The sequence below is a fragment of the Cellulomonas sp. PS-H5 genome (genome assembly GCF_019265565.1).
Classification (GTDB): Bacteria; Actinomycetota; Actinomycetes; order Actinomycetales; family Cellulomonadaceae; genus Cellulomonas.
In genome coordinates, this window is record NZ_JAHVCI010000013.1 from 1 (window position 1) to 56,435 (window position 56,435).

At 74.7% G+C, this 56,435-nt stretch carries 55 protein-coding genes and 2 tRNA genes (1 of these 57 running past the window's edge); 22 read left to right on the forward strand and 35 right to left on the reverse strand.

From position 1 onward, the window contains the following. Positions 1-55: 55 nt before the first annotated feature. Positions 56-1,468, reverse strand: a complete 1,413-nt coding sequence (locus tag J5O08_RS07420; RefSeq protein WP_218706244.1) for a glutamate decarboxylase — start codon at positions 1,466-1,468, stop codon at positions 56-58. A gap of 218 nt (positions 1,469-1,686) precedes the next feature. Between J5O08_RS07420 and J5O08_RS07425 the strand changes: the two genes are divergently transcribed. Beyond that, the gene (locus J5O08_RS07425) at positions 1,687-3,207 is read left to right on the forward strand and encodes a peptide MFS transporter (RefSeq protein WP_218706245.1); all 1,521 of its coding nucleotides are present in this window, start codon (positions 1,687-1,689) and stop codon (positions 3,205-3,207) included. A 40-nt stretch (positions 3,208-3,247) separates the two neighbouring features. Here J5O08_RS07425 and J5O08_RS07430 read toward each other — a convergent pair whose 3' ends face one another. The 11 genes from J5O08_RS07430 to J5O08_RS07480 form a co-directional block, all read right to left on the reverse strand. Further along, the gene (locus J5O08_RS07430) at positions 3,248-3,796 is read right to left on the reverse strand and encodes a hypothetical protein (RefSeq protein ID WP_218706246.1); all 549 of its coding nucleotides are present in this window, start codon (positions 3,794-3,796) and stop codon (positions 3,248-3,250) included. Between the two features lie 180 nt (positions 3,797-3,976). Next, positions 3,977-4,534 carry a hypothetical protein gene (locus J5O08_RS07435; RefSeq protein ID WP_218706247.1) on the reverse strand — a complete coding sequence of 186 codons (558 nt, stop codon included), beginning with the start codon at positions 4,532-4,534 and terminating at the stop codon, positions 3,977-3,979. Positions 4,535-4,574: 40 nt separating this feature from the next. Next, the gene (locus J5O08_RS07440; RefSeq protein ID WP_158375268.1) at positions 4,575-5,333 is read right to left on the reverse strand and encodes an SDR family oxidoreductase; all 759 of its coding nucleotides are present in this window, start codon (positions 5,331-5,333) and stop codon (positions 4,575-4,577) included. A gap of 71 nt (positions 5,334-5,404) precedes the next feature. Then, on the reverse strand, positions 5,405-6,724 hold the full coding sequence (locus J5O08_RS07445) for an aspartate aminotransferase family protein (RefSeq protein WP_218706248.1): 1,320 nt from the start codon (positions 6,722-6,724) through the stop codon (positions 5,405-5,407). Positions 6,725-6,798: 74 nt separating this feature from the next. Next, positions 6,799-7,965, reverse strand: coding sequence for an ABC transporter substrate-binding protein (locus J5O08_RS07450; RefSeq protein ID WP_218706249.1), 1,167 nt, complete (start codon positions 7,963-7,965; stop codon positions 6,799-6,801). 110 nt (positions 7,966-8,075) lie between these two features. Continuing rightward, positions 8,076-8,840, reverse strand: a complete 765-nt coding sequence (locus tag J5O08_RS07455; RefSeq protein ID WP_308281458.1) for an ABC transporter permease subunit — start codon at positions 8,838-8,840, stop codon at positions 8,076-8,078. After that, entirely contained in the window at positions 8,837-9,703 is an 867-nt protein-coding gene (locus tag J5O08_RS07460; RefSeq protein ID WP_218706250.1) for an ABC transporter ATP-binding protein, read from the reverse strand. Before J5O08_RS07460 ends, J5O08_RS07455 begins: the two co-directional genes overlap by 4 nt. Further along, positions 9,700-10,668 (reverse strand): ABC transporter permease, encoded by a 969-nt coding sequence (locus J5O08_RS07465; protein WP_218706251.1) that lies wholly within the window; start codon positions 10,666-10,668, stop codon positions 9,700-9,702. Before J5O08_RS07465 ends, J5O08_RS07460 begins: the two co-directional genes overlap by 4 nt. Beyond that, positions 10,665-11,696, reverse strand: coding sequence for a TIGR03842 family LLM class F420-dependent oxidoreductase (locus J5O08_RS07470; protein WP_218706252.1), 1,032 nt, complete (start codon positions 11,694-11,696; stop codon positions 10,665-10,667). The genes J5O08_RS07465 and J5O08_RS07470 overlap by 4 nt, the downstream gene beginning before the upstream one ends. 44 nt (positions 11,697-11,740) lie before the next feature. After that, on the reverse strand, positions 11,741-13,174 hold the full coding sequence (hydA, locus tag J5O08_RS07475) for a dihydropyrimidinase (RefSeq protein ID WP_218706253.1): 1,434 nt from the start codon (positions 13,172-13,174) through the stop codon (positions 11,741-11,743). Between the two features lie 14 nt (positions 13,175-13,188). After that, positions 13,189-14,037, reverse strand: coding sequence for a nitrilase-related carbon-nitrogen hydrolase (locus J5O08_RS07480; RefSeq protein WP_154730895.1), 849 nt, complete (start codon positions 14,035-14,037; stop codon positions 13,189-13,191). Positions 14,038-14,239: 202 nt separating this feature from the next. Here J5O08_RS07480 and J5O08_RS07485 point away from each other — a divergent pair, with 202 nt between their 5' ends. The 6 genes from J5O08_RS07485 (at position 14,240) to J5O08_RS07510 (ending at position 20,809) form a co-directional block, all read left to right on the forward strand. Continuing rightward, on the forward strand, positions 14,240-15,763 hold the full coding sequence (locus tag J5O08_RS07485) for a PLP-dependent aminotransferase family protein (RefSeq protein ID WP_218706254.1): 1,524 nt from the start codon (positions 14,240-14,242) through the stop codon (positions 15,761-15,763). A 541-nt stretch (positions 15,764-16,304) separates the two neighbouring features. Next, entirely contained in the window at positions 16,305-17,363 is a 1,059-nt protein-coding gene (locus tag J5O08_RS20860) for a putative F420-0 ABC transporter substrate-binding protein (RefSeq protein WP_374225945.1), read from the forward strand. An 8-nt stretch (positions 17,364-17,371) separates the two neighbouring features. After that, positions 17,372-18,508, forward strand: a complete 1,137-nt coding sequence (locus J5O08_RS07495; protein ID WP_218706256.1) for a putative F420-0 ABC transporter permease subunit — start codon at positions 17,372-17,374, stop codon at positions 18,506-18,508. Further along, positions 18,499-19,317 (forward strand): putative F420-0 ABC transporter ATP-binding protein, encoded by an 819-nt coding sequence (locus tag J5O08_RS07500; protein WP_218706257.1) that lies wholly within the window; start codon positions 18,499-18,501, stop codon positions 19,315-19,317. The genes J5O08_RS07495 and J5O08_RS07500 overlap by 10 nt, the downstream gene beginning before the upstream one ends. Continuing rightward, positions 19,314-20,345 (forward strand): 2-phospho-L-lactate transferase, encoded by a 1,032-nt coding sequence (gene cofD, locus J5O08_RS07505; RefSeq protein WP_218706259.1) that lies wholly within the window; start codon positions 19,314-19,316, stop codon positions 20,343-20,345. The genes J5O08_RS07500 and cofD overlap by 4 nt, the downstream gene beginning before the upstream one ends. A gap of 128 nt (positions 20,346-20,473) precedes the next feature. Next, positions 20,474-20,809, forward strand: coding sequence for a hypothetical protein (locus tag J5O08_RS07510; protein ID WP_218706260.1), 336 nt, complete (start codon positions 20,474-20,476; stop codon positions 20,807-20,809). A gap of 12 nt (positions 20,810-20,821) precedes the next feature. On the opposite strand, the gene cofC is transcribed toward J5O08_RS07510, so the two are convergent. After that, positions 20,822-21,496, reverse strand: coding sequence for a 2-phospho-L-lactate guanylyltransferase (gene cofC / locus J5O08_RS07515; RefSeq protein WP_308281460.1), 675 nt, complete (start codon positions 21,494-21,496; stop codon positions 20,822-20,824). A 161-nt stretch (positions 21,497-21,657) separates the two neighbouring features. Next, positions 21,658-22,023: an iron chaperone gene (locus J5O08_RS07520; RefSeq protein ID WP_218706261.1), complete on the reverse strand. Its 366-nt coding sequence runs from the start codon at positions 22,021-22,023 to the stop codon at positions 21,658-21,660. A 163-nt stretch (positions 22,024-22,186) separates the two neighbouring features. Here J5O08_RS07520 and J5O08_RS07525 point away from each other — a divergent pair, with 163 nt between their 5' ends. After that, the gene (locus tag J5O08_RS07525) at positions 22,187-22,405 is read left to right on the forward strand and encodes a hypothetical protein (protein WP_218706262.1); all 219 of its coding nucleotides are present in this window, start codon (positions 22,187-22,189) and stop codon (positions 22,403-22,405) included. A gap of 13 nt (positions 22,406-22,418) precedes the next feature. On the opposite strand, the gene J5O08_RS07530 is transcribed toward J5O08_RS07525, so the two are convergent. Beyond that, positions 22,419-22,982 (reverse strand): hypothetical protein, encoded by a 564-nt coding sequence (locus J5O08_RS07530; protein WP_218706263.1) that lies wholly within the window; start codon positions 22,980-22,982, stop codon positions 22,419-22,421. Between the two features lie 116 nt (positions 22,983-23,098). Here J5O08_RS07530 and J5O08_RS07535 point away from each other — a divergent pair, with 116 nt between their 5' ends. Beyond that, positions 23,099-23,671, forward strand: coding sequence for an HhH-GPD-type base excision DNA repair protein (locus J5O08_RS07535; RefSeq protein ID WP_218706264.1), 573 nt, complete (start codon positions 23,099-23,101; stop codon positions 23,669-23,671). A 139-nt stretch (positions 23,672-23,810) separates the two neighbouring features. Here J5O08_RS07535 and J5O08_RS07540 read toward each other — a convergent pair whose 3' ends face one another. Then, entirely contained in the window at positions 23,811-24,569 is a 759-nt protein-coding gene (locus J5O08_RS07540; RefSeq protein WP_218706265.1) for an SDR family oxidoreductase, read from the reverse strand. 99 nt (positions 24,570-24,668) lie between these two features. Further along, positions 24,669-25,061 carry a hypothetical protein gene (locus J5O08_RS07545; protein ID WP_217614030.1) on the reverse strand — a complete coding sequence of 131 codons (393 nt, stop codon included), beginning with the start codon at positions 25,059-25,061 and terminating at the stop codon, positions 24,669-24,671. Between the two features lie 161 nt (positions 25,062-25,222). Between J5O08_RS07545 and J5O08_RS07550 the strand changes: the two genes are divergently transcribed. The 3 genes from J5O08_RS07550 (at position 25,223) to J5O08_RS07560 (ending at position 26,665) form a co-directional block, all read left to right on the forward strand. Continuing rightward, a complete protein-coding gene (locus tag J5O08_RS07550) occupies positions 25,223-25,603 on the forward strand; it encodes a YbjQ family protein (protein ID WP_166943435.1) in 381 nt (126 codons plus the stop codon). A gap of 79 nt (positions 25,604-25,682) precedes the next feature. Further along, positions 25,683-25,913 (forward strand): hypothetical protein, encoded by a 231-nt coding sequence (locus J5O08_RS07555; protein WP_218706266.1) that lies wholly within the window; start codon positions 25,683-25,685, stop codon positions 25,911-25,913. Between the two features lie 140 nt (positions 25,914-26,053). Further along, the gene (locus tag J5O08_RS07560; RefSeq protein WP_218706267.1) at positions 26,054-26,665 is read left to right on the forward strand and encodes a hypothetical protein; all 612 of its coding nucleotides are present in this window, start codon (positions 26,054-26,056) and stop codon (positions 26,663-26,665) included. A gap of 10 nt (positions 26,666-26,675) precedes the next feature. Here J5O08_RS07560 and J5O08_RS07565 read toward each other — a convergent pair whose 3' ends face one another. From J5O08_RS07565 to J5O08_RS07580, 4 genes are all read right to left on the reverse strand, one after another. Continuing rightward, positions 26,676-26,924 (reverse strand): DUF433 domain-containing protein, encoded by a 249-nt coding sequence (locus J5O08_RS07565; protein WP_218706268.1) that lies wholly within the window; start codon positions 26,922-26,924, stop codon positions 26,676-26,678. 54 nt (positions 26,925-26,978) lie between these two features. Then, positions 26,979-27,767 carry a coenzyme F420-0:L-glutamate ligase gene (locus J5O08_RS07570; protein ID WP_218706308.1) on the reverse strand — a complete coding sequence of 263 codons (789 nt, stop codon included), beginning with the start codon at positions 27,765-27,767 and terminating at the stop codon, positions 26,979-26,981. Between the two features lie 44 nt (positions 27,768-27,811). Then, positions 27,812-28,783 carry a TIGR03557 family F420-dependent LLM class oxidoreductase gene (locus tag J5O08_RS07575; RefSeq protein ID WP_147797194.1) on the reverse strand — a complete coding sequence of 324 codons (972 nt, stop codon included), beginning with the start codon at positions 28,781-28,783 and terminating at the stop codon, positions 27,812-27,814. A gap of 114 nt (positions 28,784-28,897) precedes the next feature. Then, complete coding sequence (locus J5O08_RS07580) at positions 28,898-29,563, reverse strand: hypothetical protein (RefSeq protein WP_218706269.1); 666 nt, start codon at positions 29,561-29,563, stop codon at positions 28,898-28,900. A gap of 142 nt (positions 29,564-29,705) precedes the next feature. On the opposite strand from J5O08_RS07580, the gene J5O08_RS07585 reads away from it, so the two are divergent. Continuing rightward, positions 29,706-30,650 carry a nucleoside hydrolase gene (locus J5O08_RS07585; RefSeq protein WP_218706271.1) on the forward strand — a complete coding sequence of 315 codons (945 nt, stop codon included), beginning with the start codon at positions 29,706-29,708 and terminating at the stop codon, positions 30,648-30,650. Positions 30,651-30,652: 2 nt separating this feature from the next. On the opposite strand, the gene J5O08_RS07590 is transcribed toward J5O08_RS07585, so the two are convergent. Next, complete coding sequence (locus J5O08_RS07590) at positions 30,653-31,501, reverse strand: LysR family transcriptional regulator (RefSeq protein ID WP_218706272.1); 849 nt, start codon at positions 31,499-31,501, stop codon at positions 30,653-30,655. Positions 31,502-31,695: 194 nt separating this feature from the next. On the opposite strand from J5O08_RS07590, the gene J5O08_RS07595 reads away from it, so the two are divergent. Further along, a complete protein-coding gene (locus tag J5O08_RS07595) occupies positions 31,696-33,168 on the forward strand; it encodes an MFS transporter (RefSeq protein ID WP_218706273.1) in 1,473 nt (490 codons plus the stop codon). A 130-nt stretch (positions 33,169-33,298) separates the two neighbouring features. Further along, complete coding sequence (locus J5O08_RS07600) at positions 33,299-34,048, forward strand: 4'-phosphopantetheinyl transferase superfamily protein (RefSeq protein ID WP_218706274.1); 750 nt, start codon at positions 33,299-33,301, stop codon at positions 34,046-34,048. Positions 34,049-34,146: 98 nt separating this feature from the next. Here J5O08_RS07600 and J5O08_RS07605 read toward each other — a convergent pair whose 3' ends face one another. Then, positions 34,147-35,502 (reverse strand): M1 family metallopeptidase, encoded by a 1,356-nt coding sequence (locus tag J5O08_RS07605; protein WP_218706275.1) that lies wholly within the window; start codon positions 35,500-35,502, stop codon positions 34,147-34,149. Beyond that, positions 35,499-39,389, reverse strand: a complete 3,891-nt coding sequence (locus J5O08_RS07610) for a Pls/PosA family non-ribosomal peptide synthetase (RefSeq protein WP_308281462.1) — start codon at positions 39,387-39,389, stop codon at positions 35,499-35,501. The genes J5O08_RS07605 and J5O08_RS07610 overlap by 4 nt, the downstream gene beginning before the upstream one ends. A gap of 180 nt (positions 39,390-39,569) precedes the next feature. Here J5O08_RS07610 and valS point away from each other — a divergent pair, with 180 nt between their 5' ends. The 5 genes from valS to J5O08_RS07635 all read left to right on the forward strand — a co-directional run bounded on the left by valS (position 39,570) and on the right by J5O08_RS07635 (position 46,933). Beyond that, on the forward strand, positions 39,570-42,278 hold the full coding sequence (gene valS, locus J5O08_RS07615) for a valine--tRNA ligase (RefSeq protein WP_218706278.1): 2,709 nt from the start codon (positions 39,570-39,572) through the stop codon (positions 42,276-42,278). 187 nt (positions 42,279-42,465) lie between these two features. Next, entirely contained in the window at positions 42,466-43,290 is an 825-nt protein-coding gene (locus tag J5O08_RS07620; protein ID WP_218706279.1) for a transporter substrate-binding domain-containing protein, read from the forward strand. Position 43,291: 1 nt separating this feature from the next. After that, on the forward strand, positions 43,292-44,134 hold the full coding sequence (locus J5O08_RS07625; protein WP_217614013.1) for an amino acid ABC transporter permease: 843 nt from the start codon (positions 43,292-43,294) through the stop codon (positions 44,132-44,134). Continuing rightward, the gene (locus J5O08_RS07630; protein WP_255589457.1) at positions 44,131-44,907 is read left to right on the forward strand and encodes an amino acid ABC transporter ATP-binding protein; all 777 of its coding nucleotides are present in this window, start codon (positions 44,131-44,133) and stop codon (positions 44,905-44,907) included. Before J5O08_RS07625 ends, J5O08_RS07630 begins: the two co-directional genes overlap by 4 nt. Before the next feature lie 211 nt (positions 44,908-45,118). Beyond that, a complete protein-coding gene (locus J5O08_RS07635) occupies positions 45,119-46,933 on the forward strand; it encodes a long-chain fatty acid--CoA ligase (RefSeq protein ID WP_218706280.1) in 1,815 nt (604 codons plus the stop codon). Between the two features lie 75 nt (positions 46,934-47,008). Here the strand turns inward: J5O08_RS07635 and J5O08_RS07640 are convergent, their stop codons facing one another. The 7 genes from J5O08_RS07640 to J5O08_RS07670 form a co-directional block, all read right to left on the reverse strand. Then, on the reverse strand, positions 47,009-48,211 hold the full coding sequence (locus J5O08_RS07640; RefSeq protein ID WP_218706281.1) for a hypothetical protein: 1,203 nt from the start codon (positions 48,209-48,211) through the stop codon (positions 47,009-47,011). 165 nt (positions 48,212-48,376) lie between these two features. Beyond that, positions 48,377-48,742, reverse strand: a complete 366-nt coding sequence (locus tag J5O08_RS07645; protein ID WP_147796221.1) for a chorismate mutase — start codon at positions 48,740-48,742, stop codon at positions 48,377-48,379. A gap of 31 nt (positions 48,743-48,773) precedes the next feature. Further along, positions 48,774-50,060 carry an ATP-dependent Clp protease ATP-binding subunit ClpX gene (gene clpX / locus J5O08_RS07650; RefSeq protein ID WP_147796220.1) on the reverse strand — a complete coding sequence of 429 codons (1,287 nt, stop codon included), beginning with the start codon at positions 50,058-50,060 and terminating at the stop codon, positions 48,774-48,776. Positions 50,061-50,315: 255 nt separating this feature from the next. After that, positions 50,316-51,026 carry an ATP-dependent Clp protease proteolytic subunit gene (locus tag J5O08_RS07655; protein WP_217614008.1) on the reverse strand — a complete coding sequence of 237 codons (711 nt, stop codon included), beginning with the start codon at positions 51,024-51,026 and terminating at the stop codon, positions 50,316-50,318. Positions 51,027-51,067: 41 nt separating this feature from the next. Beyond that, positions 51,068-51,688: an ATP-dependent Clp protease proteolytic subunit gene (locus J5O08_RS07660; protein ID WP_147796218.1), complete on the reverse strand. Its 621-nt coding sequence runs from the start codon at positions 51,686-51,688 to the stop codon at positions 51,068-51,070. 180 nt (positions 51,689-51,868) lie between these two features. Continuing rightward, positions 51,869-53,260: a trigger factor gene (tig, locus tag J5O08_RS07665; protein ID WP_217614006.1), complete on the reverse strand. Its 1,392-nt coding sequence runs from the start codon at positions 53,258-53,260 to the stop codon at positions 51,869-51,871. Positions 53,261-53,445: 185 nt separating this feature from the next. Then, entirely contained in the window at positions 53,446-53,928 is a 483-nt protein-coding gene (locus tag J5O08_RS07670) for a hypothetical protein (RefSeq protein ID WP_255589458.1), read from the reverse strand. A gap of 205 nt (positions 53,929-54,133) precedes the next feature. On the opposite strand from J5O08_RS07670, the gene J5O08_RS07675 reads away from it, so the two are divergent. Further along, positions 54,134-54,886 carry an ABC transporter permease gene (locus J5O08_RS07675; RefSeq protein ID WP_218706282.1) on the forward strand — a complete coding sequence of 251 codons (753 nt, stop codon included), beginning with the start codon at positions 54,134-54,136 and terminating at the stop codon, positions 54,884-54,886. A 6-nt stretch (positions 54,887-54,892) separates the two neighbouring features. On the opposite strand, the gene J5O08_RS07680 is transcribed toward J5O08_RS07675, so the two are convergent. After that, positions 54,893-54,966 (reverse strand) — tRNA-Pro (locus J5O08_RS07680). A 150-nt stretch (positions 54,967-55,116) separates the two neighbouring features. Here J5O08_RS07680 and J5O08_RS07685 point away from each other — a divergent pair. Beyond that, positions 55,117-55,187, forward strand: a tRNA-Gly gene (locus J5O08_RS07685). A 34-nt stretch (positions 55,188-55,221) separates the two neighbouring features. Here the strand turns inward: J5O08_RS07685 and J5O08_RS07690 are convergent. The 3 genes from J5O08_RS07690 to J5O08_RS07700 all read right to left on the reverse strand — a co-directional run. Next, positions 55,222-55,461: a hypothetical protein gene (locus tag J5O08_RS07690; RefSeq protein ID WP_218706283.1), complete on the reverse strand. Its 240-nt coding sequence runs from the start codon at positions 55,459-55,461 to the stop codon at positions 55,222-55,224. Further along, positions 55,451-55,861 carry a hypothetical protein gene (locus J5O08_RS07695; RefSeq protein ID WP_218706284.1) on the reverse strand — a complete coding sequence of 137 codons (411 nt, stop codon included), beginning with the start codon at positions 55,859-55,861 and terminating at the stop codon, positions 55,451-55,453. Before J5O08_RS07695 ends, J5O08_RS07690 begins: the two co-directional genes overlap by 11 nt. A gap of 97 nt (positions 55,862-55,958) precedes the next feature. Next, a protein-coding gene (locus J5O08_RS07700) for a TIGR03862 family flavoprotein (RefSeq protein WP_308281465.1) crosses the window boundary here: on the reverse strand, positions 55,959-56,435 show its 3' portion. Its footprint extends 756 nt past the window's final position; 477 of the gene's 1,233 nt are visible here — the last part of the coding sequence; its start codon lies beyond the right edge, outside the window; its stop codon occupies positions 55,959-55,961.

The window sequence follows — 56,435 nt, forward strand, 5'->3', positions numbered from 1 at the left end:
ACCGGCCGCCCGGCGCGCACCGCCCGCGCCGCGTCCCCGGGCGGCCCCGCGCCGGTCACCGCTGCAGGCCGGTCCGCGCCTTGCTCCGCGCCGCGGCGTGCGCCGGCGCGGTCCACAGGTCCGCGGCGTGGTGCGCCCGTGGCACGGGCGACTCCGCCTCCAGCGCGGTGTACGCGAGGTCGAGGTCGCGCAGCAGCTGGTCGATCATCAGGCGGCTGAGGTCCAGCCGGACGACGACCCGCATCAGGTGCACGTCCTCGGCGTCGGGCGGCAGGCTGTACGCGGGGACGATCCAGCCGTTCTCCCGGAGCCGCGCGGACAGGTGGTAGACGTCGAACCCGGGGTCGCCCGCGAGCCGGAACGTGACGACCGGCTCGGCCAGGCCGGGGTTGAGGATCTCGAACCGCCCCGTCGCCTTCAGCGCCTCGTTGAGGTAGCGCGCGTTGGCGAGCATCGTCTCGACGATCGCGGTGTACCCGTCGCGCCCGAGCCGCAGGAAGTTGTACATCTGCGCCTGGATCATCGCGGAGCCGCGGGAGAAGTTGAACGTGTAGGTCGGCTGCGCGCCGCCGAGGTAGTTCACGCTGAACACCAGGTCCTCGGGCAGCCGGGACGCGTCGCGGAACACCAGCCAGCCGACGCCCGGGTAGACGAGGCCGTACTTGTGCCCGGAGGCGTTGATCGACGCGACCTGCTCCAGCCGGAAGTCCCACGCGAGGTCCGGCTCGGCGAACGGCGCGACGAACGCCCCGCTCGCGCCGTCGACGTGCAGCGGGACGTCCCAGCCGCGGTCGGCCTTGATCCGCACCAGCGCGGCGTCGATGTCGGCGATCGGGTCGGCCTCGCCGATGTGCGTGGTGCCGAGCACGGCGCCGACCGCGATGGTCCGCTCGTCGACCCGCGAGGCCACGTCCTCGGCGGTGATCGTGTACCGGTCGGGGCGCATCGGGATCTTGCGCATCTCGACGTCGAAGTAGTTGGCGAACTTGTCCCACACCACGTGCGTCTCGGCGCCGAACACGACGTTGGGCCGGTCGATGGGCTCCCCCGCGGCCTGCCGCCGGTGCTGCCACGCCCGCTTGTGCGCCAGCAGGCCGAGCATGATCGCCTCGGACGACCCGATGGTCGCGACGCCGACGACGGTCGCCGGGTCGGGCGCGTGGAACAGGTCGCCGAGCATGTGCACGCAGGCCTCCTCGACGAGCGAGGCGACCGGGTACTCCTCGTGGTCGATGTGGTTCTTGCGCAGCGTGTCGTGGATGAGCGCCTCGGCCTGCGGCTCCATCCAGGTCGTCACGAACGAGGCGAGGTTCAGCGTCTCTCGCCCGTCGAGCATGAGGCCCGTGTGCAGCAGCTCGTAGACCTCGTCCGGGTCGAGGCCGTGCTCCGGGAACTCGGTGCGGTCGATCGCCGTGCGGAAGCTGGCCCGCCCGTGGATCGGCGGGGTGGTGCGGCGGTCGCTGGACATGGGCAGCCCCTCGCGTTCGGTGGAGACGCGGTGCGGTGCGACGGCGGGGGCCCGTCCGGACCAGCCGACCGTAGCAGCGACGCTCGCACGGGCCGTTACCGGCGTCCGCCCGCCACCTCACGGGCCCATGGTCCTGTTGCCGTGCTGCGAGCGGGGGCCACATTCTGGATTTCGGTGTGTCGTCCGGGCGCGCCAGGACGAACGTCAGGAGCCACCCGATGACCACCGCCGCCCACGGCGAACCCCCCGCCGGCAAGCTCGCCGGCGACCGCGCGTTCTTCGGCCACCCGCGCGGCCTGATGACGCTGTTCACCACGGAGCTGTGGGAGCGGTTCAGCTACTACGGGATGCGCGCCATCCTGCTGTACTACCTGACCGACTCGGTCGCGAACGGCGGCCTGGACATCGCCGAGACCACGGGCCTGGCGCTCGTGTCGATCTACGGCACCAGCGTCTACCTGCTGTCGGTCGTGGGCGGCTGGCTCGCGGACCGCGTGATCGGCGCCCGGCGGTCGGTCCTCATCGGCGGCATCATCATCGCGGCCGGCCACGTCTGCCTGGCGATCCCGTCCGCCGGGTTCTCGTACCTCGGCATCGCGCTGGTCGCCCTCGGCACCGGCCTGCTCAAGCCGAACGTGTCGAGCATGGTCGGCGAGCTGTACGCCCGCGACGACGAGCGCCGCGACTCGGCGTTCTCGATCTTCTACATGGGCATCAACATCGGCTCGTTCACCGCGCCGTTCCTCGTGGGCGCCGCGCGCGCCTGGGGCGGCTACCACGCGGGCTTCCTGGTGGCGGCCGTCGGCATGGCGATCGCGCTGGTGTTCTTCGTGGCCGGTGCGAAGTACCTCGGCAAGGCGGGCGGCGTCGCGCCGAACCCGGTGCGGCCCGAGGAGCGCGTGAAGCTCGTCCGCGGGTTCCTGGTGATCCTCGGCGGGATCGTCGTCGTCGGCCTGGTCGCGACGCTCGTGGCCGGCGGGTTCAACCTGGACACGTTCATCGACACGATGTCCTACCTGGCGTTCATCGCGCCGGTCGCCTACTTCATCGTGATGTACCGCTCGCCCAAGGTCACCGACGCCGAGCGGCCCCGCGTGCTCGCGTACATCCCGCTGTTCGTCGCGGCGATGCTGTTCTGGATGATCTTCGAGCAGGCGGCGACGACGCTGGCCTCGTTCGCGCAGAACCGCACCGAGCTGTCGTTCTTCGGCGTCACGATCAGCCCCGAGTTCTTCCAGTCGGTGAACCCGCTGTCGATCATCATCCTGGCGCCGGTGTTCGCGTGGATCTGGTCGAAGACGCACGACCGCCCGCCGACCGCGACCAAGTTCGCGATCGGCCTGGCGCTCGCCGCGCTGTCGTTCCTGGTCATGGCCCTCGCGTCGGCGGCGTTCGTCGACACGCTCGCGCCCGCGTGGGTGCTCGTCGTGGTCTACGTGATCCAGACGCTCGGCGAGCTGTGCCTGTCGCCCGTCGGGCTGGCGGCGACCACGCTGCTCGCGCCGCGGGCGTTCCGGAACCAGGCGATGGCGGTGTGGTTCCTCGCGCCGGCCGCCGGGCAGGCGATCACGGCCCAGCTCATCAAGGCGACCGAGGGCTCGTCCGACACCGCGTACTTCGGCGGGATCGGCGCCGTGGCGCTGGCGTTCGCGCTGATCCTGCTCGCGCTGTCGCCGTGGGTGACGCGGCACATCCGCCGGGCGGACGAGATGGAGGGCACGGTGAGCGCCGGGGCGTGACCGCGCGGTCGCGCCGGGGCGGGTGGTCGGACCCGACCGCTCAGCCCCGGCGCCACCAGCGCCGCCACGTGCGTCGGCCGCCCGCCCTCCGCTCGCGCAGCTCGACAGTCGCCGGGAGGGCGGCCCGCTCCGCCTCGTAGGTGTCGACGAACCGCCGCACCTCGGCGTCGTGCTGGGCGCGGTCGAACACGAACGGGCCGCCGAGCACCGCGACCGGGTCGTCGTCGGCAGGGCCGTTCGGCCCCGTCTCCCAGCGGAAGTCCCGCCAGGTCACCGTGGTGCCCGTCCGCTCCAGGCGCATGCCGATCGCGCCGCAGCCGGAGTCGCCGCACGCCGAGCAGACGAACAGCGGCACGCGGCCGTCGTCGAGCTGGTCGGCGGGGTGCTCGCCCAGCAGCGCGAGCACGTCGCCGACCCACGGGAAGGGCCAGCTGTGCACGAAGACCGGCACGTACTCCCGGACGGGACCGAGCCCGCGGACGTCCAGGTGGAGCAGCCGGCGGACGGGCACCCCGTCCACGGTCGGCTCCCAGAAGAACGCGCCGTGCTCGGGCGCGCTGCCGGGCACGAGCGCGAGGCGGTTCAGCATGCTCCGGATGCTGCCACCCCGCGCCCGCGCCCGTGGGTGATCAGGACCGGGCCGATGACCGCGGTGGACGTACTTCGGCGGGATCGGCGCCGTGGCGCTGGCGTTCGCGCTGATCCTGCTCGCGCTGTCGCCGTGGGTCGCGCGGCACATCCGCCGGGGCGGGTGGTCGGACCCGACCGCTCAGCCCCGGTGCCACCAGCGCCGCCACGTGCGTCGCCCGCCCGACCGTGACCCGGCCGGCACCGGGAGCGCGGCGCGCTCCGCCTCCTCGCTGTCGACGAACCGTCGCACCTCGCCGTCGTGCTGGGCCCGGTCGAACACGAACGGGCCGCCGGGGACCACGACCCGGTCGTCGGGGTCGTCCGGCCCGGTCTCCCAGCGGAAGTCCCGCCAGGCCACGGTGCTCGCGTCCCGCTCGACGCGCATCGTGATCGCGCCGCACTCGAGGTCCCCGCAGGCCCGGCAGACGAACAGAGGGACCCGGCCGGCGTCGAGCCGGGCGGCGGGACGCTCGCCCAGCAGGGCGAGCACGTCGTCGACCCACGGCGTCGGTCGCCGGCGGACGAAGACCGGCAGGTTGTCCCCCGCCGGCCCGAGGCCCTCGACGTCCAGGTCCACGTCCTCCGGGTCGTCGAAGCGCAGCAGCCGGCGGACGGGTACGCCGTCGACCGTCGGCTCCCAGAAGTGCACGCCGTGCTCCGGCGCACTGCCGGGCACGAGCGCGAGGTGGTTCAGCACACCTGGGATGCTGCCACCCCGCGCCCGCGCCGGTGCGCGATCAGGACCGCGCGGTCTGGGTGTTCGACACCTGGGCCCGCGGCCGGACGACCAGCGTGTCGATGTTCACGTGGTGCGGCCGGGTGAGGGCGAACGCGATGACGTCCGCGATGTCCTCGGCGAGCAGCGGCTGGTAGCCCTCGTAGACCTTGGCCGCGCGCTCCGCGTCGCCGCCGAACCGGACCAGCGAGAACTCCTCGGTGGCGACGGCGCCGGGCGCGATGTCGATGACCCGGACCGGCTCGCCGATCAGCTCGAGGCGCAGCGTAGTGGTGAGCATCCGCTCCGCGTGCTTGGCGCCGGTGTAGCCCGCGCCGCCCTCGTAGGGGCCGATGGCCGCGGTCGACGTGACGACCAGGACGTCGCCCCGGCCGCTGGCCTTGAGCAGCGGGAGCAGCGCCTTGGTGACCCGCAGGGTGCCGAGGACGTTGATGTCGTACATCCGGCGCCAGCCCTCGACGTCGGCCTCGGCGACCGGGTCGAGGCCCAGCGCGCCGCCCGCGTTGTTGACCAGGGACGTGAGGCCGCCGGTCTCCGCGACGTGCGCGGCCAGGCGCGCCACGTCGTCGTCGCTGGTGAGGTCGGCGACGAACGGCTCGGCGCCGGTCTCGGCGGCCAGGGCCTCGAGCCGGTCGGCCCGGCGGGCGACGGCGACGACGTCCCAGCCCTCGGCGCGGAGCCGGCGGACGGTCGCGGCGCCGATCCCGCTGGAGGCGCCGGTGACGACGGCGCGAAGGGCGGGCGTGGCGGTCTCGGACATGCGGGGTGGTCCTCTCGGTGGTGCGGGGTGTGGTGCCGGATCGACCCTACGACCGGCGGCGGGGTACGCGGTCAGAGGGTGGCGTCCAGGTCCGCCAGGACCTCGTCGTAGGCCGCCAGGGCCGTCGCGACCTGGGCGTCGGTCACCACGCAGGGCGGGACGACGTGGATGCGGTTGTCCTGCACGAACGGCAGCAGCCCCCGGTCGAGCAGGCCGGCCTTGACCGCGCCCATCGCCGCCGGCGCGACCGGTTCGCGCGTCGACCGCGACGTGACCAGCTCCAGCGCCCAGAACACCCCGGTGCCCCGGACCTCGCCCACGGACGGGTGCGCGTCCGCGAGCGCCGCGAGCCCCGGCGCCAGCACCTCGGCGCCGATCCGGGCGGCGTTCTCGACGACCTTCTCGTCCTCCATCGCCTCGATGGTCGCGACGACCGCCGCCATGGCCAGCGGGTGCCCGGAGTAGGTGAGCCCTCCGGGGAACACCCGGTCGTCGAACGCGTGGGCGACCGGGTCGGACATGAGCACGCCGCCCGCGGGCACGTAGCCGGAGTTGACCCCCTTGGCGAACGTCACCAGGTCGGGCACGACGTCGTGCTGGTCGAACGCGAACCACGACCCGGTCCGGCCGAACCCAGCCATCACCTCGTCCAGGACCAGCAGGATGCCGTGCCGGTCCGCGATCTCCCGGACGCCGGCGAGGTACCCGGGCGGCGGCACCAGCACGCCCGCGGTCCCCGGGATCGACTCCAGCAGGATCGCCGCGATCGACGCCGGGCCCTCCGACTCGACGACCCGCGCCAGGTGCCGCAGCGCGCGCTCGCCCTCCTCCTCGGGCGTCGTGGCCCAGAACTCCGACCGGTACAGGTAGGGCCCGAAGTGGTGCACGTGACCCCGGGCGTACTCGTTGGGCACCCGCCGCCAGTCGCCGGTCGCGACCACGGCCGCGCCGGTGTTGCCGTGATACGACCGGTAGGCCGACAGCACCTTGTCCCGGCCGGTGACCAGGCGCGCCATCCGGATCGCGTTCTCGTTGGCGTCGGCCCCGGCGTTCGTGAAGAACACCTTCGAGAAGCCCTCGGGCGCGTGCCGGAGGATCGCCTCGGCGGCCCGGCCCCGCGGGAGCACGGCGTGCGACGGGGCGATGGTGGCGAGCCGCCCGGCCTGCTCCGCGATGGCCGCCACGACCCTCGGGTGCTGGTGGCCGATGTTGGTGTTGACGAGCTGGCTGCTGAAGTCGAGCAGGGTGCGGCCGTCCGCCAGGGTCACCTCGCAGCCGGACGCGCCGGCGACGACGAGCGGGGCGAGCGCGCCCTGGGCGGACCAGGAGTGGAACACGTGCGCGCGGTCGAGCTCGAGGGCGAGCGCGCCGTCGGCGTCGAGTGCGGTCATGGGTGCGGGCCTTCCGTGGGGAGGGGTGGTGGGGTCGGGGCGGCGGCGCGGCGGACGCCGCCGCCCCGGCCCGGTCAGTTGCCGCCGGGCTGGAGCTCGACGGTCAGGGGCTCGAAGTCCGCGCCCTCGACGTCCACGCCCTCGGCCTCGAGCTCGTCCAGCGCCTGCTGCACGTACTCGTTGGAGTACGCGGTCTCCGGCGGGTCAGCGCTGATGATCGTCGCGCCGGTCTCGTTGGAGGTCTCCTTGGCCATCGCGACGGTGGCGTCCCAGGCGGACTCGTCGATCAGGCCGATGCCGCCGGAGGTCGACGGCCAGATGAGCTTGTTGACCTCGTTGGTCATCCAGAGCTGGTGGCTGGTGCCGAGGGTCGAGCCCGCGGCCGTGACGATGTCGGCGGCCTCCTGCGGGTTGTCCCGGGCGTAGATCCAGCCCTGGATGGACGCCTTGAGGAACGCGACCGTCGTCTCGGCGTACTCGGGGTCGTCGGCCAGCCGGCCGGCGTCCGCCCAGATCGCGTCCTGGAGCATGGCGGTGCCCTCGTCGTTCCAGTCGATGACGCTGAAGTCCTCGGGCTGGTAGAGCTCGCCGGTGTCGGGGTTCTCGGTCTCGAGCAGCTGGGCGTACTCGTTGTACGTCATGGCCTGCGCCGCGTCGATGTCGCCGGCGAGGAACGCGTTCATGTCGAACGCCTGCTGCACGATCTCGAAGTCCGTCACGCCGGCCTTGTTGAGGCCCGCGAACAGCTCCCACTCGTTGCCGTAGCCCCAGGAGCCGATCGTCTTGCCCTCGAGGTCCGCGACCGAGTCGATCCCCGCGTCCGCGAACGACACCTGCAGGGTGGCCGACCGCTCGAAGATCTGCGCCACGTTGGTGATGTCCGCGCCCTGCTCGATCGAGCCGAGCACCTTCGGCACCCACGCGATCGCGTAGTCGACCTCGCCGTTCGCGAGGGCGTCCTGCGGCACGATGTCGCCGCCGCTCGGGAGGATCTCGACGTCGAGGCCGGCGTCCTCGTAGTAGCCCTGGTCCAGCGCGGCGTAGTAGCCGGAGAACTGCGCCTGCGTGAGCCACTGCAGCTGCAGCTTCACGGGGGTCAGATCCCCGTCGCCGCCGCTCGCCGACTCCGTCGACCCGCCGCCGGCCGTGTCGTCCGAGCCGCCGCACGCGGTCAGCGCGAGCGCCGCCACGACGCCGAGCGCCCCGAGCCCGAGGCGGGCCCGCCTGGTGGTGTTCCTCATGTCGTCCCCTTGTCGTCGCATCACGGGAGGGCCCTCCTGGCGCCGTCGGCAGGCGGGGTGGTGCCGACCCGCGCCGACCCCCGGGCGCGGGACGTGTGGTGGCGCGGCGGTCAGGCCCGGCGCACCCCGCGGGTCCCCCACCGCTCGACGGCGGAGGTGGCCCCGTAGAACAGCAGCCCGACGAGCACGCCGCCGAGCACGTACGCCCAGGCGCGGGCGTAGTTCGACCCCGCCGCGGCCGTGGTGATGAACGACCCGATGCCGGAGCGCGGGCCGCCGAAGTACTCGGCGACGATCGCCGAGATGACCGCGAGCGAGGACGCCAGCCGCAGGCCGGTGAACACGAACGGCAGCGCCGTCGGGATCGTCACCGCCCGGGTCGCCTGCCGCGGCGTGGCCGCGTACGCCCGCATGAGGTCGCGGTGCACGGGCCGGACCTGCCGCAGCCCGCGCAGCGTGTTGACGAACACCGGCACCCCGACCGCGACGGCCACCACGATCTGCCGCCCGGTCTCCACCGAGGCGCCGTACATCGTGTAGAGCACCGGGGCGAGCGCCACGACCGGCACCACCGCGAGCCCCGCGACCACCGGGTCCAGCAGCAGGTCGACGGCGCGCACGGCGGAGGCCAGGATCGCGGCCGCGATCGCCACCACCGCGCCGATCACGAGGCCGACCAGCGCGTTCGTGCCGGTGACGAGCGCGGCCGAGGCGATCGTCGGCAGGAACTCGGCGAACTCGCCCGCGATGGCCGCCGGGCTGGGCAGCAGGAACGGCGGGACGTCGCCGAGCGTCACGACGGCCTGCCACGCGGCGACCAGCGCGGCGAGCAGCATGACGGGCGCGGCGCGGTGGCCCCAGGACGCGGCGCTCACCGCGTCTCCACCCCGCGGCTCGGGACGCCCTCGGCACCGCCGTGCAGCGCCTCGCGCACCGCCGTGACCGCCTGGAAGTACGCCTCGTCCTCGCGCAGCCCGTCGTCGCGCGACCCCGACCGCCCGAGCCCGACGTCCACGATCCCCGCGATCCGCCCCGGCCGGGCCGACATGACGACGACGCGGTCCGAGAGGAACACCGCCTCCGGGATCGAGTGCGTCACGAACACCACGGCCGCCTGCGTCTCCGCGCAGATCCGCACCAGCTCCGACTGCAGCCGCTCACGGGTCATCTCGTCGAGCGCCCCGAACGGCTCGTCCATCAGCAGCAGGCTGGGCCGCTCGGCCAGCGCCCGGGCGATCGCGACGCGCTGCTGCATGCCACCGGAGAGCTGGTCCGGGAAGTGGTCGGCGAAGTCGGTGAGCCCGACCAGCGCCAGCATCTCGTCCGCGCGTTCCCGGCGGGCCCCGCGGCCGACGCCGTGCAGCTGCAGCGGCAGCTCGATGTTGGCGCGGACGGTGCGCCACGGCAGGAGGCCGGCCTGCTGGAACGCGATGCCGTAGTCGTGGCCGAGCCGGGCCTGCTCGGCCGGCTTGCCGAACACGGCGATCGAGCCGGACGTCGGGCGGTCCAGGTCGGCGACCAGGCGGAGCAGCGTCGACTTCCCGCAGCCCGAGGGGCCGATCAGCGAGACGAACTCCCCAGCGCCGACGGTGAGGTCGACGTGCTCCAGCGCGGTGACGGACCGGCCACCCTCGCCGGGGAACACCCGGCCGACGCCCGCGACCTGGACGGCGGCGGCGGTGGCCGTCGGCCCGGCGGGCGCGGCCCCGGGCGCCCCGGCGGCGGTCGGCGCGGTCACGCCGCGACCTCCGCCCGGCGGAACCGGCGCAGCGCGGTGCCGAGCAGCGCGACCGCCCCGGAGGCGACCAGGCCGAGCAGCACGGCCCCGAAGATCGGCGCCCACGGCTTGGCGGGGTCGCTGCTGGCGAAGTTGGCGAACTCGAGGATCATGCGTCCGATACCTCCGGGCATCCCGGTCGAGACCTCCGCGACGACGACGCCGAGCACGGCGCTCGTGGCCGCCAGGCGAAGGGCGGGCAGCAGGTGGGGCACGCTCGCGGGCAGCCGCAGCCGGACCAGCTCCTGGGACCAGGAGGCGGCGTAGCCGGCGAACAGCTCGCGGTGCAGGGTGTCGGGCGAGGTGAGGCCGCGCAGGGCCCCGACCGCGACCGGGAAGAACGCCAGGTACGAGGCGATCACGGCGACGGACATCCACGGCTCCCAGGTGAAGCCGAGCTCGAGCTTCGAGCCCCAGCCCTTCACCAGCGGGGCGAGCGCGATGAGCGGGACGGTCTGGCTCAGCACGACCAGCGGCAGCACCGCGGACCGCGCGACGCGGAACCGGGTCATCAGCAGGGCGAGCGCGAACCCGACGACCACGCCGAGCACCCAGGACACCGCGGCGATCCGCAGGCTGGCGCCGCCGGCGCGGAGCACCGCGAGCCACAGCGGGTCGGCGCCCGGCTGGGACGTGAGCGGCTCGCCGAGCCGGGCCAGCATCTCGGTCACGTGCGGCATCGCCAGGTCGGTGGTGCGCGGCAGGACGCGGAGCTCGCCGACGCTCCAGCCGTCCTCGGGGACGACGGCCTTGACCAGCTCCCACAGCGCGGCGAGCACGACCAGGGCGGCGAGGCCGAGGGCGACGGGGCGCAGCGCGCGGAGCGGTGCGGGCAGCGCCCGGGTCCGGCTAGCGGCCGGTGCGAGCGCGGCTGCCGACGGCGCGACGACCGCCGCGTCCCCGGCCTCCGCGACGCCCGTCGTCATGCCGTCGCCACGACGTGCTCGGCCATCGCCGGGATGACCCGCTCGCCGTACATCCGCAGGGTCTCGTCCTTGTTGTCGTGCTGCAGGTAGCCGGCGAACTGGGTGACCCCGAGCGCGCGCAGCGCCTGCAGCTTCTCGACGTGCTCGCGGGGGCTGCCCAGCAGGCAGAACCGCTCGACGATCCCGTCGGGGACGAACTGGGTGTGCGAGTTCCCGGCGCGGCCGTGCTCGTTGTAGTCGTAGCCCTGCCGGCCCTCGATGTAGTCGGTCAGCGCCTTCGGCACCTGCGACCCCTGGCCGTACTTGGCGACGATGTCCGCGACGTGGTTGCCCACCATGCCGCCGAACCACCGGCACTGCTCGCGCATGTGCGCCCGGGCCGCCGGGGAGTCGCCGTCGCCGACGTACATCGGGGCGGCGACGCAGAACTTGATGGCGTCGGGATCGCGCCCGGCGGCCTCGGCGGAGTCGCGGACGGTGCGGATCATCCAGGACGCCACGTCGGGGTCCGCGCACTGCAGGATGAACCCGTCGCCGACCTCGCCGGTCAGCTTGAGCGCCAGCGGCCCGTAGGCGGCGACCCACACCTCGAGCGCCGACCCGCGGGACCACGGGAACTGCACCTTGCGGCCGTTGTGCTCGACCGGCCGGGAGTTCGCGAGCTCGCGGATGACGTGGATGGACTCGCGCAGCGTCGCCAGGTTGGACGGCTTGCCCGCCAGGGTGCGCACCGCCGAGTCGCCGCGGCCGATGCCGCACACCGTCCGGTTGCCGTACATCTCGTTGAGCGTGGCGAACGAGGACGCCAGCACGGTCCAGTCCCGGGTCGCCGGGTTGGTGACCATGGGCCCGACGATCACCTTGCGGGTGGCCGCGAGGATCTGGGAGAACACGACGAACGGCTCCTGCCAGAGCAGGTGCGAGTCGAAGGTCCAGACGTAGTCGAACCCGTGGGTCTCCGCCTGGCGGGCCAGGTCGACCACCCTCGAGGCGGGCGGGTCGTTCTGCAGGACGACGCCGAACTCCATGGGCGTGCCTCCTTCTGTGCGGGGGGGTCGGGTGGGGCCGGTCGTCAGATCAGGTACTGGGACAGGCCGCGCTTGACGTACTTCCCGTGGCCGGCGCGGCCCAGGAACAGGCCGCCGTCGACGACGACCTCGCCGCGGGACAGCACCGTGTCGACGTGGCCGTCGACCTCGAAGCCCTCCCAGGCCGAGTAGTCCATGGCCATGTGGTGCGACTTCCCGACGCCGATCGAGGTGTGCCCGTTCGGGTCGTAGACCACGACGTCGGCGTCCGCTCCGGGTGCGAGCACGCCCTTCTGCCCGTACATGCCGAACATCCGCGCCGGGGTGGTGCAGCAGATCTCCACCCAGCGCTCCAGGCTGATCTCGCCGGTGACGACGCCCTGGTAGAGCAGGTCCATCCGGTGCTCGACCGAGCCGATGCCGTTGGGGATCTTCGAGAAGTCGCCGATCCCCATCTCCTTCTGGTCCTTCATGCAGAACGGGCAGTGGTCGGTCGACACGAGCTGCAGGTCGTTCGTGCGCAGCGAGTTCCACATCTGGTGCTGGTGGCCCTCGTGCTTCGACCGCAGCGGTGTCGAGCACACGTACTTGGCGCCCTCGAAGTCGCCCCACTGCTCGCTGGTCGCGCCGAGGTGGTCCTCGAGCGACAGGTACAGGTACTGCGGGCAGGTCTCGCCGAACACGTTCTGGCCGCGGTCCCGGGCCTGGGCGATCTGCTCGGCCGCCTGCTTCGCGGAGACGTGCACGATGTACAGCGGCGCCCCGGTGAGGTCGGCGAGCATGATCGCGCGGTGCGTCGCCTCCTCCTCGGCCTGCCAGGGCCGGGAGACGCCGTGGTAGTACGGGCTGGTCTCGCCGCGGGCGACGTGCTGCTGCACGAGGGTGTCGATGACCGACCCGTTCTCCGCGTGCATCATGATCATCGCGCCGTTGTCGGACGCCTTCTGCATGGCCCGGAGGATCTGCCCGTCGTCCGACAGGAAGACGCCCTTGTAGGCCATGAACAGCTTGAAGCTGGTCACGCCCTCGGCGATCAGCTCGTCCATCGCGTGCAGCGACGAGTCCTGCACGTCCGACAGGATCTGGTGGAACGCGTAGTCGACCGCGCAGTTCCCGGCCGCCTTCTGGTGCCACAGGGCGTACTGGTCGACCGGGTTCTCGTGCGGGTACTGCACCACGAAGTCGACGATGGTCGTCGTCCCGCCCCAGGCCGCGGCCGTGGTGCCGGTCTCGAACGTGTCCGAGGCGAACGTGCCGCCGAACGGCATCTCCATGTGCGTGTGCGCGTCGATGCCGCCGGGGATCACGTACTTGCCGGTCGCGTCGATGACGCGGTCGACCGTCGCGGTCAGGTCGACGCCGAGGGCGGTCGAACCGGGCTGCAGCAGCGCGACGATCGTCTCGCCGTCGATCAGCACGTCCGCGGCGCCGCGGCCGGTCGCGTTGACGACGGTGCCGCCGGTGATGAGGGTCTTCATGCCTCGTCCTCCGCTCACGGCGCCACGATGGGCCCGTAGGCGTCCGGCCGGCGGTCGCGGAAGAACTGCCACCGCTCGCGGGTCGTCCGGATCACGTCGAGGTCGAGGTCGCGGATCAGCAGCTGGTTCTCGGTCGTCGAGCCGACCTCGCCGACGTAGTTGCCGTCCGGGCCGACCGCGTACGACGAGCCGTAGAAGTTCACCGCCTCGTCGCCGTACTCGTTGTCCTCGAGCCCGACGCGGTTGTTCGCGATGACGTAGTACCCGTTCGCGATGGCCGCTGCCGGCTGCTCGACCTCCCACAGCTTGTTCGAGATGCCGGGGGCGGTGGCGTTCGGGTTGAACACGATCTCCGCGCCGTTGAGCGCGAGCACCCGCCAGCCCTCCGGGAAGTGCCGGTCGTAGCAGATGTTCACGCCGATCTTCCCGACCGCGGTCTCGAACACCGGGTAGCCCTGGTTGCCGGGCCGGAAGTAGAACTTCTCCCAGAACTTCGGCAGGTGCGGGATGTGGTGCTTGCGGTACGTGCCGAGCAGGGTGCCGTCCGCGTCGATGACCGCCGCGGTGTTGTAGAGCACCCCCGGCTGGTCCTCCTCGTAGATCGGCAGCACGATCACGATGCCCAGCTCCTTGGCCAGCGCGCTGAACCGGTCGGTGGTCGGGCCGGGGACCGTCTCGGCGTACTCGTAGTACTTCGTGTCCTGCGTGATGCCGAAGTACGGGCCGTAGAACAGCTCCTGGAAGCCGATGACCTGCGCGCCCTCGGCCGCGGCCTTGCGCGTCCAGTCCTCGTGCAGCTGGATCATCGACTCCTTGTCGCCGGTCCAGGTGGCCTGGGTGAAGGCGACGCGCACGACTGACATGAGGGACCTCCGCAGTGGGTGATGCCGGGTGCTGGGACCGGACCGCGGGGGCCCGATGGGAATGTGACTGTGGGGGTTGAACATTTCTGCGGCGTTTCTGCCCGTAACGGCCCCGAGAACGTCGATGACGGGGCTGTAAACACTGCGGCGCCGGGGTCCAGGGCAGGCCGTGCGGGGGGCGCGCGGGGGCACGATGACGCCCATGGACGTGGCCCAGCACGTGGAGGACCGCAGTCCCCGGGGGATCGCCGCCGCCGTCTCGCGCCTGGTGCGCAGCGGCGACCTGCGGCCGGGCGACCGCCTGCCCACCGTCCGGCGGCTCGCCGCCGACCTGGGCGTCAGCCCCGCGACGGTCAGCGGGGCGTGGCAGGCGCTGGCCGCCGTGGGGCTGGTGGCGTCGCGCGGGCGGGCGGGGACGGTCGTGCTGCCGGAGCCGGCGTCGTGGCTGCCGCCGCGGTACCGGGACCTGGCGGCGGGCGGGCGGGCGGACGCCGGGGCGGCGCTGCCCGGGGTCGGGGTCGGCGGGGTCGGGGGCGGGATGCCCGGGCCTGCGTCCGCCGGGCAGCCGCGAGTCGACCCGGACGCTCCCGGCGCGCCGTCGGGACCGCCGTCCGCGTCCCTCGCCCCGACCCGCCGCCCGGGCCCGGCGATCGACCTGTCCGCCGGCACCCCCGACCCCGCGCTGCTGCCCCCGCTGGGGCGCGCGCTGGCCCGGGTCGCCGCGGCCACCCCCGCGGCCGGCACCGGGTCCTACCTGGGCGCACCGGTCGTCGAGCCGCTGGAGCGCCTGCTCCGCGCGTCCTGGCCGTTCACGCCGCAGCGGGTGACGGTCGTCGACGGCGCGGTCGACGCGATGAGCCGGACGCTGGAGCAGCTCGCGGGGTTCGGCGACCGGGTGGTCGTCGAGGACCCGTCGTTCCCGCCGATCTTCGACCTGTGCGACCAGCTCGGCCTCGAGCGCGTGCCGGTGCCGCTCGACCGCCAGGGCCTGCGCCCCGACGCCCTGGCCGCCGCGCTGCGCACCGGCGCGGAGGTCGTCGTCCTGCAGCCACGCGCGCACAACCCCACCGGCGTCTCGATGACGTCGACCCGGGCGCGGGAGCTGGCGGCGGTCGTCCGGAAGCACCTGGCGGCGACGCCCGGCGCGGGGCTGACGATCGTCGAGGACGACCACTCCGGCGAGATCGCGTCGTCCGCCGACGTGTCGCTCGGCAGCCACCTGCCGGACCGCGTCGTGCACGTGCGGTCGTACTCCAAGTCGCACGGGCCGGACCTGCGGATCGCCGCCGTCGGCGGGCCGGCCGCGGTGCTGGACCGGGTGGTCGCGCGCCGGATGCTCGGGCCGGGCTGGACCAGCCGCCTGCTGCAGCACGTGCTCGCCGACCTGCTCGACGACGGCGAGGCGCTGGCGGCCGTGGCCCAGGCCCGGCGGACCTACTACGCGCGGCAGCGGGCGCTGACCACGGCGCTCGCCGAGCGCGGCGTCGAGGTGCAGCCGGGCGACGGGATCAACCTGTGGGTGCCGGTGGCCGACGAGGCGACCGCGCTGGTCCGGCTGGCGGCGGCGGGGATCCGCGTGGCGCCGGGCCGACCGTTCCGCGCGGGTGAGGCCGCCGACGACACCGGCGGGTCGGGCCACGTCCGTGTCACGGTCGGCGCGCTGGCGGGAGGACCGGACGAGGTCGCCCGCGTCGCGACGGCCCTGGCTCTGGCCGCGGGCGCGTAGCGCCGCGCGCTGAGCGCCGCACCGCCGCCTGCGCTGCTCCCTGCCCCGCTTCGCCGAGATGGCAGCTCTCGGCTGCGGCGTGCCGCGTCCGCCCAGCCGAGAGTTGCCCTCTCGGCGAGGTGGTGTCGCCGAGTCTCCACATGAGGACTCTGCGGCGGCGCCGGCGTGCAGGCCGGAAGTGGAGACTCGCGCGGCGTGCGCGGGGGGGCGCGGCGTGCGCGGCGTGCGCGGTGTGCGCGGGTGGCGCGCAGAGCGCGGCGGGGCGCGCGGCGCGGTCGCGCGCGGGCGTAGGGTGGTCGCGGACCAGGCCGGATGTGGCCTGGGTGTCGTCGCCCGCGCATGGGCGGCGCGGCCACCGGGCGCGACGTGCACCCTCCCCCGGCCCGCAGCGGCGGACGCCCTCCGGCGTCGCCCACGGGTCCGTCTCCCCCAGCGTCCACCGTCGGACCGTGCGTCCGACGCGGGCGCCCGGACCGCCGACGACGTCGCCGCGGCCCCGCCCGCCCGCGCCGTCGCCGCATCCCGTCAGGAGCCCCACCCCGTGCGCAGCACCCCTCGCACCACCGCCCGCACCGGCGCCCCGGCCCGGCGCACCCGCGCCGCCCGCCTCGTCCTCGCCGCGCCCGCGGCCCTGGCCGTCGCCGCGCTCGCGGCCTGCGCCGGCGGCACCGCCTCCGCGGACGGCACCTCCCCCGCCGCGAGCGCGAGCGCGTCCGCGGACGGCTTCACCCCCGTCACCCTCGACAACTGCGGCACCGAGGTCACCGTCGACAGCCCGCCGGAGCGGGTCGTCGCGATCAAGTCGACCTCGATCGAGATGCTGCTCGCCCTCGGCCTGGAGGACCGCCTGGTCGGCACCGCGTTCGCCGACGGCCCCGTGCCCGACGCGTACACCGCCGCCTACGACGCGGTCCCCGTGCTGTCCGACAAGGTCCCCGGGCAGGAGGCGCTGCTCGAGGTGCAGCCCGACTTCGTCTACGCGGGCTGGGAGTCGAACTTCTCCGACGACGGTGCCGGCGAGCGCTCCGCCCTGCAGGGCCTCGGCATCGGCACCTACGTCTCCCCCGCCGCGTGCAAGGAGGACGGGTACATGCCGGACCCGCTGACCTTCGACGGCCTGTTCGACGAGATCCGCGAGGTCGCGTCGGTGTTCGGCGTCGAGGACCGCGCGGAGGACCTGATCGCCGACCAGCAGGCCGCGCTCGACGCCGTCGAGCCCCCGGCCGAGGAGACCACCGCGCTCTGGTACTCGTCCGGCACCGACACCCCGTACGTCGGCGCGGGCATCGGCGCCCCGCAGATGATGATGGACGCCGCCGGCCTGACCAACATCTTCGCGGACGTGCACGACACCTGGACCTCGGCCGGCTGGGAGCAGGTCGTCGCCGCGGACCCGGACGTCATCGTGCTGGTCGACGCCACCTGGAACACCGCCGAGAGCAAGATCGCGATGCTCGAGGGCAACCCGGCCACCAGCCGGCTCACCGCCGTCCAGGAGCACCGGTACCTGACGGTGCCGTTCCCCGCGGCCGAGGCGGGCGTCCGGAACGCCGACGCCGTGGTCGACCTGTCGCAGCAGCTCGCGGACCTGGAGGGCTGACCGCACCGATGACGACCACCGCGCCCCCGGGTGGACGACCCGGCCGGACACGCCGTCGGCGTACCGGTCAGGATCGTCCGCTCGACGCGCGCGCAACCCACGGGAACCGGCCCCCGTGGCGCCCGCCGCTGCTGCCGACCCTGCTCGTGGGCCTCGCGCTGCTGGTCGCCACCGTGCTCGTGTGCGTGACGATCGGCCCGGCGGACATCGCGGTCGCCGACGTCGCGCGCAGCATCGCCGGCCACCTCGGGCTCGGCCCGGCGGCGGGCGCGGACGGCGGGGTGCCGGTGCTGACCGACGCGATCGTGTGGGAGCTGCGGCTGCCGCGAGTGCTGACGGGCGCGGCGGTCGGCGCGGGCCTCGCGCTGGCGGGCGCGGTGATGCAGAGCCTGACCCGCAACCCGCTCGCCGACCCGTACCTGCTGGGGCTGTCGTCCGGCGCCTCGCTCGGGGCCGTCGCGGTGCTGGTCGTCGGCGTGGGCCTGCTGCTGCCGGTCGCGGCGTTCGCCGGGGCGCTCGCCGCGCTGGTCGCGACGCTGAGCCTGGCCCGGGTCGGCGGCGTGCTGACGCCGGGGCGCGCGGTGCTGGCGGGGCTCGCGGTGTCGCAGCTCGCCGCCGCGGGGACATCGTTCGTCATCTTCTGGTCCGCCACCGGCGACTCCTACCGGGAGATCCTCAACTGGCTGCTCGGCTCGCTCGCCGGGTCGACCTGGCAGAGCGTGGCCATCGCGGCCGGGGCGCTCGTCCTCGTCGGCACGGTGCTCGTCGCCTCCGCGGTGCGGCTGGACGCGTTCGCGTTCGGCGACACCGCCGCGGCCGCGCTCGGCATCCACGTCGACCGGACCCGCTGGGTGCTGATGACCCTGGTCGCGCTGCTGACCGGGGCGATGGTGGCGGTGAGCGGGTCGATCGGGTTCGTCGGCCTGGTGCTCCCCCACGCGGTGTCCGCGCTCACCGGGCCCGCGCACCGGCGGCTGCTGCCGGTCGCCGCCGTGGTCGGCGCGATCTTCCTGGTCTGGGCCGACACGGGCGCCCGGACGCTGTTCGACCCGCGGGAGCTGCCGGTCGGCATCGTCACGGCGTTGATCGGCGTGCCGGTGTTCGCGGTGCTGCTGCGGCGCGGGAGGGGGTCGGCGTGGACCTGAGCATCGCGGGCGTCGGCACGCGGCTGGGCGGCCGGTGGGTCGTCGACGGCGTGGACGCGACGCCGCCGCCCGGTGCGCTCACCGGCCTGCTCGGGCCGAACGGCGCCGGCAAGACCACCCTGCTGCGGCTGATCGCCGGGCTGCTCGACCCCGAGGCCGGCGCCGTGCTGCTCGACGACGTCCCCGTGCACACCGTGCCGAGGCGCGAGCGCGCCCGCCGGGTCGCCCTGCTCGAGCAGGAGTCGTCGTCGACCGTCCCGCTCACCGTCCGCGAGGTCGTCGCGCTCGGCCGGATCCCGTACCGGACGCTGTGGGGCGCCGACGCCGACGAGGCCGCCGCCGACCGCGCGCTCGCCGCCGCCGACGCCGCGCACCTGGCCGACCGGGCGTGGTCCGCGCTGTCCGGCGGCGAGCGGCAGCGGGTGCACATCGCCCGCGCGCTCGCGCAGGAGCCCGACCTGCTGCTGCTCGACGAGCCCACCAACCACCTCGACGTCAGCGCCCAGCTGTCGCTGCTGGCGTTCGTCCGCGACCTCGGCCGCACCACGGTCGCCGCGCTGCACGACCTCAACCTGGCCGCCGCGTACTGCGCGCACGTGCTCGTGCTGGCCGAGGGCCGGCTGGTCGCGGCCGGCGACCCGCGCGAGGTGCTCACCGCCGAACTGGTCCGCGCGGTCTACGGCGTCGACTGCGCCGTGCTGACCCACCCGCGGACGGGGCGGCCGGTGATCGCGTTCGGCGACCCGGTGCCGGACGCGCCCGATTCCCGCACCCCCCGGCCCGAGCCGGTCCCCGAAGGAGCACGATGAGGATCACCGTCCTGTCCGGCGGCGTCGGCGGCGCCCGGTTCACCCGCGGCCTGCTGGCCCTGCTGCGCGACCGGCAGCCCGACGGCCAGGGCGGCACGACCGCCGAGGTCACCGTGATCGCCAACACCGGCGACGACATGTGGCTGCACGGCGTCCGTGTCTGCCCCGACCTGGACACCCTCATGTACACGCTCGGGGGCGCCGTGCACGAGGAGCAGGGCTGGGGCCGGCGCGAGGAGACCAGCCGGGTCAGCACCGACCTCGCCGCGTACGGCGTCGGCTGGGACTGGTTCACCCTCGGCGACCTCGACCTCGCCACCCACCTCGCCCGGACCCAGTGGCTCCGCGAGGGCCGCACGCTGTCGGAGGCCACCGCGCTGCTGAGCCGCCGGTGGGGCCTCGCCGAGCAGGGCGTGCGGCTGCTGCCGATGGCGGACGAGCCGGTCGAGACGCACGTCGTCGTCGCCGACCCCGACGGCGACCCGGGAGCCGAGCGGACGATCCACTTCGAGGAGTGGTGGGTCCGGCACCGCGCCGCGCTGCCCGCGCTGCGGTTCGTGCAGGTCGGGCTCGACTCCGCGCAGGCCGCGCCCGGCGTGCTGGACGCGATCGCGTCGGCCGACGTCGTGGTCGTCCCGCCGTCGAACCCCGTCGTGTCGGTGTCGACGATCCTGGCCGTGCCGGGGGTTCGCGCGGCGCTGGCCGCGACCGCGGCCCCGGTGGTGGGCGTGTCCCCGATCGTCGGGGGCGCGCCGGTGCGCGGGATGGCGGCGCAGTGCCTGGCGACGATCGGCGTCGAGGCGACGGCCGAGGCGGTCGCGCAGTACTACGGGCGCCGTGACGACGCCGCGCGCGCGGATGCCGACGCCGGGGTGCTGGACGCGTGGCTGGTGGACACGGTCGACGCCGAGGCCGCGGAGAAGCTGGCCGCGGACGGCTGGCGCGCGGCGGCCGCGCCGACGCTGATGACGGACGTGCCGGCGACGGCGCGCATCGCGGCGGAGGCGCTGGCGCTCGTCGGGCTCTGACGCGCCTGGGCGGCGAGCCGATCACCGCGCCGGGGCGCGCCCGACAAGACGGACCCGCCGAACCGCCCTCGCGCGGCCGAGCGCCCCGCTACCGTCGACGCGAGAGCACCACGGACCCGGGAGGCGGCATGCGACGGCGGCGGGCGGCGGTCCGGGCGGCGGTGACGGCGGGCGGGATCGCGGCTCTGGTGCTGGTGTTCGCCGACGGCCTCCCCCGGATCCCGGTCGTCGCGGATCCCGGACCGTGGACCGTCGTCGCCGGCCCGGACGTCACCGGCGACGCCGCTGCCTGCTGGGACGACCCGGCCCTGCTCTCGGCGATCACACCTACCGTCTGGCCGCCGGCGGCCGTGACCGTGCAGCTGGTGGAGGGCGCGACGCGCGACGACGCGCAGCGGGTCGTGGCGTGCCTGGCCGACCGGGCGGGCTACTCGCCGATCGCGGTGCTCGGGCCCGAGGACTGACGAGGACGGCGCTCAGCCCAGCGGTCCCAGCCGCCGCAGCAGCGCCCCCGTGCGCCCGCCGACCCCGCGCGCGACCAGCGCCGCCAGGTCCGCCGGCACGTCCACGTCGTGCCGCAGCGTCGCGTCCGCGGGCAGCGCGATCTCCGCGTGCCCGAGCGCCCGGTGCGCCGCCGACGATCCGCCGCCGAACGCCGGCCGCAGCGCAGCCCCCGCCCTGGCGGTGAGCAGCGTCGTCCCCGTGCCCTCGGCGTCCGGCAGCACCGCGAGCGGGTGCGCCTCCGCGGCCTCGAGCGCCGCGTCGAGCTCGGCCGGGTCGAGCCCGGGCAGGTCGCCCAGCAGCACCCCGACGTGCGCGGTCGGCGCCTCACCGCGCGCGGCGGCCACCCCGGCGGACACGGCCCGGTCGAGCGACGCCCAGCCGCCCACGGCGTCCTCGGGCGCCGGCGGCGGCTCGGGCAGCACGCGCACCCGCGGCAGCGCCGCCGCAGCCGACGTCACCTCGGGGTCGGCGGTCACCACCACGACCCGGGCGACGCGCGGGCTCGCGAGCACCGCCTCGACCGTGTCGAGGGCCATCGCCCGCACGAGCGCGGCCCGCGCCCGCGGCTCCAGCACGTCGGCCAGCCGGGTCTTGCCGCGCCGCGCGTCCTTCACCGGGACGACCAGGACCCACCGACCGAGCAGCACGGACGCACCCTACGCGGGGCCGCGACGGCGCGGCGCGCGCGTCCGGCACCGGCGACCGGGTGCCGACGAGCGCGTGCCGGCGGGCGCCCGTCCTCGGACGCGCCCGCACGGCGTCGTCGGCCCGGGCAGCCGCGCTCGCCCCCGGCACCGGCCCCGCGCCGTCAGCCGCGACGCCGGTCCAGCGCCGCGTCGATCTCGGCCCGGCGCCCCGTGACGAGCGCGTCGAATGCCTCTCCCGGCAGCGGCCGGTCGACGGTGAACCGGATGCCGCCCTTGGTGGCGTCGAACCCGTCGAGCGTCGCCAGCACCGCGGCCGTGACGTCGGAGCTGAACGGGTACGCCGTGCACCCGCGCGGTCCGACCGCCACCGCCACGAGCGGCCGACCCCGGTGTCGGTACGCGGCCATGCCGTAGCTCGTGCCCTGCTCGGCGTCCGGCACGAGGGCCGGCACCCGGTCGAGCAGCCCGGCGACGACCGCCCGCTCCGGGTCCGGCAGCGACGTGACGTACTCCGTGACCTCGGTCATGGGTGCTCCCCCTCTTCCGCGCGGGTCCGCCTCCCCCGATCCTGGCAGGGCGCGTCCGCCGGGTCAGCCTCTCGCGATCACCCGGATGCGCGCTCCACCCGGGCGGTGCGTCGCCGATGGGTGGGGGGACAGGATGTCGATGGGCCGGGCAGGAGGCGGGGCGATGAGCGTGCGGCAGCGCGTCATGTCTGTGCTCACCCTCGCGGGCTGCCTGTTCGGGGTCGTCGGCATCCCGCTGGGCTGGGGCGCGCACGAGCCCGCGCGGTTCTGCGCCACCGCGGCGGACTGCCCGGACCTGCGCTGGTCGGCGGTCCTCGGCGACCCGGGCGCGGTCGACACGGCCGTCCCGCCCGCGGCGGCCGCCGCGCCCGTCGTTCCCTGAGGGCCGCGGGCCCTCAGCAGTCGGTGTGCCCCGTCGCGCACCACTGGTGCCCGACGTCGACCACCAGCCGCGACCCGGCACCCGGCCCGGGCAGCACGAACGCCCGGAACGGCAGCCGCGCCCGCACGCCGAGACCGACGGTCGACACCCCTTCGAAGCTGCCCGCCCAGGCCACCTGCCGGAACGTCCGGTAGCCCGCGGTGCTCACGAGGTCGGTGCCGACGCCGACGAAGAACGCGTCGGTCGGGACGACGTTCACGCGCGCGACGACCTCGAGCCGCGCCCCGCCGCGGACCGGGACCACGGCGCCGGAGCCGTCGGCCGTGACCTGACCGACGTACCGCACCGACCACGCGGTGAGCGGCCGGTCGACGTCCAGGACGAGCCGGTCGTAGCAGTCGTGCCGACCCGCGCGCACGTCCGTGAGCTGGCCGGCCGACATGCCCGGGACGCCCCTCGCGAGCGAACCCCAGACCTGCCCGCAGTACGGGTGCGCGGACGCCGCGGGTGCCGTGAGCACGGCGGCCCCGAGCAGCAGCGAGAGGACGGACAGCAGGGCGAGCAGTCGGCGGCGCATGGCGGTACCCCCTCGTACCCCGTCCACGGTCCGCCCGCGCCACCGCCCGGTCAACACCCCGTGGCACCCGCGGCGGGTGAGATCGGCAGCGCGCGGGCCTCGGGCACAATGGCGCGATGACCCTCTGGCTGACCGGCGACGCCGACGCGGACCGCCTGCTCGACTCCGACCCGTTCGCCCTGCTCGTCGGGATGCTGCTCGACCAGCAGGTCACGATGGAGTCGGCGTTCGCGGGCCCGGCCAAGATCGAGCAGCGCATGAGCGGGTTCGACGTCCGGCGCATCGCCGAGGCCGACCCCGAGGAGTTCGCCGCGCTGTGCGCCACTCCCCCGGCCGTGCACCGGTTCCCGGGGTCGATGGCGGGCCGCATCCAGGCGGTCGCCCGCGCTGTGGTCGACGACTACGACGGCGACGTGACCCGGATCTGGGTCGACGGCGACCCGGACGGCGCGCTCGTGCTGAAGCGGCTCAAGGCGCTGCCCGGGTTCGGCGACCAGAAGGCCCGCATCTTCCTGGCGCTGCTCGCCAAGCAGCGCGGGGTCACCCCCGCCGGCTGGCAGGAGGCGGCGGGCGCCTACGCGGACGACGTGCCGCGGTCGATCGCCGACGTGCGCGACCCGGAGTCGCTGCGCCGGGTCCGGGAGACCAAGCAGGCCGCGAAGGCCGCCGCGCGGGCCGCCAAGGCCTGACGCCCGGGCCGGTCGGGGCCCGCCCGGCCCCGCCTGCCGCCGAGGGGGTACTCGACGCGTCGAGCGAGTACTCGCCGACTGCTCGCTCGACGCGTCGACTGCTCGCTCGACGCACGAGGCTGCCGGGGCGGCGCGCGGGTCAGACGTCTCGGGTCGGCGAGCGCAGCCAGTCGTCGAACGTCAGGCGCCCGCGGAGCGCGTCGGGGCCCCCGCGGAGGGCGCCCGACGCCAGGCCCGCGCCGTACCCGCCGGGCAGCCGCACCTCCAGCACCCGGCGGCCCGTCCCGTCGTGGGTCGACTGGCGGCGGATCATGCCCGCCAGGGTGTCGTCCGCGGGGCCGACCAGGTCGGGCGCGCGGCCGACCGGCCCACCCTCGGCTACCCGCACGAGGTGCTCGGCGACCTCGGCCGCCGCCACGGGGCGGGTCAGCGTCCGCGGAGCCAGCGTCACCGGCCCGAGCGACGCCCGCGCCACGATCTGCCCGGCGAACTCGTGAAACTGCGCGGCGCGGACGATCGAGTGCGGGACCGCCGCGGCGGCCACCAGCCGCTCCTGCGCCAGCTTTCCCGCGTAGTACGACGCGTCGATCCCGTCGATGCCGACGATCGACAGCGCGACGTGGTGCCGCACCCCGGCGCGCTCCTCCGCGGCGAGCAGCCGGCGCGTCGTCGCCTCGAAGAACGCGACCGCGCGCCGCGCCGACAGCGTCGTCGTGCTGAGCACGTCGACCACCACGTCGGCCCCGGCGAGCGCGGCGTCCACCGCGGCGTCGGGACCGCCGGCGACGTCGACGCCCGCCCCCCTGCTCAGGACGGCGACGTCGTGCCCCCGCTCGGCCGCGACGCGCACCACGTGCCGGCCGACCACCCCGGTCCCGCCGCAGACGGCGATCCTCATCTCCTGCTCCTCGTGCTCGTGCTCGCGCACGGCGGGCGCCGCGCGTCGCCCTGTCGACGACGGAGGGCACCCGGGTGTGAGGTCACCCCGGCAAGGTCCCTAGCCCGCGAGCCCCTTCGGCACCGACAGCCCGAGCAGCCGCAGCAGCCGGACCACCGTCTCCTCGACGAACGTGTCCTCCGGCTCCTCGCCCTCGATCGCCATGAGGCGACGCACCTCGTTCGGCTGCACGTCGAGCGCGCCCACCGACTCGGCCCACGTGGCGAAGGCCTCCGCCTCGGCCTCGATGTCGACCGGCTCGCTCTCGGCCGGGTCGTCGTACAGGTCGCGCGGCTGGAAACCGAGGTAGAACCGGCCCAGGCCCTCCGGGGCCGGCCGGTAGTCGATGACCGCGATGTCGCTGTCCTGGACCTCGATCGCCAGGCTCGGGGTGGCCGCGAGGTCGCCGCCCCACCGACCGTCGCCGTACTGGAACTTCTCGGACGTGCCCAACCCGGGCCTCCCTCTCGTCGTGCCCCCGCCGTCGGCGCCGCGCCCGCGGGCCCGGCGTCGCGATGCTAGCCGCGCCCGGGTGGGTGGCGGCGCACCCGGCGCCCGGGTGATCCTGCGCGCCGGGTTCGCGGCCCACCGGCCGGTGCTGGCACGATCGCCGCATGATCGTGGTGACCAGCAACGAGATCCCCGGCTACCGCATCCAGGCGGTGCTCGGCGAGGTCATGGGCCTGACCGTGCGCTCGACCAACATCGGAGCGAACTTCACGGCGGGCTTCCGCTCCATCGGCGGCGGCGAGATCCCCGAGTACACCAAGATCATGTACGAGTCCCGGCACGAGGTGATGCGCCGCATGACCGAGGAGGCGGCGCAGCGCGGGGCCAACGCGATCGTTGCGATGCGGTTCGACACCGACTCGATCGGGCAGTTCAGCGAGGTGTGCGCCTACGGCACCGCGGTCATCGCGGAGCCGATCCCGGCCGGCGAGCCGGGCGCGACGGGGCAGTCGGCGCAGATCGCGGGGCAGCAGCCGGGGCGGTGACTCAGTCAGCCGCGCGAGCACGCACACATTGACGGCGCGTCTTGCACCCATGTCGGCGGCCCGTGCCACAGTGGTATGAGTGATCGACGTCCGAGCGGAGGAGAGCGTCGTGGCACCTGCAGGAGTTCTCGAGCAGCTCACGGTCGAGCAGGCGCGGGCGAGGCGCGCTGCGATCCTGGCTGAGCAAGGAGTCACGGCGGACGAGCTCCGCGAGCTGGGCGCGGCGTACCGCCTCGACGCCGTCGGCGTGGCCGCCCTGTCAGAGCTTGATCTCCTGGACTACCTGCTCGACGACGCCCCAGCCGTGTGAGCGAGCGCGCGGGCGCTCTTCCGGATCAGGCGAAGAGCTTCGCCACCAGTCTCACGGCGATGGTCTTCGGTGTACTGGGGGACGGGTGCGCGCCATTCCGAGCCACCATGCTCTCGGGAGGTGGACGTACGAGGTTCGCCGTGCGGCAGTTCCCCGATACGGGGATTCCTCTGCCCCTGCCGGACGACGAGGTCGTGACGCTGGTGGTCAGCTACCTCTGTGCACTGGACACCGCAGGCGTGCACATGCGCGTCGACAAGTCGACGTTCGCGGTCTACTTCGGCCCGGCGGCGGGTATACCCCTGTTCCGGTACGACTATGACGCGACGCGAGGTGGTCATCTGCCCCGCGCGCATCTGCAGGTCCCCCACGACAGGCAAGACCTGGCGGCAGTGGTTTCGTTGGCCGGCGATGCGACCCCCCTCGCACGCAAGCGAACGAGAGACATCACCCTCAAGGGCCGTCTGCCACGACCCGACGATTTGCACTTCCCCGTCGGCGGCGACCGCTTCCGGCCGGCACTCGAGGACGTGTTGCAGATCTTGATCGATGTGCTCGGGGTACGAGCTCAGGTCGGGTGGCGCAACGTCATCATCGAGAACCGTCGGGAGTGGCGTACGAAGCAGCTGAAGGCCGCGACCCGCGACCACCCGGCTGCCGCAGCCGCGGCGCTCGAGCAGCTTGGGTACCGCGTCCAGCGCCCCGATGGCGGTCACCCCGCAGCAACGGACCGAAGCCTGAACGACATCTGATCCGCGTCATTCACCTGAAATCCGATCGTTGCTCGCCTGCTGAGTCGTCGTTCTGACCGCCGTCGACGAACGCCCCGTACTCGAGAGCGGCCAGCAGGTCCTCGGCCTCCAGGTCGGGGTAGTCGTCCAGGATGTCCTTGCTCGACATGCCCGCGGACATCACCCCGAGCAGCATGGACACCGGGTACCGCAGTCCATGCACGACCGGCTGACCGTGGCAGATGCCCGGGTCTGACGTGATGCGATCGAGGCGCGCCATGCAGTCGACGCTAGCGATCGACGCGCCAGCGCGACAGGGCGACCTGCCGCAGCCTCAGCGCACCTCGCCGCCGGCCCCCGCCGCGTCCTTCCACCCGCGCGCGTACGCCTCCGCGGTGCCCTCGGCGAACATGTCGTCCGGGCCGGTCCGCACCAGCACCCGCGCCCCCGGACCGTCCTCGACGGTCACGACGTGCGCCAGCCCGCGCACCACCGCGACGGGCCGCCCGGTCGCCTTGCCCTTGACCAGCTCGGCGGCGGCCGCGATCTCGTCGGCGACGGCCGCCATGCTGACCTGCAGCGGGCGGCCGTGCGTGTCCGTCGAGCCGCGCAGGTCGTCCAGCACCCGCACCCCCGCCGCCCCGATGGCGATGTCGGTCTGGCCCTGCCGCCAGGGTCGCCCGGCCGTGTCGGACACCACGACCCCGACCGTCACCCCGAACCGCTCCCCCAGCGCCGTGCGCAGCGCCCGGGCCGTCGCGTCGGGGTCGACGGGCAGCAGCAGGACCGTGCCCTCGTCCACGTTCGACGCGTCGACGCCGGCGGCGGCCATCACCAAGCCGAGCCGGTTCTCGACGATCCGCGTGACGCCGCCGGGGTGCTCGCGGGTCGCGACGACGCGCACCGTCTCGGCGGTGATCGCCGCCTCGCGGTCCTCGGCCTGCACGACGCGGCCCTCGGCCTTGGACACGACCTTGCTCGTCACGACGAGGACGTCGCCGTCCGCGAGCGCCGTCGACGGTCTGGCCGACGCGTCCGCCGCCAGGGCGTCGCCGAGCAGCGCGGCCAGGTCGTCGCCGGGGCGCACCTCGCCGATGCCGGGGACGCCCCAGGCGGTGAGCAGGTCGGCCGCGGCGGAGACCGGGCCGGCGCCGGCGTCGGTCACCGTCAGCGCACCAGCTTCGGCAGCACGTCCCGGCCGAACACGTCGATCCACTCGCGCTGGTTGCGGCCCACGTTGTGCAGGTAGATGCGGTCGAAGCCGAGGTCGACGTACTTCTGGATCTCGGCCCGGTGCACGTCGGGGTCGGCCGAGATGACCATGCGGCCCTCGAAGTCCTCCGGGCGCACGAGCTTGGCCATCTGCGCGAAGTCGAACGGCGAGCGGATGTCGCCCTTGGGGAACTTCATGCCGCCGTTGGGCCACTCGACCATGGCGTTCTCGAGCGCCTGCTCGTCGGTGTCCGCCCAGGACAGGTGCAGCTGGAGCACCTTCGGCAGGTCCTCCGGGTTGCGGCCCGACTCGCGTACGCCCTCGTCGAACTTCCCGAACAGGCCGCTGATCTTCTCCAGCGGGGCGCCGACGGTGATGAGGCCGTCCGCGTGCTTGCCCGCGCGCTTGGCCGTGACGGGGCCGGCCGTGGCGACCAGGATCTCCGGGGCGACCTCGGGCATGGTCCACAGCCGGGTCGACTCGACCTTGTAGAACTGGCCCGCGTGCTTGACGTCCTTGCCCGCCAGCGAGGCCGTGAACAGCTTCTTGATGATGTCGATGGCCTCGAACATCCGGTTGATGCGCTCGGGCGCCTCGGGCCAGTACTGGGCCGTGATGTGCTCGTTCAGCGCCTCGCCGGACCCCAGACCCAGCCAGTGCCGGCCCGGGTACATCGCGGCGAGCGTCGCCGACGCCTGCGCGACCATCGCCGGGTGCCAGCGGAACGTCGGCGCGGTCACCCCGGGGCCCATGTCGCCGGTGGTGCGCTCGCCGAGAGCGGCCAGCACGTTCCACACGAACGCGGACTGCCCCTGCTGCGGCACCCACGGCTGGTAGTGGTCGGCCGCCATCGTGCCGAGGAACCCCTGGGACTCCGCGTAGGCGGACAGCTCGACCGCCTCGGTCGGATGGAACTGCTCCAGCATCGCCGCGTACCCGACCTGCAGGCCCTCGGCCACCACACCCTGTGCCACGAACGCTCTCCCTCGTGCCCGGGCCGCGCGGACGCGCGCCCCACCGTCGAGCCTAACCAGCGGGTGTTACGGGGACATTCCGGGGCCCGACGACCACCAGCCGACCAGGGCCGCGACGTTCCCCCGGACCACCAGCCAGGTGAGCGCGACCAGCAGGACGGTCGCGAAAAGGCGTTCGACCCGCTGCGTCGCGAACGGGGGCGACGCCGTCCCGGCGGCAGCCGCCCGATCGGCCGCCGCCCACGACCGCAGCCCGGCAACGCCCGCGCCGATCAGGAGCCACGCGAGCACCACACCGCCGAGCGCGCTCAGGACCACCTCCCACGCCGGTCGGCCGAGCTCCGACATCAGGTGGAGCCGGGTCGCGACGCCCGGCGGCCACGGTCCGGCCGACCACATCACGTCGTCGACGGACGCGAGGGTGAGGCCCTCGCGCTCGAGCCCGACCGCCCCGCGGACAGCGACCCCGACACCGAGGAGCACGAGGACCACCCGGGCGAGCGCCACCCATCGCGCCTCGTCCAGGGCGCCGATTCGTCGCAGGCTCCGCACCAGCCGGACGACCGCCGCGACGGCGAGGCCGACGGCGGCGAGCACGAGGAGCACCAGGACCCGGTCGGCGAGCACGACGCACAGAACGACGGCGGCGACGGCTGCGACGACCCCACCGACTGCGACGCCCAGCGCGCGCTCCCACCCCGCTGGGCGGGGCGCGCCGTCCCGGTCCGGCACCGGCCACCTCCTCGTCGACGTCGGAGAACCAGCGAAGCAGGAGTCACGGGGCAGGCGTGCCCGCGGCACCACCTACGCGAGCGCGTCTTGACCCGCCCCGCCGCCCGCTGCGACGCTCCCCCGGCCGACGTGAGGAGCACCGATGCCCCGCCCGATCATCCTCGACTGCGACCCCGGCCACGACGACGCGGTCGCCCTGCTGCTGGCGCACGGCAGCCCGGAGGTCGAGCTGCTCGCCGTCACGACCGTCGCGGGCAACCAGGACCTCGCCAAGGTCACCCGCAACGCGCTCGCCGTCGCCCGGGTGGCCGGTCTGACGGGCGTCCCGGTCGCCGCGGGCGCAGACCGCCCGATCGTCCGGGTCCGGGACCACGCCCCGAGCATCCACGGCGAGTCGGGCCTCGACGGCCCGGTCCTGCCCGAGCCCGCGCAGGCGCTCGACCCGCGGCACGCGGTGGACCTGATCGTCGAGACGGTGATGAGCCGGGAGCCCGGCACCGTGACGCTGGTCCCGACCGGGCCGCTCACCAACATCGCGCTGGCCGTGCTGCGGGAGCCCCGCATCGTCGAGCGGGTGCGGCAGGTGGTCCTCATGGGCGGCGCGTACCGGACCGGGAACTGGTCGCCGGTGGCGGAGTTCAACATCCGGGAGGACCCGGAGGCCGCGCGGGTCGTGCTGCGCGCCGGGTGGGACGTCGTGGTCGTCGGGCTCGACCTGACGCACCAGGCGCTCGCCACCCCGGAGGTCGTGCGCCGGATCGCGGACGTCGGCACCGCTCCCGCGCGGTTCGTCGAGGAGCTGCTCGCGTTCTTCACCGCGTCGTACCGGGACACGATGGGGTTCGACGCCCCGCCGGTGCACGACCCGTGCGCCGTGGCCTACGTGATCGACCCGTCGGTGATGACGGTGCGGCGGGCGCCCGTGGACGTGGAGCTCGCGGGCGAGCTGACCACCGGGATGACGGTCGTCGACCTGCGCGCCCCCGCACCCGACGACTGCCCGACGGCGATCGCGCTCGAGCTGGACCGGGACCGGTTCTGGGACCTGGTCGTCGACGCCCTGGAGCGGATCGGCGACCCGTCCTGACGTCAGCGCGGCGCCTGGCCCAGGATCGCCGTGGTCAGCGCGTCGATCGGCTCACGCGGCGACTGCGGGTTCGCCACCAGCGTGATGTCGACGTCCCCGAGGTCCGGCAGCCCGAGCGCGGCGGCCGGCAGCTGCACGAGGTCCTCCGGCAGCAGGCTCTGCGGCAGCACGGCGATGCCGAGCCCGGCCCGGAGCGCGGCGAGCACACCGTTGACCTCGATCACCTTGCACGTCGTGCGCCACGGCCGGCCGGCCTCGGTAAGGGCCCGGACGGCGGCCTGCCGGGTCAGCGACGCGCCCTGGTAGGTGATGAGCGGCACCGGCGCCTCGGCGTCGACCGCCGTCCCGGGCACCGCGACCCACACCAGCCGGTCGCGGCGGACGAGCTGCCCCTCCGCCTGGCCGGTGGCCTCCTTGATGTAGACCAGGTCGAGCTGGCCCGCCCGGAGCCGCCGGTGCAGCGCGCCGCTCTGCGCGACGGTCAGCTCCAGGTTGATCCGCGGGTGCAGGCGGCGGAAGTCGCGGAGCACCCGCGGCAGCTGGGCGAGCGCGAGGTCGTCGGCCGCCCCGAACCGCAGCCGGCCGTGCATCGCCGAGCCCGTGAAGTACCGGGTCGCCTCGTCGTGGGCCGCGAGGATCGTCCGGGCAAACGTCGCCATCGCCTGGCCGTCGTCGGTGAGGGCGACCCCGCGGGTGTCGCGGTCCAGCAGGCGGCGCCCGGCGGCGTCCTCGAGCTTGCGCACGTGCTGGCTCACCGTGGGCTGCGACAGGGACAGCCGGGCCGCGGCGCGCGTGAAGTTCAACGTCTCGGAAACGGCGAGGAAAGTGCGCAGCTGGTCGGGGTCAAACACGACGATCCTCCGGCTCGGGCGGCGGCCCGCTGACCTGCGGCGCCTTCACCACATCATTACAGAACGTGATCACAGTGATTGCCGCCATCACCTCAAGAAATCGCCGCGGGCGCCGTAGCCTAGAGGGACACGACTCGTCACGGACCTGAGTTCCGCACCGACACCTCACCGCATCGCCTCAGCAAGGAACACCTGTGCCCTCGGCTCGCCGCCACGCCCCGTCCCCGACCCGCACCCGCCGCACCGCCACCGCCGCCACGAGCCGCCTGAGCCGCACGCTGCACGGCCCGCGCCTCGCGCTGCACCGCCGCCCCCGGCCGGTGGCCGACACCCCCGCCGACGCCGCGGCCGCCGCCTCCTCGGCGCCCGCCGCGCCGAAGCCCCGGAACGCGACGCTCGCCGCGCTCGGCGTCCGGAACTTCCGGCTCTACGTCTTCTCGCAGGTCCTGACGAACACGAGCGGCTGGGCCGCCCGCGTCGCCCAGGACTGGCTCGTGCTCAGCCTCACCGGCTCGGCCGCGCTCGTCGGTCTCACGGTCACGCTGCAGTTCGTGCCGATGCTGCTGCTCGGGCTCGTCGGCGGCGTCGTCGCGGACCGGTTCCCCCGCCGGCGCGTCCTCATGGTGACCCAGTCGATCTTCGGGCTCTCGACGCTCGCGATCGGCGTGCTCGCGCTCAGCGGGCACGTCCAGGCGTGGCACGTGCTGGTCGCCGCGTTCGTCAGCGGGCTCGCGACGGTGTTCGACAACCCGGCGCGGCAGGCGTTCGTGCACGAGGTCGCCGGCCCGCAGCACCTCCGCCAGGCGATCAGCGTCAACTCCGCGGTGTTCCAGCTCGGCGGCCTGGTGGGCCCGGCGGTCGCCGGCGGCCTGATCAGCGCGGTCGGCGAGGGCTGGACGTTCCTGCTCAACGCGGTGGCCTGCCTCGCGGCGGTCGCCCTGCTCTCGGTCATGCGGACCGCCGAGCTCACCGCGACGCCCGTCGTCGCGCGCGCCAAGGGCCAGCTCCGCGAGGGCCTCGCGTACGTCCGGCGCAGCCCGCGGATCCTGTGGTCCGTGGTGCTCGTCGGGTTCGTCGCCGTCACCGGCGTCAACATGGCGACCGTCCTCGCGGCCTACACCGACCAGGTGTTCCGCACCGACGCCGGCGGCTACGCGCTGCTCACCTCGATGCTCGCGGTCGGCGCGCTCACCGGGGCGCTGCTCTCGACCCGCCGGCGCGGCAGCCGGATCACGCACCTGGTGCTGCTCGCGGGCGCGATCGGCCTGCTGCAGCTGCTCGCCGCCGCCGCGCCGTCCCGGCCGGTGTTCATCACCGTGCTGATCGCGATGGGCGTCGTGACCCTGCTGTACCTGACGGGGTCGAACACGCTCGTGCAGACGACCGTCGCCCCGCACGTCCGCGGCCGCGTCATGGCGCTCTACGTGCTGGTGCTGCTCGGCGCGCAGGCGGTGTCCGGGACGCTGATCGGCTGGGTGTGCGAGCACCTGGGCGCCCGCGCCGGCATGGTCGCGTGCGGCGTCGGCCCGCTGCTCGGCGCGGTCGTCGTCGGCCTGGCCCTGGCCCGGCGCAGCGAGGGCGGCACCCGGGCGACGTTCCACCGCTTCACGCACCGCGCCCCCGCGGAGGAGGCCACCGAGCCGGCCCGCGAGGCCGTCGCCGCCTGACGCCTCGCGGGTCCGGCCCGGGGACGACGCCCGCCCGTCCTGGTCCCCACCCGGTTGTCGCACTGCCACCCTCTCGTTCGGGTGGCACGGCGAGAACCGGGTGGGGACCCCGCCGCGGGAGGATGGCGCCGTGCCCCTGATCCGCGTGCGCCGCGCCGCCGTCGTGCCCGCCGACGTGCTGGTGCCGCTGCTCGCCCCGCACGAGCGCGCGCGCCTCGATCGCGCCGCGCCCGCCGACCGGGCCGCCGTCGCCTCGGTGCTGCTGCTCGCGCGCCGCGCCGTCGCGGAGGCGTGCGGGGTGGAGCCGGACGCCGTCCGGGTGCGGCGGCGTTGCCCCCGCTGCGGGTCGGCGGCGCACGGGGTCCCGGTCGCGGACCGCACGGACGGCGGCCAGGTGCCGCACGTGTCGCTGAGCCGCGGGGGCGACCTGGTCGTCGTCGCGCTGAGCGACGACGGGCCGGTCGGCGTGGATGTCGAGCCCGTGCGCCGGACCGAGGGCGACCCACGGGACGGTGCGGGGGTGCGCGCCCGGGGCGGCGACGACCTCGCGCGCGTCGTCCTCGCGCCCGGCGAACCGCCCGCCGCCGGGCCGCACGGGTTGCTCCGCACCTGGGCCCGCACCGAGGCGGTGCTCAAGGCCGCGGGCACGGGGCTCGCGGTCGACCCGCGGGCGCTGCGGGTGTCCGACGCGGCCGGCCGGCCGGAGGTGCGGGTCGTGGACCCGGCCGCCGGTGCGGCCCTCGCTCGCGCACCCGGCACGCGTTGGTGGCTGACCGACATCGACGCCGGCGCCGACCACATCGCCGCGCTCGCCGCGCTGCTGCCCATGTCGCCGAGCGCGCCCCCGGCGCTCGACGACCGCACCTTTCCCCTCCCCTGACGGGCGCACCACCGCCGAGGTCGAGCGTTTTCGCCGAGATCGAGTGGTTCAGCAGGCGCGGCGCGGGCGAACGCTCGACCTCGGCGGCCGGGGCGGCGTCAGCGCCTCCGCGGCAGCGCCGGGAGCGGCGCCGCGCCCACCCACGCGCCCAGCAGCGCGCTCGCGTCCACCCCCGCCACGTCCGCGACGCACGCCGCGAACGCCGCCGTCGTCACCGTGGCGTGCTGGTGCCGCGCCGTCCACGCGCGCAGCACGTCGAAGAACGGCCCGTCGCCGAGGTCGGTCCGCAGGGCGTGCAGGGTGAGGGCGCCGCGCTTGTAGAGCCGGTCGTCGAACATGAGGTCGGGGCCGGGGTCGCCGATGACGAGGTCCTGCGGCAGCCCGGCGAGCCGCTGCCGGACGGTGCGCGCCTGGGCGTCGGCGGACCGGCCGCCGGCGGCCTCCTCCCACAGCCACTCCGCGTACGCGGCGAACCCCTCGTGCAGCCAGATGTCCCGCCAGGTCGCGGCGGTCAGGCTGTTGCCGAACCACTGGTGGGCCAGCTCGTGCGCGACCAGCCGCTCGGTCCCGCGCCGGCCGTCGACGTGGTTGGCGCCGAACACGGACAGGCCGTGCGCCTCGAGCGGGATCTCCAGCGGGTCGTCGGTGACGACGACGTCGTAGCGGTCGAACGGGTACGGCCCGAACCGGTCGACGAACAGCGCCATCATCTCGGGCTGCCGGGCGAAGTCGTGCGCCTGCGCGGCCCGCAGCCGCGGCGGGGCGACGACGTCCTGCGGCACGGGCCCGCCGGCGAGCGCGGTCCGCTCGTACCGCCCGATCTGGACCGTCGCGAGGTAGGGCGCGGTGGGCTCGCGCTGCTCGAACTCCCAGCGGACGCGGCTCGACCGCTGGCGGCGGGAGACGAGCGCGCCGTTGCAGACGACCTCGTAGCCGACCTCGGTGGTGACGGCGATCCGGAACGCGGCCTTGGCGCACGGCCGGTCGTCGCACGGGAACCAGGACGGCGCGCCGTCGGGCTGGCCGGCGACGATGACGCCGTCGGTCAGCTCCTCCCAGCCGACCTCGCCCCACGGTCCGCGGCGCGGGCCGGGGCTGCCGCCGTAGTGCACCTCGACGGTGACCGGCGCCCCGGCCGCGACGGGCCGAGCCAGCCGCACCTCCAGGCGCCCGTCCCGCACGGCGAACCGCCCGGGGCGCCGCCCGTCGACCAGGACCCGGGACACCTGCAGCCCGACCAGGTCGAGGGACAGCCGGTCCAGGTCGGTCGCGGCGGTGGCGTGCACGACCGCGCGCGCGTCGAGCCGGTTGGTCGCGACCCGGTAGTCCAGGTCGAGCTCGTAGCGCGCCACGTCGAGGCCGCCGGGGCCGCGGTCGGGCAGGTACGGGTCGACGCCCTCCGTCGCGGCGGTCGCCCCCGCCGCGACGCCCGCCGCCCCCGCACCCCCCGTCACGCGGTCACCGGCGCGACCGGGTTCCCGGTCCAGCGGCTGCCCGCCGGGATGGACTCGCCGCGCAGCACGAGCGACGCGGGGCCGACGGAGGCGCCCGCGCCGAGGCTCGCGGCGGGCAGGACCACGCCGTGCGGGCCCACGCTCGCGCCGTCGTCCAGGCGGACGGTGTCGATGCTCATCACCCGATCATGGAACAGATGCGTCTGGAGCACGCACCCGCGGTTCACCGTGGCCCCGTCGCCGAGGGTCACGAGGTCGGCCTCGGGCAGCCAGTACGTCTCGCACCAGACCCCGCGGCCGATCCGGGAGCCGAGCGCCCGCAGCCACAGGTTCATCGCGGGCGAGCCGACCGTCGCGGGGCCGAGCCACGGCACGGCGACGACCTCGAGGAAGGCGTCGGCGAGCTCGTTGCGCCAGATGAACCCGCTCCACAGCGGGTGCTCCCCCGCCCGGATCCGGCCGACCAGCGCCCACTTGGCGACGACGGCCACGGCGCACGCGAGGACCGCGGCGCCCACGACGACCACCGGCGACAGCAGCGCCGCCGCGCCGAGGCCGCGCGCGTGCGCGACCTCCCCGAGCACCAGCAGCACCGCGACGCCGATCCCGAACGCCACGACCACCGCCAGCAGCCGGCACGCCTCGACGAGCGCCCGGGCGACCCGCAGCCGCACCGGCGGGTCGAAGGTGCGCGAGGTGTCGGAGTCGCCCGGGGTGCGGCGCAGCGGCTCCGGCGGGGAGCCGAGCCAGGACGTGCCCGGCTTGGCCCGCTCGGGCGCACCCGACAGCACCGCGACGAGCCCGCGCTTGGGGACCGCCCGGCCCGGCGCGATCATCCCGGAGTTGCCGAGGAACGCCCGCTTGCCGACCTTGGCCCGCTCGACGCGCAGCCACCCGCGCCCGAGCTCGTAGGAGCCGATCAGCGTGTCGTCGGCCAGGAACGACCCGGCGCCGACCGTGGTGAGCGACGGCAGCATGAGGACGGTCGACGCCTCGACGTCCCGGCCGACCCGCGCGCCGAGGGCCCGCAGCCACAGCGGCGTCAGGGTGCTCGCGTACAGCGGGTAGAGCGTGCTGCGCGCGTCGTCCATCAGCCGCTGCGTGGCCCAGACCTGCCAGCCGACCCGGCTGCGCACGGGGTGGTGGCCCTCGGCGACGCCGATCCCGAGCAGCCGGACGCCCGCGAGCGTGACCAGCGCGAGCACGGCGAACGACGCCAGGGCGGCGAGCGGCACGGCCAGCAGCGCGTCGTCCCACGCCCCGCCCCACGACCCCGCGTCGCGCACCCCCGCGGCGACCACCAGCAGGCCGACCGTCGCGGCGACGACCGGCAGCGCCGCGAGCGCCGCGGCCGTGCCCCCGTACACGCCGACCCACCGGCGCCCGCGCGGCGCCCGGCCCTCGGGCCACGGCTCCGCGGCCGGCCCGACGAACGCAGCCGGCGACCCCGCCCACAGCTCGCCCGGCGCGACCCCGGAGAGCACCGCCGAGCCGGCCGCGACCTGCGCGCCCTGCCCGATGCGGACGCCCGGGGCGATCGTGCTCCGGGTGCCGACGGTCGCGCGCTTGTCGATCCGCACCCGCCCGACGTGCAGGACGTCGCCGTCGAGCCAGTGCCCGCGCAGGTCGACCTCGGGCTCGACGGCGCACCGGTCGCCGAGCGTCAGCAGGCCCGTGACGGGCGGCGCGGTGTGCAGGTCCACGTCGACCCCGACCTTGGCCCCGAGCGCCCGGGCGTAGACGGCGGTCCACGGCGCGCAGGACAGGTTCTCGGCGCCCGCGGCCGCGGCCCAGCTCTCGACGAACCACAGCCGCAGGTGCACCGACCCGCCCCGCGGGTACCGCCCGGGCCTGAGCCCCCGGAGCAGCGTCCGCGCGACCAGGACGGTCGAGCCCATCCGGCCGAGCGGGCTGATGAGCACGAGCCACCCCAGGGCCAGCCACCACCAGGACGCCGGAACGGGCTCGAGCCAGGGCACGGCCCCGGTGACGGCGAGCAGCTGCTCGGCCGCGAGCAGCCAGGTGAGCCAGCGCAGCCCGACGAGCGCCGCGAGCGGCACGCCGAGCAGCGTCTGCAGCGCCTGCGCGCGCCCGGGTGTGGGCACGACGACCCGCTCCGTGGCGGGCGCCGCCGGCTCCAGCTCGTCCAGCCGGCGGGCGAGGTCCGCGAGCCGCGGGTACTCGTACACGTCGGCGACGGTCACGGTGCCGAACCGCTCGCGCAGCGCCGACACGAGCTGGGCCGCGACCAGGCTGCCGCCACCGGCCGCGAAGAAGTCGTCGTCGGGCCCGGACACCGGCGCGCCGAGCGCGGCCGTCCACCGCTGGGCGACCCAGGCGGCGGTGGGTGACAGGCCCACGGGCCCGGCGGCATCGCCCGCCCCGCCCCCGCCCGGCGACCCCGCGCCCGGCAGCGGCCACGGCAGCGCGTCCCGGTCGACCTTGCCCGACCCGCGGGTGGGCAGCGCGTCGACGACCCCGAGCAGCGGCACCAGCGCCGCGGGCAGCACCTCCCGGAGCCGCGCCCGCGCGTCGCCGAGGTCGAGCGTCGCGCCCTCGGCCGGCACCAGGTACCCGGCCAGCACGGCGGTCCCCGCCGGGGTGCGGCGCACGGCGACGGCCGCGCCCGCGACGTCCGGCAGCCCGCCCAGCGCGGCCTCGACCTCGCCGAGCTCGATCCGCCGGCCGCCGATCTTGACCTGGTCGTCCGCGCGCCCGACGAACAGCAGCCCGGCGCGGTCCAGCCGGACGACGTCGCCGCTGCGGTACGCGCGCTCCCAGCCGAGACCTGGTGCCGGGGCGTACTTCTCGGCGTCCTTGGCGGGGTCGAGGTACCGCGCCAGCCCGACGCCGCCGATGATCAGCTCGCCCGTCTCGCCCTCGGCGACGGGGGTGCCGTCCTCGCCGACGACCGCGAGGTCCCAGCCGTCCAGGGCCAGCCCGATCCGGACCGGGCCCTCGCCGGTCATCCTCGCGGCGCACGCCACGACGGTCGCCTCGGTGGGCCCGTAGGTGTTCCACACCTCCCGGCTCGGGGTGACCAGCCGCGCCGCGAGCTCCGGCGGGCACGCCTCGCCGCCGAAGATCAGCAGCCGCACGCCGGCCAGCTCCTCGGGCCGCCACAGGCCCGCGAGCGTCGGCACCGTCGAGATGACCGTGATCCCCTGCGCCACCAGCCACGGGCCGAGGTCCATGCCGGTGCGGACCAGCGCGCGCGGCGCGGGCACCAGGCAGGCGCCGTGCGCCCAGGCCAGCCACATCTCCTCGCAGGAGGCGTCGAACGCCACGGACAGACCCGCGAGCACCCGGTCCCCCGGGCCGAGCAGGCGGTCCTGCAGGAACAGCCGCGCCTCGGCGTCGACGAACGCGGCCGCCGACCGGTGGGTCACGGCCACGCCCTTCGGGGCGCCGGTCGACCCGGAGGTGAAGATGATCCAGGCGTCGTCGCCGAGCCCGGGACCGCGCACGGCCGCGCCCGCGCCGCGCCGCCGCCCCGCCGCCACCAGCGCGCGCAGGTCGCCCTCGGCCAGCACCCGGTCGACGGCGGCCTCGGCGAACACCGTCCGCGCCCGCTCGTCGGGGTCGTCGACGTCGACCGGCACGTACGCCGCGCCCGCGGCCAGCACCGCGAGGATCGCCGAGTACAGCTCGGCGGTGCCCGACGGCACCCGCACGCCGACCCGCGACCCCGGCCCGATCCCCTCGGCCGCCAGCCCCGCCGCAGCCGCCCGCACGACCCCGTCCAGCTCCGCGTACGTCAGCACCGTGGTGCCGTCGTCGATCGCCGGCGCGTCGCCGTGCGCCGCGACCGTCGCCGCGAGCACGTCCGCCAGGGTCCGCGGCGCCGCCGCCAGCCCCGACCGCAGCAGCCCGTCCGGTTCGCCCACGTGTTCCTCCCGCCCGTCGGCCGCGCCAGGTCCCGGGCGGCCGACCGGCACTGTGACACAGCCTCGCCGCGCGGGTCGCGGCGGCCCACGACGGTTCACCGGGGCGTCGCCCGGCGTTCGCGTCCCGGTCACCGGGAGCGGCGTCGGGGCAGGCCCGGACATCTGGGAAGATGTGTGCCCATGACCGACCTGTCCCCCGCCGCCACGCCCGCCGCACCCCCGACGACCGCCGCCGCGGCCGTACGCGCGGTGCGCGAGGTACCGGACCGGGTGTCGCTCGACGGCGTCGAGGACCGCTGGGACGGCGCGTGGACCGAGCAGGGCACGTACGCGTTCGACCGGTCGAAGACCCGCGAGCAGGTGTACTCCATCGACACCCCGCCGCCCACCGTCTCCGGCTCGCTGCACGTGGGCCACGTGTTCTCGTACACGCACACCGACGTCGTCGCCCGGTACCGCCGGATGCGCGGCGCCGAGGTGTTCTACCCGATGGGCTGGGACGACAACGGCCTGCCGACCGAGCGCCGCGTGCAGAACTACTTCGGCGTGCGCTGCGACCCGTCGCTGCCGTACGACGAGGGCTTCGAGCCGCCGCACGTCGGCGGCGAGGGCAAGAGCGTCAAGGCCGCCGACCAGGTGCCGATCAGCCGGCGCAACTTCGTCGAGCTGTGCGAGCGGCTGACCGTCGAGGACGAGCAGCAGTTCGAGGCGCTGTGGCGCCGGCTCGGCCTGTCGGTCGACTGGTCGCGCACCTACCAGACCATCTCCGGCGAGGCCCGCGCGGTCGCCCAGCAGGCGTTCCTGCGCAACCTCGCCCGCGGCGAGGCGTACCAGGCCGAGGCCCCGGGCCTGTGGGACGTGACGTTCCAGACCGCCGTGGCGCAGGCCGAGCTCGAGGCGCGCGACTACCCGGGCGCGTTCCACAAGGTGGCCTTCCACCGCGACGGCGCCGACCCGGTGTTCATCGAGACCACCCGCCCGGAGCTGCTGCCCGCCGTCGTCGCGCTCATCGCGCACCCCGACGACGAGCGCTACCAGCACCTGTTCGGCACCACGGTGACCAGCCCGCTGTTCGGGGTCGAGGTCCCGGTGCTGGCGCACCCGGCCGCCGAGCCGGACAAGGGCGCGGGCATCGCGATGTGCTGCACCTTCGGCGACCTGACCGACGTGCAGTGGTGGCGCGAGCTGCAGCTGCCGACCCGCTCGGTGATCGGCCGCGACGGCCGCCTGGTGCGGGACACCCCGGACTGGATCACCGACGAGGCCGGCCGCGCCCTGTACGGCGAGCTGGCGGGCAAGACCACGTTCTCGGCGCGCGAGGCGGTCGTGGCCGGCCTGCGCGAGTCGGGCGACCTGGACGGCGAGCCGCAGGCGACCCAGCGCAAGGCGAACTTCTTCGAGAAGGGCGACAAGCCGCTCGAGATCGTCACGTCCCGCCAGTGGTACATCCGCAACGGCGGCCGCGACGAGGACCTCCGCGCGCAGCTGCTCGCCCGGGGCACCGAGCTGGGCTTCCACCCGGACTTCATGCGGGTGCGGTACGAGAACTGGGTCGGCGGCCTGAACGGCGACTGGCTCGTCTCCCGGCAGCGGTTCTTCGGCGTGCCGTTCCCGGTCTGGTACCCGGTCTCGGCGGAGGGCGAGGTCGACCACGACCACCCGATCCTCCCGACCGAGGACCAGCTCCCGGTCGACCCGTCGTCCGACGTGCCCGCCGGCTACACGGCCGAGCAGCGCGGCGTCCCGGGCGGCTTCGTGGGCGACCCCGACATCATGGACACCTGGGCGACGTCGTCGCTGTCCCCGCAGATCGCGGGCGGCTGGCGCACCGACCCCGACCTGTTCGAGCGGGTGTTCCCGATGGACCTGCGCCCCCAGGGCCAGGACATCATCCGCACCTGGCTGTTCTCGACGGTCGTCCGCTCGCACCTGGAGCACGGCTCGCTGCCGTGGAAGGACGCGGCGATCTCGGGCTGGATCCTGGACCCCGACCGCAAGAAGATGTCGAAGTCCAAGGGCAACGTCGTCACGCCGATGGGCCTGCTCGAGGAGCACGGCTCGGACGCGGTCCGGTACTGGGCGGCCTCGGCCCGCCTGGGCACCGACGCGGCGTTCGAGGTCGGCCAGATGAAGATCGGCCGCCGCCTGGCGATCAAGGTGCTCAACGCGTCGAAGTTCGTGCTGGGCTTCGGCTCGGCCGAGCAGGGCGCCGCGGCGCTCGACCCGGCCCTGGTCACCGAGGCGCTGGACCGCGCGATGCTCGCCGGCCTGGCGGACGTGGTCGACCGCGCGACCGCGGCGCTCGAGGCGTACGACCACACCCGCGCGCTCGAGCTGACCGAGACGTTCTTCTGGACGTTCTGCGACGACTACCTCGAGCTGGTCAAGGACCGCGCGTACGGCGCAGGCGCCGCCGACGCGGACGTCACGGCCGAGACGGCGTCGGCGCGCGCCGCGCTGAACCTCGCGCTCGACGTGCTGCTGCGGCTGTTCGCCCCGGTGCTGCCGTTCGCGACCGAGGAGGTCTGGTCCTGGTGGCGCGAGGGCTCGGTGCACCGCGCGCCGTGGCCCACGTCCGAGCCGCTGCGCGCGGCCGCGGGCGACGAGGACTACGCGGTCGTCGCCGCCGCCGGCTCGGCCCTGGCCGCGCTGCGCAAGCTCAAGTCCGAGGCCAAGGTCTCGATGCGGACCGAGATCCTGCGGGCCCGCCTCGAGGTCCCGGCGGCGCTGCTGCCGGGCGTGCAGGTGGCGCTCGGCGACGTCCGCGCCGCGGGCCGGGCCACGGGCGAGCTCGACGTCGTCGAGGTCCCGGACGCCCCGGACGCGACGGTCGTGGCCCGGGACGCCGAGCTGCTCCCGCCGGAGCCGAAGCAGAAGCCCACCGCCTGACGGCTCCACGCGCACGACGAGGGCGCACCCCCACCCGGGGGTGCGCCCTCGTGGCGTCTGCGGCCGCCGTGCGGGTGCGCGCCGGCGTGGCAGTCTGGGACTCTCGTCCCCACCGGGACTGGTTATGCATACGTATCGTCGCGAATGTATAGTCTTGCGGCCGGTCTTCCCCCACCAGGAGTCACCCATGCGCACCCGCACCCTCGCCGCCCTGCCCGCCGCCGTCGCGGCGGCGCTGCTGCTCGCCTCCTGCGGCGGCAGCGGCGACGACGCCGCCTCGTCCGACGGCGGGGTCCAGCTCGTCAGCGACGGCACCCTCACCGTCTGCACGAACCCGCCCTACGAGCCGTTCGAGTACGAGGAGGACGGCGAGGTCGTCGGCCTCGACATCGCGATCGTCAACGAGGTCGCCACCGACCTGGGCGTCACGCTCACCACCAAGGTGACCCCGTTCGAGGGCATCCAGTCGGGCGCGGACCTCAACACGAACAACTGCGACGTCGTCGCCTCGGGCATCACCATCACCCCGGAGCGCCAGCAGAAGATCGACTTCTCCGACCCGTACTTCGACGCCGACCAGGGCCTGCTGGTCCCGGAGGGCTCGGACATCGACTCGGTGGAGACCCTGGAGGGCAAGACCGTCGGCGTCCAGCAGGCCACGACGGGCGAGACCTGGGCCACGGACAACGGCCTGCAGACCGTCCAGTTCGAGGACCTCGGCCTGCAGATCCAGGCGCTCAAGACCGGCCAGGTCGACGCGGTCGTCAACGACATCGCGGTGCTCGGCCCGTACGTCTCCGAGGGCTTCGAGGTCAGCGCGAACTTCTCCACGGGCGAGCAGTACGGCCTGGGCGTGAAGCAGGGCAACACCGCGCTGCTCGACCAGATCAACGCCACCCTGGAGCGGATCCGCGAGGACGGCACCTACGACGAGCTCTACACCCAGTTCATCGGCACCGCGCCGATGACCTCGGAGACCGCGTCGGCGTCGCCGAGCCCGTCGGACGGCTGACGTGACGACCACGTCCACGCCGGCGCCCGGGACGCTCCCCGCGTCCCGGCGCCGGTGGAGCCCGCGCCGGCGCGCGCGGGTCTTCCGGCTCGCCCAGTACGCGCTGCTCGTGGTCGTCCTGGTGGCGGTCGCGCTGGCGATCGACTGGGAGAACGTCGGGACGAACTTCTTCAACACCGACGCGATCGCGGCGATCGCCCCGCAGCTGCCGCGGGCGTTCCTCAACACGATCACGTACACCGCGGCCGGGTTCGCGGTCGGCCTGTCGCTCGGCACGGCCCTCGCCCTGATGCGGATGTCGTCGGTCGCGCTGTACCGGTGGATCGCGATCGTCTACATCGAGTTCTTCCGCGGCATCCCGGCGCTGCTGGTCGTGATCTCGTTCGGCTACGCCGTGCCGATCGCGTTCGGCGTGAACATCCCGTCGGTCACGACGAAGGCCGCGCTCGCCCTCGGCCTGGTCTCCGCCGCCTACATCGCGGAGACGCTGCGCGCCGGCCTGCAGGCGGTGCCGAAGGGCCAGGTCGAGGCGGCGCGCTCGCTCGGCATGTCGCACGGGCGCACGCTGCGCCAGGTCGTGATCCCGCAGGCGTTCCGGATCGTGCTGCCGCCGATGACGAACGAGCTGATCCTGCTGACCAAGGACACCTCGCTCGTGTTCCTGCTCGGCCTCGCCGTCAGCCAGTACGACCTGACCAAGATCGGCCGCGACGCGCTCAACAGCGCGCAGGGCGGCCTGACGCCGCTGTTCCTCATCGGCGCCTGCTACCTGCTCATCACGCTCCCCCTGGGCCAGCTCGCGCGGTACCTGGAGAAGCGCACCGGCGCGAGGAGCCGCACATGACCGCCACCTCCCCCACCGGCGCCCCCGTGGTCCGGATCGCCGGCCTGCGCAAGGCGTTCGGCGAGCGCGAGGTGCTCACCGGCATCGACCTGGACGTGCACGCCGGCGAGGTGGTCTGCGTCATCGGCCCGTCGGGCTCCGGCAAGTCGACCCTGCTGCGCTGCGTGAACCTCCTGGAGGAGCCGACCGGCGGCGCCGTCGAGGTGCTGGGCGTCGACGTGACCGACCCGGACGTCGACATCGACCAGGTCCGGACCCACGTCGGCATGGTGTTCCAGCAGTTCAACCTGTTCGCGCACAAGACCGTGCTGGAGAACTGCACGATGGCCCAGCGGGGCGTGCTCAAGCGCTCCGCGGCGGAGGCGGACCGGATCGCCCGCGCGAACCTCGAGCGCGTCGGCCTCGCGGACCGCGCGGACGCGCACCCGGCGCAGCTGTCCGGCGGGCAGCAGCAGCGGGTCGCGATCGCCCGGGCGCTGTCGATGGACCCGCAGCTCATGCTGTTCGACGAGCCGACCTCGGCCCTCGACCCGGAGCTCGTCGGCGACGTGCTCGGCGTCATGCGGGACCTGGCCGACGGCGGCATGACGATGATCGTCGTGACGCACGAGATGGCGTTCGCGCGCGACGTGGGCGACCGCGTGGTGTTCATGGACGGCGGCGTCATCGTCGAGGACGGCCCCGCGGACCAGGTCATCGGGGCGCCGCGTGAGGCGCGGACGCAGACGTTCCTGCAGCGGGTGCTGGACCCGACGCACACCGACGTGGCCTGACCGGCCGCCCGACAGTCGCCGGACGGCCGCCGCGCGACGGCACGCACGACCCGACCGGGTCGTCGGGATCCCACGATCCCGGCGGCCCGGTCTTGTCGTCCCCGGGTCCCGGGTGGGCGCACAGGTGGCCGATAGCATGGCGCGAACGGTCGTCGCCGCTCGTCAGCGCGGTGCGCGCCCCGGTCCCCCGACCCCCGCACCAGGAGCACCGATGCGCGAGTTCAGCGCCGACACGCCCGCCCCGCACGACCCCGCGCTCAACGTGCCCGGCCTGCTGCTGCGGCGCCTGGCCCGCGGCGCGTCGAGCGTGATCTTCGAGCGGTCGACCGGTCTCGGCGGCTCCTGGGCGCCGGTGACGGTCGCCGAGTTCGTCCGCGAGGTGACCGCCCTGGCGAAGGGCCTGGTCGCGCAGGGGCTCGAGCCGGGCGACCGCGTCGCGATCATGTCCCGCACCCGGTACGAGTGGACGCTCACCGACTTCGCGGTGTGGTTCGCCGGCGGCGTCGGCGTGCCGGTCTACGAGACGTCCTCGGCCGAGCAGGTCGAGTGGATCCTGTCGAACTCCGGCGCCTCGCTCGTCGTCGTCGAGACGGCCGCGCACGCCGCGGTCGTCGGCCACGTGCGCGAGGCGGTCCCGGCGGTCCGCGAGGTCGTGGTGATCGACGAGGGCGGGCTCGCCGACCTGGTCGCCGCGGGCGCCGACGTCGCCGACGCCGAGATCGAGCGCCGCCGCTCCCTGGCCACCGCCGCGGACCTCGCGACGATCATCTACACCTCGGGCACGACGGGCCGGCCCAAGGGCGTCGAGCTGAGCCACGGCAACTTCGTCGACAACGCCCGCAACGGCGTCGCCGCGCTGGCCGAGGTGTGCGCGACACCGGGCTCCCGGACCTTGCTGTTCATGCCGCTCGCGCACGTGTTCGCGCGGTTCATCCAGATGGTCGCGATCGAGGCGGGCTCCCCGCTGGGCCACACCCCCGACACCCGGAACCTGCTCGCCGACTTCGCGTCGTTCCGGCCGACGTACATCCTGGCCGTGCCGCGGGTGTTCGAGAAGGTCTACAACTCCGCCGAGCAGAAGGCCGGCCACGGCGCGAAGCTCAAGCTGTTCCGCTGGGCCGCCAAGGTGTCCATCACCTACTCCCGCGCCCTCGACACCGCCGCCGGTCCGTCCGCGCAGCTCAAGGCCGCGCACGCCCTCGCGTCGTCCCTGGTGCTCCGCAAGCTCCGGGACGCGATGGGCGGCTCGCTCCGGTACGCGATCTCCGGCGGCGCCCCGCTGGGCGAGCGGCTGGGCCACTACTACCGCGGCCTCGGCCTCGTGGTGCTCGAGGGCTACGGGCTGACGGAGACCACCGCGCCGTCCGCGGTCAACCGCCCCGGGCTCATCAAGATCGGCACCGTCGGCCCCGCGTACCCGGGCACGTCGCTGCGCGTGGACGACGACGGCAACGTCTTCGCCAAGGGCCCGCACGTGTTCCGCGGCTACCACGACAACGCCGAGGCCACCGCCGAGGTGCTGGACGCCGACGGCTGGTTCGCGACCGGCGACATCGGCACCCTGGACGACGACGGCTACCTGCGGCTCACCGGCCGCGCCAAGGAGCTCATCGTCACCGCGGGGGGCAAGAACGTCGCGCCGGCGGTGCTGGAGGACCGGTTCCGCGGCCACCCGCTGGTCAGCCAGGTCGTGGTCGTCGGCGACGGCCGCCCGTTCATCGGCGCCCTGGTCACCCTGGACGCCGACATGCTCCCCGGCTGGCTGTCGATGCACGGCCTGCCGCCGATGGACGTCCGCGCCGCGGGGAAGCACCCCGAGGTGCTGGCGGCCCTCGACCGCGCCGCCGCGCGCGCCAACGAGGCCGTGTCCCGCGCGGAGTCCATCCGCAAGGTGCGGGTGCTCGACGGTGACTTCACCGAGGCGAACGGCTACCTGACCCCGTCGCTCAAGGTGAAGCGCGCGCTGGTGCTCAAGGACTTCGCGGCCGACGTCGAGGAGCTCTACGTCGACACCCGGGAGCACTGACGCCCCACCCCTGACGGGGAGAGGTCCGGCCCGGCACGCCGTGCGCGTGCCGGGCCGGACCTCTTCCTGCGACCGTCAGACCACGTCGTGCAGCCGGCGCTGGTCGGCCGACTGCGTGGGCACCGCCTCGCTCGGCGTCGACCCGTCCGTGTAACGCAGCACCGCGCCCACCCCGTCGACCGCCTCGACCTGCCCGTCGAGTGCGATCGCGAGCCCGGCGTCCTGCCCGAGCGCGGCGCGCAGCAGCGCCACGTCCGCGGGCATCTTCCGCGCGCCCTCGGTGACGCCGATGCCGGCCAGGTCGTCCTCGCTGGACGCGATCTGCAGCGGGTCCGGGCCGACCCACAGCTGCCGCTCGCCGAGCGCCGAGCCGGGCAGCGTGACGTCCTCGTGCAGCACGAGCTCGCGCACCTGGCCGCGCTGCAGCACGGTGACCACGTCGTCGACGGAGGTCACCGCCGCTCCCCCGCGGCCGAGCTCCTCGCGGTAGCGCGCCAGGGTCTCCTCGCGCCGGCGCTGCCGGAACGCCTCGAGCGCCTCGGCGACCCGCTGGTGGAACACGTCCTGCTTGACGCCGTCGGCGCGGGAGCCGCCCGGGACCTCGACGAGGATGTCCTTGGTCCGCGGCGCCACGGCGTGGCAGAGCAGCGAGACCGCACGGACGTCACCGGTGACGAGGACGATCTCGGGCTTCTTCTCGACCACCTGCTTGTCGAGCTCGGCGGCGACCGTCTCGGCGTTGCGCTCCCAGGAGTCCTCGGCGCGCATCTGCACCCGCCGGGCCTTCCAGCCGTCGCCGCTCTCCTTGACCTTGCGGAGCTCGTCGTGGTCGCCCTCGACGGACTCCTTCTGCGCGGTGCGCAGGCCCGAGCCGTCGGACCACGTGAGGTCCGCGCCCTGCCGGTCGACCTCGACCAGCAGGAACCGCGTGGCCTGGTCCGCGGCGCGTACCGCCGGCAGCAGCACCGGCACGTCGTCCAGGTGCGCGGTCGACTGCGCCGGCGCCTCCTTGAGCACGCGGTCCACGACGACGCCGTCGGCGTCCGCGATGACCACGCGCCCGTGCGGGCCGGCGACCCCGGTCGGCCGGGTCACCCGCTCCTCGATCTCGTCCAGCACGGCGGCGGCCGCCCCCGAGCGCTCGAGCTCCCGGCGCAGGGCCCGCCACCGGCCCTCGACCTCCCCGTCGCCGGACGCGTCGGCGCGCGTCGCGTCGAGGTGGATGGTGATGAACGGGGCGGGACGTCCGAGCAGGGGCTTGAGCCAGTGCAGTTCCACGAGCGACCTCCGAGGGTCCGGTTGCGTGGGTCGTGCCGGCGCAGCGCCGTCCGGGCCGCACCGACCGACCGGTCCTGACCCCTCCCACCCTCTGACAGCCGGTCGCACCGCGCCACCCCGGAGGGCGACGAGTTCCTGGCCGGGCGCGTCCGGGAGCGGCGCGGGTCAGTCGGTGACGGGGTCGTCCGAAGCCGTCGCGGGGGCGCGCTGGCCGTCGGGGCCCGCGGCGATCTCCTCGTGGTGCCGGATGACCTCCTCGACGATGAACGCGAGGAACTTCTCCGCGAACACCGGGTCGAGGTCGGCCTGGTGCGCGAGGTCCCGCAGCCGGGCGACCTGGCGCGCCTCGCGGCCCGGGTCGGACGCGGGCAGGCCGAGCCGGGCCTTCAGCACGCCGACCTGCTGCGTCGCCTTGAACCGCTCCGCGAGCAGGTGGACGAGGGCCGCGTCGATGTTGTCGATGCTGCCGCGCAGGCGCGCGAGCTCGGGCGGGAGCGCGGGGGTGCCGGCCGGGGTGCTGGAAGTCGTCACGCCCCCGATCGTAGGGGGCGCGACGACGAGGTCAGGCGCTCTTCTCGCGGGGCGTGCGCTTGGCGGGCGCCTGCCGCGGGACCAGGGTCGGGTTGACGTTCTCCAGGACCACGCCACGGTTGACGACGACGCGCTCGACGTCGTCGCGGCTCGGCACCTCGAACATCACCTGCTGGAGGACCTCCTCCATGATCGCCCGCAGGCCGCGCGCGCCGGTGCCGCGCAGCAGCGCCTGGTCGGCGATGGCCTCGACGGCGTCCTGCGTGAACTCGAGCTCCACGCCGTCGATCTCGAACATCCGCTGGTACTGCTTGACCAGGGCGTTGCGCGGCTCGGTGAGGATCCGGACGAGCGCCGACTGGTCCAGCGGCGACACGGTGGTGATGACGGGGACGCGGCCGATGAACTCGGGGATCAGCCCGAACTTCAGCAGGTCCTCCGGCATGACGTCGCCGTAGACGTCCTTGTCGTCCGCGCTGTGCAGCGGGGCACCGAAGCCGATGCCCTTGCGGCCCGAGCGGCTGGTGATGATCTCGTCCAGCCCGGCGAAGGCGCCGGCCACGATGAACAGGACGTTCGTCGTGTCGATCTGGATGAACTCCTGGTGGGGGTGCTTGCGGCCGCCCTGCGGGGGCACCGAGGCGGTCGTGCCCTCGATGATCTTGAGCAGGGCCTGCTGGACGCCCTCGCCGGAGACGTCGCGCGTGATCGACGGGTTCTCGCTCTTGCGGGCGATCTTGTCGATCTCGTCGATGTAGATGATCCCGGTCTCGGCCTTCTTCACGTCGAAGTCCGCGGCCTGGATGAGCTTGAGCAGGATGTTCTCGACGTCCTCGCCCACGTAGCCCGCCTCCGTGAGGGCCGTGGCGTCCGCGATCGCGAACGGGACGTTGAGCATCCGCGCCAGGGTCTGGGCGAGGTACGTCTTGCCGCAGCCGGTGGGGCCGATCAGCAGGATGTTCGACTTCGCGATCTCGACCGAGTCCTCGGCCTGCGCGGTGCCGACCGACGGGGTCGCCTCGCCCGCCTGGATCCGCTTGTAGTGGTTGTAGACCGCGACCGCGAGCGACCGCTTGGCGGGCTCCTGGCCGACGATGTACTGCTCGAGGAACCCGAAGATCTCCTTCGGCTTGGGCAGCTCGACCATCCCGATCTCGGTGGCCTCCGCCCGCTCCTCCTCCATGATCTCGTTGCAGAGCTCGATGCACTCGTCGCAGATGTAGACGCCCGGACCCGCGATGAGCTTCTTCACCTGCTTCTGCGACTTCCCGCAGAACGAGCACTTGAGAAGGTCCGCGCCGTCCCCGATGCGAGCCACGTGCGTCCCCTTCCCTCGGTGCGACCGGCCGGTCGCGAGTCACTGCGCTCCCGGGCGGGCCGACCACGGCCGACCGCCCATCGGTCCATTGCACACCACGGCGGGCCCGGTGTCAGCCCGCCACGCACCGGGCGCCGGGCGTGTCGGGCGGGTTCGCCCGTCCGGCGGTGCTCGCGCGCCCCGTCACGACGGCCCGGAGGCGGTCGCGGCGGGGCGCGCGGGGTGCCGCGGGGCCTCAGCGGCCCCCGGGCGGCGTCACGGCTCGACGCGGGTGGCGATCGCGCCCTTGCGGCTCTCGAGCACCTGGTCGACGATCCCGTACTCGTGCGCCTGCTTGGCGGTGAGGATCTTGTCGCGCTCGATGTCCTGGCGGACCTTGTCCAGCGGCTGGCCGGTGTGGTGCGCGATGGTCTCCTCGAGCCACTCGCGCATCCGGATCAGCTCGTTGGCGTGGATCTCGATGTCCGACGCCTGGGCGTAGCCGCCGCCCTCCATCGCGGGCTGGTGGATCAGCACGCGGGCGTTCGGCAGCGCCAGGCGCTTGCCCGGGGTGCCGGCGGCCAGCAGGACCGCAGCGGCCGAGGCCGCCTGGCCGAGGCACACCGTCTGGATCTGCGGCTTGATGTACTGCATCGTGTCGTAGATCGCGGTCAGCGCGGTGAACGAGCCACCGGGCGAGTTGATGTACAGCGTGATGATGCCGTCGGGGTCGGTCGACTCCAGGACCAGCAGCTGGGCCATGATGTCGTCCGCGGAGGCGTCGTCCACCTGCACGCCGAGGAAGATGATCCGGTCCTCGAACAGCTTGGTGTACGGGTCCTGCCGCTTGTAGCCGTAGGCGGTGCGCTCCTCGAACTGGGGCAGCACGTAGCGGGACGACGGCGAGGTCGCGACGGACCCGGCGGTGCCGCCCCAGCCGCCGGCGAGGCGCCCGGCGCGGGCGATGAACTGCGACTCGGTGCTCACGAGTTCTCCTTACGAGGTCTGTTCTGGTCGGCGGGGGTCGGTCAGGCCGCGGTGCCGCCGCCGCCGGTGACGGCGCCGGCGTGGGTGACGACCTTGTCGACGAACCCGTACTCGAGGGCCTCGGGGGCGGTGAACCAGCGGTCGCGGTCCGAGTCCGCCGTGATCTGCTCGACCGACTTGCCGGTCTGCTCGGCGATCAGCTCCGCGAGCACCGTCTTCATGTGCAGGATCAGCTGGGCGTTGATGCGCACGTCGGTGGCGGTGCCGCCGATGCCGCCGGAGGGCTGGTGCATCATCACGCGGGCGTGCGGGGTGGCGTAGCGCTTGCCCTTGGCGCCCGAGGAGAGCAGGAACTGCCCCATCGAGGCCGCCATGCCCATGGCCACCGTGGCGACGTCCGGCTGGATGTACTGCATGGTGTCGTAGATCGCCATGCCCGCGGTGATCGAGCCGCCGGGCGAGTTGATGTACAGGAAGATGTCCTTGTCCGGGTCCTCCGCCGCGAGCAGCATCATCTGGGCGCAGATGGCGTTCGCGTTCTCGTCCCGGACCTCCGACCCCAGCCAGATGATCCGCTCCTTGAGGAGCCGGTTGTAGATGGAGTCGTTGAGGCCGAGTCCCCCGGACTCTGCCCGGGCGATGGCCGGCGTCTGGTCGTTCACGAACGCTCCCTCGATCAGGACTGGTTGCTTGTCAGCGACCCTAACGCCCGGCCCGCCCGGCATCAGTCCCGGTCGGGCCCCGTTTCGCTGTCGGCGCAGGGGGTGCACCCGGCCCGGGACGCGCGGAGGGCCCCGCACCGGTGACGGTGCGGGGCCCTCGCGTCGTGCGGGTGCCGGGGCTCAGGCCTTGGCGTCCTCGGCGGGCGCCTCGGTGGCCTCGGTCGCGTCCTCGTCGCCCTCGGCGGCCGCGGTGGCGGCGTCCTCGAGCGCGGTCTGCGCCGCGTCCTCCTCGTCGGTGCCGATGTACTCCGACAGGTCGACCGCCGCACCGGAGCCGTCGACGACCGCCACGTGCCGCAGCGCGACCGCGAGGGCCTTCGAGCGCGCGACCTCGGCGACCATCGCGGGGATCTGGCCCTGCTGGTCGATGGTCTGGATGAACGTGTTCGGGTCCATGCCGTACTGGCGGGACGCGCTCACGAGGTAGTCGACGAGCTCGCCCTGGTTGACCTTGACCTCGAGGTTCTCGGCCAGGGTGTCGAGGAGGATCTGGTTGCGCAGCGCGGTCTGCGCCTGCTCCGTGACCTCGGCGCGGTGCACGTCGTCCTCCAGGCGGCCCTCGGACTCGAGGTGGCGGTGCACCTCGGCCTCGACGGCGCCGGCGGGGACCGGGATCTCGAGCTGCTCGAGCAGCTGCTCCAGGAGCAGGTCGCGGGCCTGGACGGCCTGGTTCTGCGCCTTGATCTTGGTGGCCTGCTCGCGCAGGTCCGCCAGCAGCTCCTCCACCGTGTCGAACTCCGACGCCATCTGCGCGAAGTCGTCGTCGGCCTCGGGCAGCTCGCGCTCCTTGACGGAGGACGCGGTGACGGTGACCTCGGCCTGCTCGCCGGCGTGGTCGCCGCCGACCAGCGTGGTCGAGAACGTCGTGGTCTCGCCGGCCGACAGGCCGGTCAGCGCCTCGTCCAGGCCCTCGAGCATGTTGCCCGAGCCGATCTGGTAGGAGACGCCGGAGACCGTGTCGACCTCCTCGCCGTCGATCTTGGCGACCAGGTCGATGACCGCGAAGTCCTTGTCGGCGGCCGGGCGGTCGACGCCGACCAGGGTGCCGAAGCGCTCGCGCAGGGTGTCGAGGCGCGCCTGGACGTCCTCGTCGGTGATCTCGGAGTCGTCCACGGTCACGGACAGGCCGTCGAGCGACGGGATCTCGATCTCGGGGCGGACCTCGACCTCGGCGGTGAACACCAGGTCGCCGTCGGTCTCGCCGGGCACCAGGCCGGGCACCTTCGTGACGTCGACCTCGGGCTGGCCGAGCGGGCGCAGCTTGTTCTCGCGGACGGCCTCGGCGTAGAAGCCGGACAGGCCCTCGTTGACGGCGTGCTCCATGACCGCCGGGCGGCCGACGCGCTGGTCGATGATCCGCGGCGGGACCTTGCCCTTGCGGAAGCCGGGGATGTTCACCTGCTCCGCGATGTGCGAGTAGGCGTGATCGATGCTCGGCTTGAGCTCGTCGTACGGAACCTCGACGGTCAGCCTGACCTTGGTGGGCTCCAGGGTCTCGACGGCGCTCTTCACTTCAGTGCTCTCCAACTGCTCGGATTCGTCTGCGCCGGGGTGCCCGGCGTGGGCGCTGGGGCGGGCCGGTCGGGCGGTTCCCCGCTCTACCCCGAGGGGCGGCACGCTTCGGCGCGCGCGGGCATGGCTCGCCGCACCGGCCCACGAAGCCTACGCCACGGGCGCGCACCGCCGCCAAAGGGCGGTCAGCCCCGGCGGCGGTTCCGCCACGCGCGCCACGCCCCGGTCGACCACAGGGACCACGCGACCAGCACGCCCTGGAACGGCAGCCGGGCGAGCCGCTTGGCGTCGGTGTCGAGCCCGAACGCGTCGGTGCCGGTGAGGTACTGCGAGATGTTGCCCGGGAACACCGCGACGAAGAACGCGGCGCCGAGCCAGCCCACGGCCGGGCGGAACCGGCGCGGGGCGACGGCGATCGCCGCGCCGAGCGCGATCTCGGCCACCCCGGACGCGAGCACCACCGGGTCCTCCGGCAGCGGGATCGACTCGGGGACCTGGGCGGTGAACTCCTCGCGGGCGAACGTGAGGTGGCTGGTCCCCGCGAACACCAGGGCGCCGCCGAGGGCCAGGCGCCCCGCGGTGCGCAGGACGTCGCCGGCGGTGCGGCCGCCCCCCGGTCGTCGCTGCTGCTGGTCGTGCTGGTGCCCGCGCGCTGCTGCCCGTGCCATGCCGGCCTCCCGAGGTAGACGAGTTCGTCTACCCATTCGACCACAGGTCGGCGGGGGGCGCGTGGCGGGCGGCGCGCGGCGTCCGGCGCAGGGCGCTGGCGCACGGCGGGCGGCGCGCGGCGTCCGGCGCAGGGCGCTGGCGCACGGCGGGCGGCCGGCGGCGGTACCGTCCGGACGTGCCCGCCGCCCCGCCCCGCCCCGCCGCGTGACCGGCGGCTCCGCCCTGCGCACGGGGCTCGCGCTCCTCGTGCTCCTCGCGGTGTTCCTCGCCGTGACGACGGCCGCGCGCGTCCCGGTCCGGCGGGACACGGTCGTGGCGGTGCTGCGCGGCGCGGTGCAGCTGGTCGCGGTCGCCGTGGTGATCGCGTGGGTGTTCCGGCACCCGGCCGCGGCGGGCCTCTACCTCGCGGTGATGGTGTCCGTCGCCGCGTGGACGGCGACCCGGCGCATCGGGCTCGGCCCGCGCACGCTCGCCCGCGTGGGCCTCGCCGTGCTGGCCGGCGCGACCACCGCGGTGGTCCCGGTCGTCGCCAGCGGGGCGCTCGTCGTCGGCGCGCCGACGCTCGTGCCGTTCGGCGCGCAGATGATCGGCGGCGCGATGGCCGCGGCGTCCGTGACCGGCCTGCGGCTGCGGGAGGACCTCCGTACGGAGTGGGACGTCGTCGAGGGCTGGCTCGCGCTCGGCGCGACCGGGCGGCAGGCCGTGGCGGGGCACGCGCGACGGGCGGTGGCGCGGGCGCTGGTGCCGGGGATCGACCAGACCCGCAGCGCGGGGCTCGTCACGCTGCCGGGGGCGTTCGTCGGGCTGCTGCTCGGCGGGGCGAGCCCGGCCGAGGCCGCGCAGGTGCAGGTGCTGGTGCTCGTCGGGCTGCTGGCCGCGCAGGCGGTGTCGGGCGTGCTGACGACGTCGCTGCTCGCCGGGCGCCTGGGGGCGGCGCGGCCGGCGGCGGTGGTCTGAGCCGAGTCGGGATGGCGGGATTCGAACCCACGACCTTCCGCTCCCAAAGCGGACGCGCTACCAACCTGCGCCACATCCCGTCGGCCGGAGTCTAGTGGCGCGGCGCACACCCTCCGGTGCGGGCGGGGGCCCAGGGGGGATCGCCGCGCGGACCTCGTGGCGCAAGGGTGGCGCCGGGGTGGCCCGGCGAGCCGGTACCCTGGTCCGGCGGCCCGTCCCGGCGGGCCTGCGCGGATGTAGCTCAATGGTAGAGCCCCAGTCTTCCAAACTGGCTACGCGGGTTCGATTCCCGTCATCCGCTCCGCACCCCCCTCGCCGGGGCGACGTCCAGGGGCTCAGCCCCGACCGCGGGCCGTCTCGGCCGCTGCGGCCGCAGCGGCGTCCTCCGCGGCGAACTGCGCCTCGAGGCGCGCGTCCCTCGCGCGGATCGACGCGAGCGTCTCCGCATCGATCGGTCGGCGACGACGCCGCCTCCGCAGCTCCACCGGGATCTCCCGGCCGGTCCTGCGGTCCACCAGGACCAGATCCGGGCCGAGGCCCTCGAGCCGCAGCGGGCCCGTGCCGTCACGCGTCATCGTCTCCACCGTCCTCCGCTGCGGCCACCAGGTCGTTCGCCGCCCACACTAGGGCTTGCTCCGCGGGGCCGGGAGCCTGACTTTCCAGGGTGCTGAGGAGCCGGTCGGCCCGGTGCGGGTCGACGACGTCCAGGCGGTCCAGGGTCCACTGGTACATGCCCCACCAGCGCTCGGCCCGGGCGTCCGCGAGCGCCTGGGCCCGCAGGCGGTCGGCCGCCCGCCTCGCCTCCGCGTGCTGCTGCGCGGCGAGGTCCCTGTCCGCCCGGATGCGGCGCGCCGAGACGAGCAGGCTGATCGCCGCGGCGACGAGCGCGGCGACGCCGGCGACCGCGGGCGACGTCAGGAAGTCGGCCCACCACGACTCGCTCCCGATCACGGCGGCGGCTCCGCGCGCACCCATCGGCACCTCCTCGGGCCCGGGACCGGCCGTCACGCACGACCCTAGGACCGCGCACGCCCCGTCGAGCCGTCGTCCACAGGCCCGATCCGCCGGGGGCTCACCGCCTCTCCAGCCACCCGAGCATCCCCCGCGCCGCCGCCACCCCGGTGCTGAACGACGCCTGCAGCAGGTACCCCCCGGTCGGGGCCTCCCAGTCGAGCATCTCCCCCGCCACGAACGTGCCCGGCAGCTCCCGCAGCATCAGGTGCTCGTCCACCTCGGACCAGCGGATCCCGCCGGCGCTGGAGATCGCCCGGTCGATGGGCTGGGTCGCGGGCACCTCGACCGGCACCGCCTTGACCAGCGCGGCCACCGCGGCCGGGTCGTCCGGCACCGCGTTGCCCGTCGCCTCGCGCAGCAGCCCCACCGCCACCGGGTCGAGCCCGACCGACCGCTGCAGCCACGTCGACCGGGAGTCCTTCGGCCGCCGTCGGGCTAGCCGCTCGGCCAGCCGCTCCGCCGGGGTGTCCGGCCGGAGGTCGACCTCCAGCACGCAGCCGCCCGCGTCCAGCGCCGCGCGCACCGCGGCCCCGAC

Coding starts and splice junctions, on each gene's coding strand:
- J5O08_RS07670 (WP_255589458.1), bottom strand. CDS start 53,928: ATGGCACGGGCAGCAGCGCGCGGGCACCAGCACGACCAGCAGCAGCGA.
- J5O08_RS07620 (WP_218706279.1), top strand. CDS start 42,466: ATGCGCACCCGCACCCTCGCCGCCCTGCCCGCCGCCGTCGCGGCGGCG.
- J5O08_RS07510 (WP_218706260.1), top strand. CDS start 20,474: ATGCGACGGCGGCGGGCGGCGGTCCGGGCGGCGGTGACGGCGGGCGGG.
- J5O08_RS07420 (WP_218706244.1), bottom strand. CDS start 1,468: ATGTCCAGCGACCGCCGCACCACCCCGCCGATCCACGGGCGGGCCAGC.
- J5O08_RS07565 (WP_218706268.1), bottom strand. CDS start 26,924: ATGGCGCGCCTCGATCGCATCACGTCAGACCCGGGCATCTGCCACGGT.
- J5O08_RS07575 (WP_147797194.1), bottom strand. CDS start 28,783: ATGCTGGAGCAGTTCCATCCGACCGAGGCGGTCGAGCTGTCCGCCTAC.
- J5O08_RS07480 (WP_154730895.1), bottom strand. CDS start 14,037: ATGTCAGTCGTGCGCGTCGCCTTCACCCAGGCCACCTGGACCGGCGAC.
- J5O08_RS07495 (WP_218706256.1), top strand. CDS start 17,372: ATGACGACCACCGCGCCCCCGGGTGGACGACCCGGCCGGACACGCCGT.
- hydA (WP_218706253.1), bottom strand. CDS start 13,174: ATGAAGACCCTCATCACCGGCGGCACCGTCGTCAACGCGACCGGCCGC.
- J5O08_RS07485 (WP_218706254.1), top strand. CDS start 14,240: ATGGACGTGGCCCAGCACGTGGAGGACCGCAGTCCCCGGGGGATCGCC.
- J5O08_RS07630 (WP_255589457.1), top strand. CDS start 44,131: ATGACCGCCACCTCCCCCACCGGCGCCCCCGTGGTCCGGATCGCCGGC.
- valS (WP_218706278.1), top strand. CDS start 39,570: ATGACCGACCTGTCCCCCGCCGCCACGCCCGCCGCACCCCCGACGACC.
- J5O08_RS07635 (WP_218706280.1), top strand. CDS start 45,119: ATGCGCGAGTTCAGCGCCGACACGCCCGCCCCGCACGACCCCGCGCTC.
- J5O08_RS07470 (WP_218706252.1), bottom strand. CDS start 11,696: ATGGAGTTCGGCGTCGTCCTGCAGAACGACCCGCCCGCCTCGAGGGTG.
- J5O08_RS07440 (WP_158375268.1), bottom strand. CDS start 5,333: ATGTCCGAGACCGCCACGCCCGCCCTTCGCGCCGTCGTCACCGGCGCC.
- J5O08_RS07520 (WP_218706261.1), bottom strand. CDS start 22,023: ATGACCGAGGTCACGGAGTACGTCACGTCGCTGCCGGACCCGGAGCGG.
- J5O08_RS07445 (WP_218706248.1), bottom strand. CDS start 6,724: ATGACCGCACTCGACGCCGACGGCGCGCTCGCCCTCGAGCTCGACCGC.
- J5O08_RS07695 (WP_218706284.1), bottom strand. CDS start 55,861: ATGGGTGCGCGCGGAGCCGCCGCCGTGATCGGGAGCGAGTCGTGGTGG.
- J5O08_RS07690 (WP_218706283.1), bottom strand. CDS start 55,461: ATGACGCGTGACGGCACGGGCCCGCTGCGGCTCGAGGGCCTCGGCCCG.
- J5O08_RS07430 (WP_218706246.1), bottom strand. CDS start 3,796: ATGCTGAACCGCCTCGCGCTCGTGCCCGGCAGCGCGCCCGAGCACGGC.
- J5O08_RS07465 (WP_218706251.1), bottom strand. CDS start 10,668: ATGACGACGGGCGTCGCGGAGGCCGGGGACGCGGCGGTCGTCGCGCCG.
- J5O08_RS07450 (WP_218706249.1), bottom strand. CDS start 7,965: ATGAGGAACACCACCAGGCGGGCCCGCCTCGGGCTCGGGGCGCTCGGC.
- J5O08_RS07530 (WP_218706263.1), bottom strand. CDS start 22,982: ATGCGCCGCCGACTGCTCGCCCTGCTGTCCGTCCTCTCGCTGCTGCTC.
- J5O08_RS07535 (WP_218706264.1), top strand. CDS start 23,099: ATGACCCTCTGGCTGACCGGCGACGCCGACGCGGACCGCCTGCTCGAC.
- J5O08_RS07550 (WP_166943435.1), top strand. CDS start 25,223: ATGATCGTGGTGACCAGCAACGAGATCCCCGGCTACCGCATCCAGGCG.
- J5O08_RS07525 (WP_218706262.1), top strand. CDS start 22,187: ATGAGCGTGCGGCAGCGCGTCATGTCTGTGCTCACCCTCGCGGGCTGC.
- J5O08_RS07540 (WP_218706265.1), bottom strand. CDS start 24,569: ATGAGGATCGCCGTCTGCGGCGGGACCGGGGTGGTCGGCCGGCACGTG.
- cofD (WP_218706259.1), top strand. CDS start 19,314: ATGAGGATCACCGTCCTGTCCGGCGGCGTCGGCGGCGCCCGGTTCACC.
- J5O08_RS07585 (WP_218706271.1), top strand. CDS start 29,706: ATGCCCCGCCCGATCATCCTCGACTGCGACCCCGGCCACGACGACGCG.
- J5O08_RS07425 (WP_218706245.1), top strand. CDS start 1,687: ATGACCACCGCCGCCCACGGCGAACCCCCCGCCGGCAAGCTCGCCGGC.